Source organism: Rhizobium sp. RU36D (genome assembly GCF_900176345.1).
Classification (GTDB): domain Bacteria; phylum Pseudomonadota; class Alphaproteobacteria; order Rhizobiales; family Rhizobiaceae; genus Allorhizobium.
On the sequence record NZ_FWXU01000033.1, the window covers coordinates 1 to 46,614 of the forward strand.

General features: G+C 62.8%; 42 protein-coding genes, 2 pseudogenes and 1 riboswitch. Of the genes and pseudogenes, 25 read left to right on the forward strand and 19 right to left on the reverse strand.

From position 1 onward, the window contains the following. Window positions 1-94: 94 nt before the first annotated feature. Window positions 95-717 (forward strand): annotated as a pseudogene (locus B9A97_RS26345) (transposase zinc-binding domain-containing protein). A 362-nt stretch (window positions 718-1,079) separates the two neighbouring features. On the opposite strand, the gene B9A97_RS26355 reads toward B9A97_RS26345, so the two are convergent. The 5 genes from B9A97_RS26355 to aztA form a co-directional block, all read right to left on the reverse strand. Continuing rightward, entirely contained in the window at window positions 1,080-1,370 is a 291-nt protein-coding gene (locus tag B9A97_RS26355) for a hypothetical protein (RefSeq protein WP_084368813.1), read from the reverse strand. Between the two features lie 2 nt (window positions 1,371-1,372). Beyond that, window positions 1,373-2,494: a CobW family GTP-binding protein gene (locus tag B9A97_RS26360; protein WP_084368814.1), complete on the reverse strand. Its 1,122-nt coding sequence runs from the start codon at window positions 2,492-2,494 to the stop codon at window positions 1,373-1,375. 71 nt (window positions 2,495-2,565) lie between these two features. Further along, window positions 2,566-3,573, reverse strand: coding sequence for a zinc ABC transporter substrate-binding protein AztC (aztC, locus tag B9A97_RS26365; protein ID WP_084368815.1), 1,008 nt, complete (start codon window positions 3,571-3,573; stop codon window positions 2,566-2,568). A gap of 18 nt (window positions 3,574-3,591) precedes the next feature. Then, entirely contained in the window at window positions 3,592-4,458 is an 867-nt protein-coding gene (gene aztB, locus B9A97_RS26370) for a zinc ABC transporter permease AztB (RefSeq protein ID WP_280164100.1), read from the reverse strand. Beyond that, on the reverse strand, window positions 4,451-5,251 hold the full coding sequence (gene aztA / locus B9A97_RS26375) for a zinc ABC transporter ATP-binding protein AztA (RefSeq protein WP_084368848.1): 801 nt from the start codon (window positions 5,249-5,251) through the stop codon (window positions 4,451-4,453). The genes aztB and aztA overlap by 8 nt, the downstream gene beginning before the upstream one ends. 118 nt (window positions 5,252-5,369) lie before the next feature. On the opposite strand from aztA, the gene B9A97_RS26380 reads away from it, so the two are divergent. The 9 genes from B9A97_RS26380 (at window position 5,370) to B9A97_RS26420 (ending at window position 15,585) form a co-directional block, all read left to right on the forward strand. Next, window positions 5,370-6,359 (forward strand): CobW family GTP-binding protein, encoded by a 990-nt coding sequence (locus B9A97_RS26380; RefSeq protein ID WP_084368816.1) that lies wholly within the window; start codon window positions 5,370-5,372, stop codon window positions 6,357-6,359. A 42-nt stretch (window positions 6,360-6,401) separates the two neighbouring features. Next, entirely contained in the window at window positions 6,402-7,637 is a 1,236-nt protein-coding gene (aztD, locus tag B9A97_RS26385; RefSeq protein WP_084368817.1) for a zinc metallochaperone AztD, read from the forward strand. A 76-nt stretch (window positions 7,638-7,713) separates the two neighbouring features. After that, entirely contained in the window at window positions 7,714-8,127 is a 414-nt protein-coding gene (locus tag B9A97_RS26390) for a Fur family transcriptional regulator (RefSeq protein ID WP_084368818.1), read from the forward strand. Between the two features lie 72 nt (window positions 8,128-8,199). Beyond that, a complete protein-coding gene (zigA, locus tag B9A97_RS26395; RefSeq protein WP_084368819.1) occupies window positions 8,200-9,402 on the forward strand; it encodes a zinc metallochaperone GTPase ZigA in 1,203 nt (400 codons plus the stop codon). 42 nt (window positions 9,403-9,444) lie between these two features. Beyond that, window positions 9,445-9,636, forward strand: a riboswitch (cobalamin riboswitch). Between the two features lie 100 nt (window positions 9,637-9,736). Then, window positions 9,737-10,534 carry a (2Fe-2S) ferredoxin domain-containing protein gene (locus B9A97_RS26400; protein ID WP_244564367.1) on the forward strand — a complete coding sequence of 266 codons (798 nt, stop codon included), beginning with the start codon at window positions 9,737-9,739 and terminating at the stop codon, window positions 10,532-10,534. Between the two features lies 1 nt (window position 10,535). Then, the gene (locus B9A97_RS26405; RefSeq protein WP_084368820.1) at window positions 10,536-12,068 is read left to right on the forward strand and encodes an ABC transporter substrate-binding protein; all 1,533 of its coding nucleotides are present in this window, start codon (window positions 10,536-10,538) and stop codon (window positions 12,066-12,068) included. Between the two features lie 4 nt (window positions 12,069-12,072). Continuing rightward, complete coding sequence (gene nikB, locus B9A97_RS26410) at window positions 12,073-13,035, forward strand: nickel ABC transporter permease (protein WP_084368821.1); 963 nt, start codon at window positions 12,073-12,075, stop codon at window positions 13,033-13,035. Next, window positions 13,028-14,785, forward strand: coding sequence for a dipeptide/oligopeptide/nickel ABC transporter permease/ATP-binding protein (locus tag B9A97_RS26415; RefSeq protein ID WP_084368822.1), 1,758 nt, complete (start codon window positions 13,028-13,030; stop codon window positions 14,783-14,785). The genes nikB and B9A97_RS26415 overlap by 8 nt, the downstream gene beginning before the upstream one ends. Then, window positions 14,782-15,585: an ABC transporter ATP-binding protein gene (locus tag B9A97_RS26420; protein WP_084368823.1), complete on the forward strand. Its 804-nt coding sequence runs from the start codon at window positions 14,782-14,784 to the stop codon at window positions 15,583-15,585. The genes B9A97_RS26415 and B9A97_RS26420 overlap by 4 nt, the downstream gene beginning before the upstream one ends. A gap of 272 nt (window positions 15,586-15,857) precedes the next feature. Here the strand turns inward: B9A97_RS26420 and B9A97_RS30265 are convergent. The 6 genes and pseudogenes from B9A97_RS30265 to B9A97_RS26455 form a co-directional block, all read right to left on the reverse strand. After that, a pseudogene (locus tag B9A97_RS30265) lies at window positions 15,858-16,249 on the reverse strand (transposase); the annotation flags it as partial. A gap of 95 nt (window positions 16,250-16,344) precedes the next feature. Then, the gene (locus B9A97_RS26435; RefSeq protein ID WP_084368824.1) at window positions 16,345-16,872 is read right to left on the reverse strand and encodes a cyclic nucleotide-binding domain-containing protein; all 528 of its coding nucleotides are present in this window, start codon (window positions 16,870-16,872) and stop codon (window positions 16,345-16,347) included. Between the two features lie 16 nt (window positions 16,873-16,888). Beyond that, window positions 16,889-19,570 (reverse strand): ATP-binding cassette domain-containing protein, encoded by a 2,682-nt coding sequence (locus B9A97_RS26440; protein ID WP_084368825.1) that lies wholly within the window; start codon window positions 19,568-19,570, stop codon window positions 16,889-16,891. A gap of 9 nt (window positions 19,571-19,579) precedes the next feature. Next, window positions 19,580-21,763: an NHLP family bacteriocin export ABC transporter peptidase/permease/ATPase subunit gene (locus tag B9A97_RS26445; protein ID WP_244564368.1), complete on the reverse strand. Its 2,184-nt coding sequence runs from the start codon at window positions 21,761-21,763 to the stop codon at window positions 19,580-19,582. Window positions 21,764-21,768: 5 nt separating this feature from the next. Then, on the reverse strand, window positions 21,769-23,070 hold the full coding sequence (locus tag B9A97_RS26450) for an NHLP bacteriocin system secretion protein (protein ID WP_084368827.1): 1,302 nt from the start codon (window positions 23,068-23,070) through the stop codon (window positions 21,769-21,771). Between the two features lie 17 nt (window positions 23,071-23,087). Beyond that, window positions 23,088-24,614 (reverse strand): efflux transporter outer membrane subunit, encoded by a 1,527-nt coding sequence (locus tag B9A97_RS26455; RefSeq protein WP_084368828.1) that lies wholly within the window; start codon window positions 24,612-24,614, stop codon window positions 23,088-23,090. Window positions 24,615-25,049: 435 nt separating this feature from the next. Here B9A97_RS26455 and B9A97_RS26460 point away from each other — a divergent pair, with 435 nt between their 5' ends. The 3 genes from B9A97_RS26460 to B9A97_RS26470 are packed head-to-tail and all read left to right on the forward strand — an operon-like array spanning window position 25,050 to window position 27,855. Further along, on the forward strand, window positions 25,050-26,087 hold the full coding sequence (locus B9A97_RS26460; RefSeq protein WP_084368829.1) for a hypothetical protein: 1,038 nt from the start codon (window positions 25,050-25,052) through the stop codon (window positions 26,085-26,087). Then, a complete protein-coding gene (locus B9A97_RS26465) occupies window positions 26,084-26,878 on the forward strand; it encodes a CheR family methyltransferase (RefSeq protein ID WP_084368830.1) in 795 nt (264 codons plus the stop codon). The genes B9A97_RS26460 and B9A97_RS26465 overlap by 4 nt, the downstream gene beginning before the upstream one ends. Further along, a complete protein-coding gene (locus B9A97_RS26470) occupies window positions 26,875-27,855 on the forward strand; it encodes a chemotaxis protein CheB (RefSeq protein WP_084368831.1) in 981 nt (326 codons plus the stop codon). Before B9A97_RS26465 ends, B9A97_RS26470 begins: the two co-directional genes overlap by 4 nt. Here B9A97_RS26470 and B9A97_RS26475 read toward each other — a convergent pair. Beyond that, a complete protein-coding gene (locus tag B9A97_RS26475; RefSeq protein ID WP_244564370.1) occupies window positions 27,830-28,231 on the reverse strand; it encodes a DUF3307 domain-containing protein in 402 nt (133 codons plus the stop codon). The two genes, B9A97_RS26470 and B9A97_RS26475, sit on opposite strands and share 26 nt — an antisense overlap. Before the next feature lie 196 nt (window positions 28,232-28,427). Between B9A97_RS26475 and B9A97_RS26480 the strand changes: the two genes are divergently transcribed. Genes B9A97_RS26480 through B9A97_RS26500 form a run of 6 tightly spaced genes read left to right on the forward strand, consistent with a single transcriptional unit; the run spans window position 28,428 to window position 37,006 of the window. After that, window positions 28,428-30,359, forward strand: coding sequence for a methyl-accepting chemotaxis protein (locus B9A97_RS26480; RefSeq protein WP_084368833.1), 1,932 nt, complete (start codon window positions 28,428-28,430; stop codon window positions 30,357-30,359). 28 nt (window positions 30,360-30,387) lie between these two features. Beyond that, window positions 30,388-30,846 (forward strand): hypothetical protein, encoded by a 459-nt coding sequence (locus B9A97_RS26485; RefSeq protein WP_084368834.1) that lies wholly within the window; start codon window positions 30,388-30,390, stop codon window positions 30,844-30,846. After that, on the forward strand, window positions 30,839-33,310 hold the full coding sequence (locus tag B9A97_RS26490) for an ATP-binding protein (RefSeq protein WP_084368835.1): 2,472 nt from the start codon (window positions 30,839-30,841) through the stop codon (window positions 33,308-33,310). The genes B9A97_RS26485 and B9A97_RS26490 overlap by 8 nt, the downstream gene beginning before the upstream one ends. Beyond that, complete coding sequence (locus B9A97_RS29955; RefSeq protein WP_179145406.1) at window positions 33,307-33,804, forward strand: hypothetical protein; 498 nt, start codon at window positions 33,307-33,309, stop codon at window positions 33,802-33,804. The genes B9A97_RS26490 and B9A97_RS29955 overlap by 4 nt, the downstream gene beginning before the upstream one ends. Next, window positions 33,804-35,570, forward strand: coding sequence for an adenylate/guanylate cyclase domain-containing protein (locus tag B9A97_RS26495; protein WP_179145407.1), 1,767 nt, complete (start codon window positions 33,804-33,806; stop codon window positions 35,568-35,570). Before B9A97_RS29955 ends, B9A97_RS26495 begins: the two co-directional genes overlap by 1 nt. A 5-nt stretch (window positions 35,571-35,575) precedes the next feature. After that, entirely contained in the window at window positions 35,576-37,006 is a 1,431-nt protein-coding gene (locus tag B9A97_RS26500; RefSeq protein ID WP_179145408.1) for a chemotaxis protein CheW, read from the forward strand. Window positions 37,007-37,071: 65 nt separating this feature from the next. Here B9A97_RS26500 and B9A97_RS26505 read toward each other — a convergent pair whose 3' ends face one another. The 5 genes from B9A97_RS26505 to B9A97_RS26525 form a co-directional block, all read right to left on the reverse strand. After that, a complete protein-coding gene (locus B9A97_RS26505; RefSeq protein ID WP_084368838.1) occupies window positions 37,072-37,410 on the reverse strand; it encodes a hypothetical protein in 339 nt (112 codons plus the stop codon). Continuing rightward, window positions 37,407-37,748, reverse strand: a complete 342-nt coding sequence (locus B9A97_RS26510) for an NHLP leader peptide family natural product precursor (protein ID WP_084368839.1) — start codon at window positions 37,746-37,748, stop codon at window positions 37,407-37,409. Before B9A97_RS26510 ends, B9A97_RS26505 begins: the two co-directional genes overlap by 4 nt. Window positions 37,749-37,813: 65 nt before the next feature. Continuing rightward, window positions 37,814-38,155, reverse strand: coding sequence for an NHLP leader peptide family natural product precursor (locus B9A97_RS26515; protein WP_084368840.1), 342 nt, complete (start codon window positions 38,153-38,155; stop codon window positions 37,814-37,816). Window positions 38,156-38,208: 53 nt separating this feature from the next. Beyond that, window positions 38,209-38,511 carry a hypothetical protein gene (locus B9A97_RS26520; RefSeq protein WP_210189732.1) on the reverse strand — a complete coding sequence of 101 codons (303 nt, stop codon included), beginning with the start codon at window positions 38,509-38,511 and terminating at the stop codon, window positions 38,209-38,211. Window positions 38,512-38,556: 45 nt separating this feature from the next. Then, window positions 38,557-38,940: a hypothetical protein gene (locus B9A97_RS26525; RefSeq protein WP_210189733.1), complete on the reverse strand. Its 384-nt coding sequence runs from the start codon at window positions 38,938-38,940 to the stop codon at window positions 38,557-38,559. A 390-nt stretch (window positions 38,941-39,330) separates the two neighbouring features. Here B9A97_RS26525 and B9A97_RS26530 point away from each other — a divergent pair, with 390 nt between their 5' ends. After that, the gene (locus tag B9A97_RS26530) at window positions 39,331-40,296 is read left to right on the forward strand and encodes a GNAT family N-acetyltransferase (RefSeq protein WP_084368841.1); all 966 of its coding nucleotides are present in this window, start codon (window positions 39,331-39,333) and stop codon (window positions 40,294-40,296) included. A 43-nt stretch (window positions 40,297-40,339) separates the two neighbouring features. Further along, window positions 40,340-41,329 carry a GNAT family N-acetyltransferase gene (locus tag B9A97_RS26535; protein WP_143530727.1) on the forward strand — a complete coding sequence of 330 codons (990 nt, stop codon included), beginning with the start codon at window positions 40,340-40,342 and terminating at the stop codon, window positions 41,327-41,329. Window positions 41,330-41,355: 26 nt separating this feature from the next. Here the strand turns inward: B9A97_RS26535 and B9A97_RS26540 are convergent, their stop codons facing one another. Then, a complete protein-coding gene (locus B9A97_RS26540; protein WP_084368843.1) occupies window positions 41,356-42,057 on the reverse strand; it encodes a response regulator transcription factor in 702 nt (233 codons plus the stop codon). Then, window positions 42,054-44,552 (reverse strand): sensor histidine kinase, encoded by a 2,499-nt coding sequence (locus B9A97_RS26545; protein ID WP_084368844.1) that lies wholly within the window; start codon window positions 44,550-44,552, stop codon window positions 42,054-42,056. Before B9A97_RS26545 ends, B9A97_RS26540 begins: the two co-directional genes overlap by 4 nt. A gap of 543 nt (window positions 44,553-45,095) precedes the next feature. Here B9A97_RS26545 and B9A97_RS26550 point away from each other — a divergent pair. The 4 genes from B9A97_RS26550 (at window position 45,096) to B9A97_RS29960 (ending at window position 46,510) form a co-directional block, all read left to right on the forward strand. Next, complete coding sequence (locus tag B9A97_RS26550) at window positions 45,096-45,323, forward strand: hypothetical protein (RefSeq protein WP_084368845.1); 228 nt, start codon at window positions 45,096-45,098, stop codon at window positions 45,321-45,323. 61 nt (window positions 45,324-45,384) lie between these two features. Continuing rightward, entirely contained in the window at window positions 45,385-45,699 is a 315-nt protein-coding gene (locus B9A97_RS26555) for an NHLP leader peptide family RiPP precursor (protein ID WP_084368846.1), read from the forward strand. Window positions 45,700-45,961: 262 nt separating this feature from the next. Further along, window positions 45,962-46,132, forward strand: coding sequence for a hypothetical protein (locus tag B9A97_RS30060; RefSeq protein WP_210189734.1), 171 nt, complete (start codon window positions 45,962-45,964; stop codon window positions 46,130-46,132). A 156-nt stretch (window positions 46,133-46,288) separates the two neighbouring features. Continuing rightward, window positions 46,289-46,510: a hypothetical protein gene (locus tag B9A97_RS29960; RefSeq protein WP_179145404.1), complete on the forward strand. Its 222-nt coding sequence runs from the start codon at window positions 46,289-46,291 to the stop codon at window positions 46,508-46,510. Window positions 46,511-46,614 lie beyond the last annotated feature (104 nt).

Consider the following 46,614-nt stretch of genomic DNA (forward strand, 5'->3'; position numbering starts at 1 on the left):
CCAAAATGGAAATATGCATGGCTACGCTCCTTCCCTTCAAGAAAAGGACATCATACTCGACGTCCTCGGAAGGGCGGGCCATCCCATAACCAACATGCGTGCCTCTATCGAGGTCGCCGACATCTTCCGTGCGGCCGGGGCGGCGTACCGACGCGCGCATGCAGGACATTTGAGCTTGCCGCAACTAAAGGTGATGTCGGCGGTTGAGAACTGCCGCACTGCTGCCCTTGGCGGTCACGTCGAGGCCTGTGAGGATTGTGGCCAGTGGCGGATCGCCTACAACTCCTGCCGCAATCGGCACTGCCCAAAATGCCAGGGTGCCGCCGCGCGGGCATGGCTTGCCGAACGCGAGGCCGATCTGCTTCCGGTCGGCTACTTCCACGTCGTGTTCACGCTGCCGGCCGAGGTTGCCGAACGCTCGCCGTCGATGAGTTCATCCGCCGCTTCCTGCTCCATGTCTTGCCGCGCGGCTTCCATCGTATCCGGCACTACGGCCTTCTTGCAGGCTCTGCCCGAAAGACCAGCCTTGCGCTTGCGCGCGAACTCCTGCACGTCGCCGTACCGGCAGATGATACCGTTCCTGGCGAACACGATGACTTCCGCCCGCCATGCTCCTGCTGTGGCGGACGCATGATTGTCATCGAGGTCTTTGCACGCTGGAAGCAGCCGCGAGGACCACCAGATGCGACAACGACGACCCAGGAGACAGCTTCATGACCCGGCATGGAATGGCCAAGACTTCAACCGCAGGCATCACGCCTCCGGCGGCAGACCGACATGCGTCCGTGGGGATCAACGCCGTCGACAGGGTTGCGGCGAGCCGGGCGCCGGGCTGTCAAAGCCGCACGGGTGCGAAACAAAGCGGCCTTTCCGTAGCCATCGATCCACTTTCTAGCTGCGGGCTCCCCACCGCACGCATCAGCCGCAAATCGAAATCTCCATAGCATCAGCCTGGGGTCCGCGGGTTCCTTCCTCGGGGACTTTCGTACGCCTGCCGGCGCCCGAAACTCTTCGCGGGAGCGGACAGTCAACTCCCAGGGCACCGCTTTAAAAAACCGGACATCCGAGAGGATGACCACTCATTGGCCACCGCCGCCGCTCGCTTTACTCGATGCAGTAGCTATATCCTCCCTGCTGACATCCAGCATCGGCTTGTGGATCGACACCTGAACCGTTCGATCTGCCAACATCATCAGGACGACCGTCTCCTTTGGCGGGCATCCCGGCATATGACAGGCAAGCTCGTTCACGGACACAACTGCGTCATCCGACAGACCAAAAAGCTCACGGGTCCAGGCCTTGATGTCACGGGCCTTGCCCACGACACCGGCGGAACCGCGCGAGAGTGGATTGACGAAAGGCGCAGCCATGATCAAGCTCTTTGTGTTTTCGCCGAACCGGGCGCCAGCACGTCGAACAGCTCCCGGATAGGTTTGATCGGCATGTCCTGGCCGATCAGCACCACGCGGCTCGTGCGGTCACCGTCTGGCCAGCGCTCCAGGCGCTGTCGCGGATAGAGCCTGTGCTGGACCGCATGCGCCACCAGGGGGCGGTCCGGATCGTCCGTCAGCGCAAATATGCCCTTCATGCGAAGAAGACCTGAGGTCGTGTTGGTCGTCACGATGTGGAGAAAGGTCTCCACCGCCTGCGGGGTGAGCGGCACGTCGTGGGACAGGCTTATGGCTTCGATCTCATCACCATGACGGTTTGGGTCGTGGGCGTGGTCTGGATGCTTTGCCAGCCGTTCCATCGCCAGCCATCCCGGCACGTCGTCGGCCTTGCCGGAGATTGTGTAGTTGCCCTCACCGATGAGTGACGGCAGTTGGAAGCCTGTGTCGTGACGGTCATGATAGCGGGCCGACGGATTGAGGATGCTGAGTTCGGCCGCCCAGTCATGGCTTTCCGTCACCAGATCCGTTTTGGTAAGGACCACGTGGTCGGCAAAGGCAAGTTGCTTCCAGCCCTCGATAAAGCTATCGAGCGTCGCCCGGCCGTTCAGCACATCGAAGGCGGTGACGACGCTGGCGAGATGGAAGTGGCGTGCCACCACGTGGTCTCGAAGACCCATGGCGAAGGCACCGCCTGGAATGATGCTGTTGATGATGGGGGCGGGATCGGCCAGGCCCGTGGTCTCGATGATGACCCGCGATATGGGCGGCACCTCGCCACGCATCCGCGCCTCATGCAGATCGGATAAAGATGCCCGGACATCGCTGGTCGCGGTGCAGCAGATGCAGCCCGTCGTCGTGCGGAAATAGGTCTCCGACCCGGTGCGAACCAGGTCGTGGTCGATCGGCACGCTGCCGAACTCATTGACGATGACCGCCGTCCCATTCATAGCCGGATCGGCCAGAATGTCGTTCAGAAGGGTTGTCTTGCCAGAGCCCAGAAACCCGGTCAGCAGCGTGACCGGCACGGAATCGTAGAGCCGTCTCACCTCATCCTCCGTGGCAACGGGTGTCTTGCGCAATCGTCTGAGCAGCCCGCCGATCATCGTCTCAACCTGCGCTCCGTCTTCCAGAACATTAGGCCCGCCCGGCGGTGGCGCCAGGCAGGCCCGGTGGATCAGCCGCCAACAATCGCCGACTTGATGGTCTTCACGTTGTAACGGAACATGTCGATATAGGTGGATGCCGGGCCGTCTGTTCCCGAAAGCGCGTCGGAATAGAGCGTGCCGCCAACCGTCAGCCCCGTTTCCGCGGCGATCTGCTCGATCAAACGAGGATTGGTGATGTTTTCGAGGAAGATGGCGGACGCCTTGTCTTCCTTGACCTGGTCGACAAGCTTGGCGACGTCGGCTGCCGATGCTTCCGCCTCTGTCGAAATGCCTTCCGGCGCAATGAACTTCAGCCCATAGTCGCGCGCGAAATAGCCGAAGGCATCATGAGACGTGATGATGGTGCGCTTCTCGGCCGGAATGGCATCGACGGCAGCCTTCACCTCGGTCTCCAGCGCGGCAAGCTTTGCCAGATAGGCCTCGGAATTGGCGGTGTAGGTCGCGCAGCCGGCCTTGTCTGCTGCGCAGAAGGCATCGGCGATGTTCTTCACATAGGCCTCGGCATTGTGAATCGACTGCCAGGCATGGGGGTCGAACTCGCCGTGGTGATGATGGCCCTCGTGCTCGTGATCGTGATGACCGGCTTCTTCCTTTTCGGCGTGCTTGTGATCGTGGCCCGCCGCGGCGTGCTCCTCGCCCTCATGGTGGTGCTCATCCTCGTCTTCAGCGTTTTTGAGGGGTTCGATGCCCTTGCTGACCTCGACAACGGAAGCCTTGGTACCGCTGGTTTCGATCAGGCGGGACATGAAGCCTTCGAACTCCAGACCATTAACGAGAACGACGTCGGCACCTTCGAGCGCTGCCGCGTCGGACGGCCTGGGCTGGTAGACATGGGCGTCGCCATCGGGGCCGACGAGTGCGGTGATCTCGACCCGATCGGCGCCGACATTCTTGGCGAGGTCGGCGATGATGGAAAAACTCGCGACGACCTTCAGTTCGGCCGCGGATGCGCCGGATGCAATGCCGCCGACGACAAGCAGGCTGGTATAGGTGGCGAGGGTCAAGGTCCTGAACATGGAAAGCTCCTTTTGGCTTCAGGCAGTCTTATGGCGGCCGGAGACGAAGAGGCTCGCAAGCACTCCCCGGCGGCCCACCAAGGCGGAAAAGAGATAGAAGGCACCGGCGATGAAAATGATCGCGGGGCCCGATGGCATGGATGCGTGATAGGAGAGGAGAAGGCCGCTGACCGACGACAGCATCGCGATGGCGATGGCGATGATGCACAGGCTGCGCACGTCGTTTGACCAGAAGCGCGCGCCGACCGCCGGCAACATCATCAGGCCGACCGACAGAAGCGTGCCAAGGGCCTGGAACCCGCCAACGAGATTGAGCACCACGAGCACCAGGAAAAGCAGGTGGACCGGCCCGCCGATCCGGCTGACCGAGCGAAGAAAGAGAGGATCGAGGCATTCGGCAACAAGGCCGCGCCAGAAAACGAGAAGCACCGCGTATGTGACAATGGCGACGCCGACGATAAGCCCGAGCGCCTGGTTATTGAGGGCAAGGACCGAGCCAAAGAGCACATGCATGAGGTCGACGCTCGAGCCACGCCAGGAGACGATCAACACCCCGACCGCCAAGGATATCAGGTAGAAGGCCGCCATCGACGCGTCCTCCTTCTGCACCGTGAAGCGAGAAACAAGACCGGAGCCGAACGCGACCAGAAGGCCAATGGCGATGCCGCCAACCGTCATGGGGATGATTTCCAGACCAAAGAACAGGAAACCGATGGCCGCTCCCGGAAGAATCGCATGAGACATGGCATCCCCCGTCAGGCTCATGCGCCGCAGCATCAGGAAGACGCCGACCGGTGCGCAGGAGATCGACAGGATCAGCGAGCCGAAAAGCGCGCGCTGCATGAAGCCGTATTGGAGGAACGGTCCGAACAGATAATCAAGCAAGGCGAACGACCTCCTTCAAGGACTCCCGTTCGGGATGTGGGTGCCCGTGACCCGTCTCGGTAAGCCGCTCCTCGCACCAGCCCGCGTTTTCGTCCCATGCTTCCTGAAAGCCCCTGGCCCGGATTAGATTGTCGGGCGTCATGACATCCACAGTTTTCCCCCAGCTCACGAGCTTGCGCGCCAGCAGCATGGTTTGCGGGAAATACTGGTGCACCAGGGCGTGATCGTGCAGCACGCACAGGACGGTACGCCCCTCGGCAACCCAGGCCTTTATCAGCGTGATCAGGTCGGAGATGGTCCTGTCGTCCACCGCGTTGAAGGGCTCGTCGAGCAGGATCAGGTCGGCATCCTGCAGCATGGTGCGGGCAAACAGCGCCCTTTGCATCTGGCCGCCGGAGAGACTGTCAAGCGGCCGAGTCTCGAACCCGGCAAGGCCCACCGCCTTCAGACAAGCGGAAAGACCCGCCCTGTCCTGCGGCGTTACCCAGCCAAGCAGGCCGCGGCGCTGCCAGAAACCCAGCGACACGAGATCGATAACGCGAGCAGGGAAACTGCGATCCAACTCAGACTGCTGCGGCAGATAGGCCAGTCTACGAAAATGCGCCGTGCAGTGACCGCTGATCGGCTTCAGGATCCCTGCAATACCCTTGAGAAGCGTCGATTTCCCCGAGCCGTTCGCGCCGACGACTGCTGTGAGTGAACCCCGCTCCACCCGACCGCTGAGGTGATGAACAGCAGCATGGCCTTGGTATCCCAGTGTGAAATTATCGAATTCAAGGCAAATGTCGCTCATTGCATCCTCGGGGATTGACAGCGACTGCATATGTAATGTTATTACGTTCGTCAAATAAAATGTTACGTAATAACATTATATGAAGCAATCGATGATCGATCAATCCAGGAGAATGATCATGCGGCAACAGAACGAACCGACCCCCGTAACGGTGCTGACTGGCTATCTCGGCGCTGGCAAAACCACGCTGCTCAACCGCATCCTGACGGAGCCCCATGGCAAGAAGTTCGCCGTCATCGTCAACGAATTCGGCGAGGTCGGCATTGATAACGATCTCATCGTCGAGTCGGACGAAGACGTGTTCGAGATGAACAATGGCTGCATCTGCTGCACCGTGCGCGGAGACCTGATCCGCATTATCGAAGGCCTGATGCGCCGGCGTGACCGCTTCGACGGTATCCTCATCGAGACGACAGGTCTCGCCGATCCGGCGCCGGTGGCGCAGACATTTTTCGTCGATGAGGACGTGCGATCAAAGACGCGTCTCGATTCCATCATTACCGTCGTCGATGCCAAGCATCTGCTCGGCGAAATCGACCGGGCGCACGAGGCCCAGGAGCAGTTGGCATTCGCTGATACCGTCATCCTCAATAAAACTGATCTGGTTGACGACACTGAACTGACGATGGTGGAGCAGCGCATTCGCCGGATCAATCCAACCGCCAGCATCATCAGGTCACAGCGGTGCGACATCGATATATCGAGCCTTCTGGACCGCAAGGCGTTCGACCTGGATCGAATCCTTGAGGTCGAGCCCGGCTTTCTTGAGGAAGAGCACGATCATGAGCACGACGATCATGTGACCAGCTTCTCGCTCATCGAGCGGGAACCGATCGATCCGGGCCGGTTCATGAACTGGATGCAATCGACGGTTCAGGCTTTCGGCATGGATATGCTGCGGATGAAGGGGATCATCTCCTTTGTTGGTGACGACGACCGTTTCGTCGTCCAGGCAGTCCATATGCTGCTGGAAGGCAATTATCAGCGGCCTTGGAAGGAAAGCGAAGAGCGGGTGAGCCGGCTGGTCTTCATCGGCCGCGACCTGCCAAAGGACATCATTAGCGACGGTTTTTCCAAATGCCGTGCGGTCAGACAGGCCGCTGAGTAACCCGTCCCATACTTAAAATGACAACGTGAAGGAATAAAGCCCATGAGACTGTCTCTCATCCGCAATCACCTGCTGGCATCGATTGCCGCCGGCCTGGCGTTTGCCGCATCCGGCGCACTTGCGGAGGATCACGAAACCAACGAGGCCTGGCGCTTGTTCGTTGCCGATCACACGCAGCCAGTGGTGCGGGCCATAGACTTCACCGATGGCAAGGAAATCGCTCGTTATGACGTGAAAGGCTACGCGGCCTTGACTGCCAGCGCCTCGGGCCAGACTGTGTTTGCGACCCAGTCCGATCATGACATCGTTCATGTCATCAAGACCGGCATCGACTTCTCCGACCATGGCGACCATCGGGATCTCGATGTCTCGGATGTCGCTCTTCTGCCGGTGACCTTCGAGGGCAAGCGACCATTCCACGTCGTGCCGCATGACGATCACGCCATCCTGTTCTATGACCGCGGCGGCAAGGCCGAAATCATCGATGAAGCCCCCCTTCTCGAAGGCAAGGCCGAGGTGAAAACGGTGGATACGATCAAACCGCACCATGGCGTGGCGGTGACCATGGGTAACAAGGTGCTGGTGTCAGTGCCGAACACGGAGGTCGAAACCAAGCCGGATGAACTGCCGCCGCGTGTCGGTCTGCGCGTGGTCGATGAAGCCGGCAAGCAGGTTGGCGAGGTCACTCCTTGCAAGGACCTGCATGGCGAAGCCACCTCGGCGCGCCTCGTGGCTTTCGGCTGCAAGGAAGGTGTTCTCGTCGCCCGGCCCGGCGGCGTCGATGGGCCGAAACTTGAGATGCTGACCTACCCTGCCGATTTCCCCAAGGGCTATACCGGGACACTGCTCGGTGGCAAGGCCATGCAGTTCTTCCTCGGCAATTACGGTGAAGACAAGGTCGTGCTGATCGATCCTGACGCCGAACAGCCTTTCAAGCTGGTGGAACTGCCGACACGCCGCGTGGACTTCCTCCTCGATCCCGCCGAACCACGCAACGCCTATATCCTGACGGAAGACGGCGACCTGCATGTGCTCGACGTTATCAAGGGTGAGATCGTGAACAAGGCCCGGGTGACCGAACCCTACAGCAAGGATGGTCACTGGCGCGATCCCCGCCCGCGGCTGGCCGTCGCCGATGGCCAGGTCGCGATCACCGATCCGCGCCACTCCCTGGTTCGCGTCGTCGATGCCGAGACCCTGAAGGAAACGCGCACCATCCCGGTGGAAGGCCAGCCCTTCTCGATCGTTGCCGTCGGCGGCTCGGGCGCGTCTCACTAAACCGATAGACGGGAGGCCCGGAGCTTTAAAACAGGACCGGGCCTTCAGCTCACAGCGTCACCTTCCGGAGATGACCATGTTGCAGGCAGTTCATTGCAATGATCTGAAACTGACGAGGAACCAAAGCCTCGTGTTGTCGGTGCTGCAATCCTCAGATCAGCCGCTGAGCGCCTATCGGATTCTCGACCGCCTGCGGGATGACGGATTTAAAGCGCCGCTGCAGGTCTACCGTGCGCTGGACAAGCTGATTGAGGCTGGCCGTATTCATCGGCTTGAGAGCCTGAATGCCTTCGTCGTCTGCAGTCATTCCAAACATGGGCAGATTCATCCGCGTATCACGGCCTTCCAGATCTGCGAGTCCTGCGGCAAGGTTGATGAATTCCACAGCGAGATGGTGGAAGACGCTCTTGGCGTCCATGCCCGTAGCAGCGGCTTCAAGATCCGCTCCACCACGATCGAGGTTCATGGGCTCTGCGCCTGTTGTGACTGATCGTGGCCGCGGCCAATCCCGCTCAAAACTCGGTCAAATGATGTTATGTTATACCATATCAAGGATGCACCCATGAAAAAGCTTCCCGTCACCGTCCTTTCCGGCTTCCTTGGGGCCGGCAAGACAACATTGCTCAACCATATCCTCACCAATCGAGACGGCATGCGCGTGGCGCTGATCGTCAACGACATGAGCGAGGTCAATATTGACGCCGCCCTGGTCCGCGAAGGCGGCGCCAATCTGTCCCGCACCCAGGAGCAACTGGTCGAAATGACCAATGGCTGCATCTGCTGTACCCTGCGCGACGACCTTTTGCAGGAAGTGCGGGCTCTGGCCGAACAGGATCGCTTCGACTACCTGCTGATCGAATCGACAGGCATTGCCGAGCCACTGCCAGTGGCCGCCACCTTCGACTTCCGCGATGAAAACGGTCAAAGCCTGGCCGATGTGTCCAGGCTCGACACGATGGTCACCGTGGTCGACTGTGCCAACCTGCTCAAGAACTACAGTTCGACGGACTTCCTATCCGACCGAGGGGAGACGGCAGGCGAAGGTGATAGCCGCACGCTGGTCGATCTCCTGGTCGAACAGATCGAGTTTGCCGATGTGGTGATCCTCAACAAGGTGAGCACCGCAACGCCCGACGAGCACGATGCGGCGCGCAAGATCATCACCGGTCTCAACCCGGACGCCAAGCTCATCGAAACCGATTTCGGCAAGGTGGACTTGAAGGACGTGCTGGGCACCGGTCGCTTCGACTTCGCCAAGGCCGAGACGCATCCGCTTTGGTACAAGGAGCTGCACGGCTTCAAGGATCATATCCCGGAAACAGAGGAATATGGCATCCGCTCCTTCGTCTACCGTGCCAAGAGACCGTTCGATCCGATGAAGTTCCAGGACTTTATCAATAGGTCCTGGCCGGGCGTGGTGCGTGCCAAAGGCTTCTTCTGGCTGGCAACGCGGCCGCATCATGTGGGTGAGATCAGCCAGGCCGGTGCACTGGTGCGAACCGGCAAGATGGGCCTCTGGTGGACCTCGGTTCCAAGGGAGCAATGGCCGCAGGATCCGAGCTTCCTCAACATGATGAAGCCCTATCTCGACCCAGTCTGGGGAGATCGCCGCCAGGAAATCGTCTTCATCGGCGCCGACCCGATGGATGAGGCAAAAATCCGCGCGGAGCTGGATGCGTGTCTGATCGACAGCCCGGTCTTCGTTCCGGAGCTCTGGCGCAACCTGCCAGATCCCTTTGCAAGCTGGGACCGAAAGGCGGCCTGAAACCCGGTGCCTTCTGTCAATTGACAGCAGGGACCCATCATGTAGAAATCGTCAGGTCAAGGTTCTTCCATCTCTGGTGGAAGCTAAGAGGGAATCCGGTGCGATACCGGAGCTGTCCCGCAACTGTAAACGGCGAGCCGTCTCCTAATACGTCACTGACCCGCAAGGGTTGGGAAGACAGGGGAAGGCACTGACCCGTGAGCCAGGAGACCTGCCTGACAAGATAGAATTCCGCGGTCGGGGTCTGCCGCCGGAATGGCTCGTCCGTGAACCGCGGGTTCACGTGCGTCGTCATTTCGTTGCAAGCCTCGACCGTTCACGCGCGAGGCACGCAGTGACGACACAGACAGAACCCGACGAACGGCGCGCCGTTCTTCTCATCGCGAAATCCGCTTTTGCCGCGGCGCCTCACGCCGACATGGCGCGCATTGCGGGCGTCACGGCAGAACACCGGCCTGACGCTGTCGTGCGTTACGCCTTCACCGAACAGGGCACTCCGTCTCTCAAGGACGCGCTTCTGGCGCTGGTCGGCGAGGGCTGCTCTCATGTCAGCATCGTCCCGCTTGTTCTGCCCATGGAGCCCGGCTTTCAGACCTGGCTGCAAAAGGTGATCCGCCGCTGGCGAAACGAGGACCACCGGCCATGGCCGGAGATAGCGGTCACCAGACACATTGCGGCAAGTCCAGTCATGGCCGCGCTGCTCGAGGATCTGGTCGCCTCAGCCACATCCCTAGACCTTGCCGTCGATCAGAAATCCCTCGCCGAAGGTTCCCTTGTGCCGGACCAGAAACGCCGGGTCCTGGTCTGCCAGGGCGGTCCCTGCAATGCCGCAGGTGCCGACGCCCTCTGGTGCCATCTGCGCAACGAGCAGCAGCGCCTGAAGCTGAGGACAACGGGCGACGGCACGATGACGGCAAAATCCACCTGTCTCGGCCCCTGCAATCTCGCCCCTGTCCTGCAGGTCTTTCCTGAAGGAACCTATTACGGCGGGGTCACCGAGGCGGCCATCGACCGCATCATCACCGAACACCTGCTGGGAGGCAGGGTCGTTCAGGACTTTGCCTACGAGCCGACCGGCCGCAAACAGCGGCTTCGCATCGTGGCCGAACAATCACCATCAACAGGAGAATAACATGAATTATCTAACGCGGGTGACGCTGGCGGCGCTGGCGACTGCCTATGCGACTGTCACCTCGCCGGCCTTCGCGCAGGACGCCGCACCTGAAGACGAGCAGGTTTTGCGCCTCGTGACGGCAAATATGCCGCGCTCGCTTGATCCGATCAACATTGACGCCCAGCGCATTATCAACAACGGCTTCGCCGAGCCGCTAGTGCATGCCTCGTTGGACGGGTCCCGCCTGATCCCCGCGCTTGCAGCTAGCTGGGAACTGGTAGAGCCCACCGTATGGCGGATAGAACTTCGGCCAAACGCGGTGTTCTGGAGCGGCGCACCCGTCGATGCCGCATCGGTGCAAGCCTCCTTCGAGCGCCACCAGAAAGAGAACAAGCGCGCGGCCTCTATCCTGCGAGGCGCGAGTTTCAAAGCCGTTGGCCCGACCACACTGGAGATCCGCACCGAGCGCCCGGACCCGGCCTTCCTGTTCAAGACGGTGACGATCGCTATACACAATGTCGCGCGGGTGGCCGAGCTTGGCGAACGCTATGCCCTGGAAGCCGATCTCTCAGGCTACTTCAAGCCGACGGAATTCGTACCAGGCGAACTCGTCGTGGCGGAACCCTTCGCGGGCTACTGGGGCGAACAGCCGAAGCTCAAGCGGCTCGAGGCACGCTTCGTGGTCGATCCCCAGACCCGCTATCTCGCCATGCAATCAGGCGAGGCTGACATGGATGCCAACGTCCAGTTCGAACAGCGCCGCGCCTATATCCGCAGCGACGACTACAATTTTCCGGCGGTCAACCAGAGCAACTGGAACATCTGGATGAACTATCGCAATCCGCTGCTCCAGGATGTCAAACTGCGGGAAGCACTCAGCCTCGGAACGGATCGCAACGAGATCGTCGATGGCGTTATGGCGCCCTTCGCCACCCATTCGACCGGGCATTTCCCGGCGGGCCTTCCTTATGCCATCGAGACAAGGCAGGAAACCAACCCCGAGCGTGCCAAGGCGCTTCTGGACGAACTCGGCTGGAAGCCCGGTGCGGATGGCATCCGCGAACGGGACGGCAAGAAGCTGGAATTCAACGTGCTGACCTATGGCTGGTGGCAGACGGTGGCCATCGCGCTTGAGGCGCAGTGGCGCAAGATCGGTGTCTCCGCCAAGTTGCAGGTGGTGGAGCCGACCGCGTCCAACCAGATCATGCTGGATGGTGCGTTCGATATCGCGACCTATTGCTCTTGCGGCACGGCGACCGGCGACCTGCACGGCCAGCTCTCCAGCTTCTACCGTTCGGATTCCACGCAGAACTGGCAGCGCTATGCGAACCCCGAGGTCGACGCCCTGATCGACCAACTGCGCACGGAGGCCGATACCGAAAAGCGTTTCGCCCTGGCCCGCGAGATCCAGCAGAAGGTGATGGCGGATCAGGCGTTGATTTACGTCGCCAATTCGGAGTTGATCGGCATTGCCCATGCCAAGCGCGTTGCAGGCGTTGATCCGGAACGGCCACGCGACATAACCCCGTCGATGTATATCGCGGCGGAATGAACCCATGCTGGCCTACACGCTCAAACGTGCAATGGCGGGCGTGTGGGTCCTGCTCGGGATAAGCCTCATCGTCTTTCTGATGCTTCGCTTTATCCCGGGCGATCCCGCCACGGCCGTTCTGCTGACCATGGTCGAGCCTGGACTGGATTCGGCGCAGATCACCCAACGGGATATCGACGATGTCCGCGACCAGATGGGGCTGAGTGACCCGCTGCCGCAGCAATATGCAGCGTGGCTGGGGCGTGTGGTCACCGGCAATCTCGGTACATCCCTGCGCAGCCGCCAGCCGATTGCGGGAGAGTTGGCGGTGCGTATTCCGGCAACCCTGAAACTTGGCGGTGCCGCCTTGCTCGTCATGTTCATCATCGCCATTCCAAGCGGCATTCTCGGCGGCCTCTATGCCGGGCGCAGCACGGATCACGTGACGCGGATCTTCAGCCTCGTCGGCGAATCTCTGCCGAGCTTCTTTCTGGGTGTCCTGCTGATCTATCTTTTCGCCATCAATCTCGGCTGGTTGCCGGCCATGGGCGGCAGGCGCCCCGAAAGCATCATTCTGCCGGCCGTGACGCTCGGTGTCGGCATAGCCGCCGCAACCTCGCGCCTGCTTCGGGCCAGTCTGCTCGATACGCTGTCGCAGCCCTACATGCTGATGGCCGAGGCGAAGGGACTGAAGCGCAGCACGCTCTTGTTCAGGCACGCGCTGCGCCCTGCCCTGATCCCTGTCCTGACCGCCGCCTCCCTGGTCGCCGGCGGCCTTCTTGGAGGTGCGGCCGTGGTGGAAACCGTCTTTGCCTGGCCCGGCGTCGGCCGCTACATGGTCGAGGCCATTGCCGGCCGCGACTATCCCGTCATTCAGGGCTTCACTTTTTTGATGGCAACGCTGTTCGTCATCATCAATTTCGTGATGGATATTCTCTACCGCTTCCTGGACCCGCGGGTCCGCGTCGAGGAACTCGGGAATGTCTGATCGCGCCCTTCACCGCTTCGCATCTGGCCTTCGCCGCGATGTCATCGGCATCGTGCTTCTTACCCTTGTCGCCGCTTTAGTGATATCCGTGCTCGCCGCGCCGCTCATCTCGGACCACAGTCCCGTGAGCACGGATTTCAAGCAGGTGCTCCTGCCACCAAACGCGATCAACTGGCTCGGCACCGATGATTTCGGTCGTGATGTCCTGACCCGTCTGCTGTACGGCGGGCGCACCTCGCTGATGGTGGCCGCCAGCGCCGTACTGATCGTCATGTCGATCGGTGTCACAGTCGGCGTCGTCGCGGGCTATTTCGGCGGCGCCGTGGATCTTGTCTTGACCAAGATTATCGACGTGCTGCTGGCCTTTCCCCGGCTTGTGCTGGCCATCGCCGTGGCGGCACTGATGGGCGGCGGCATGGTGCCTCTGATCATCGCCATTTCCGTTGTCGCCTGGCCGGCCTATGCGCGCATCATCCGCGGCTTTACGCTGCAGGTGGCGCAGGAGGGCTATGTATCGGCAGCGCGCTGCCTGGGCACGCCGACCTCAACGATACTGACACGCCACATCGCGCTGAACCTGATCGGCCCGATCCTCGTGCTCGCCATGCTCGATATCGGCAATCTCATTCTCGCCATCTCGGCACTGTCGTTTCTAGGACTGGGCGTGCCACCGCCGTCACCGGAATGGGGCGCCATGCTCAATGAAGGTCGCAACAGCATGGAGGTCGCCCCATGGCTGGTCCTGGCGCCCGGCTTCGCCATCTTCATCGTCGTTCTGGCCGCCAACTATTTCGGAGACATCGTCCGCGACGGCGTGGAAGGTCGCCCTGTCCACGGCCCGCGCAACTGGCTGAAGCTTCCACGCTGGCGGGCCAAAAATGAGCCGCGTTCCGCGCTGACTATCGCGCAACCGTCGGCAGACGGGCCCCAGGGTCTGCCCGCCCTCGAGATGCGCGGCGTCCGGATCGAGGTCACCGATCGTCGTTCTCCTTTCTTCGGACGACGGATTCTCAACGATGTTTCCTTGACCGTCGAACGGGGGGAATGCGTCGGCCTGATCGGCGAGAGCGGCTCGGGCAAGAGCACGCTGGCAACTCTTGCCCTTGGGCTCACCCGGCCACCCCTGGCTCTGACCGCCGGCAGCGCCAGACTGTTCGGACAAGACACCGCGTCATGGTCCTGGGATGACTGGCAACGTGTCCGGGGCCGCTCCGTATCGCTGATCAACCAGGACCCGCTGTCAGCGCTCAATCCGGTGTTGCGCGTCGGCGATCAGATCCGCGAGGTGATGCAGACCCATCTTGCGCCGTCTCGCGCGGAACTTGAGCACCGGCTTCGCGAAGTCCTGGACGAGGTACATCTGCCGGAGCGCGTCATCCACCAATTCCCGCACGAGCTCAGCGGCGGAATGCGCCAGCGCGCCGTCGTCGCCATGGCGATCATCAACCGTCCAGCGCTCCTGATTGCCGATGAGCCGACGACGGCGCTGGATGTCTCGACCCAGCTCCACATTCTCGACCTTCTGCGCAGCCTGCAGGATCGCTACGGACTGTCCATGCTGTTTGTGTCCCACGACCTGCGTGTCGTGGCCCGGGTAGCAGACAAGGTGGTCATCATGCGCGGCGGAGAGGTCCTAGAACGTGGCGCAACGAACGACGTCTTTGCCCATGCCAAACATCCCTATACTCGCGACCTGATCGCGGCGATGCCCGGGCGGCGACTGCGCCTGAAACAGGAGGCTGCGGAATGACCCTTCTGTCAGTGGAGGAACTCTCCAAGCGCTACAAGAACCGCGAAGTCCTTCACGAGGTTTCGTTTTCGGTGGGCAAAGCCGAGATCGTCGGCCTTGTCGGCCAGTCCGGCTCCGGAAAGAGTACGATTGCCAAATGCGTGCTCGGCCTGGAGCGTCCCGATGGCGGGCGCATGCTCTGGCATGGCGGATCGCTGGCGGACCGTTCGGTGCGTCGCAGCGCCCGGCGGGGCATGCAGGCCGTGTTCCAAGATCCACGGTCCAGTCTCAATCCGCGCTGGACGGTTCGCCAACTGCTGAACGAACCACTAGACAACTGGTTGCCCGGCGAAAGCGCTGCGGTACGGCGGGCGCGCGTGCTGAGACTGCTCGACAACGTGGCGCTGACCGGCGACCTGCTTGACCGCAATCCACATGAGCTCAGCACCGGACAGTGCCAGCGCCTCTGCGTGGCGCGCGCGCTGGCACCAGAGCCCGAACTTTTGGTGCTGGACGAGCCGCTGTCAGCCCTTGACGTTTCCGTCCAGGCGCAACTCATCGAGCTTCTGCTCGACCTCCATCGCACCTCCGGCATCAGCTACCTGCTGATTACCCATGATTTCGCCGTCGTGTCGGATATCTGCCATCGGATCGTGGTGCTCGACCACGGCAAGGTGGTCGAAAGCGGACAGGCCGATGAGGTCTTGGCTCACCCCGCGCATCCCTACACGCAGTCGCTCCTGAAAGCTGTTCTGCCCCTTCCGGAATTCGACGATCGCCACAGACCCGACCATGGATCAACCCCATATGCCTGCCTCTAGAGCCTTTCAGGGTTAGATAGAAGCGTTCTGCTGGCTCAAACGGAGTCGGATGGTCGACCGACCGGCGCGCGTCGTAGCCAGACTCTACGGCCAAGCCGGTCGTCGGCCAGGCGGCCCGTTTCAGCCAGCCCGAAGGGCCGGGCATCTTTCCGCCAGGATCAGAGGCGATCGGCTCGGACTTGACCCAGGGTATGCCCGTCGCCAATCGCCTCTGCCCTGACGAAAATCTGCTCCGGCAGAACGCTTCTAGTTAACCCTGAAAGGCTCTAGGATGCCGTGCGCTCCGCAACCCGCCGTGATCGAAACCGATCCAACGTCTGGATATCCAACTGCTCCTGGCTCTTCAGTTCGACAAACCGCATGGTCGGTCGTGATGCAGCCTCGGCATCTCTGTCATCATTCTTCTGCGGCTTTACATATGGGCGGACGTAGTCCGGCGACATCAGCCTTATCTGATGATCTCTCGCCGTAAAGAGCCGGCCAAGATGATGAGCGCCACAGCAGGCCCCCATCGCGATCACGCAGGTTGGCAGCTTCTCAACGCATTCAATCAATGTCGGCCGCGGCATCGTTCGACGGACAACCACAGCGCCGCAGTCATTTACCCCCCAACAACGCTGCAGTTGTTCTTCCCGAAGTCGATACCCAAAATGGAAATATGCATGGCTCCGCTCCTTCCCTTCAAGAATAGGACATCATACTCGATCTCCTCGGAAGGGCGGACCATCCCATAATCAACCCAGATTGACAGGAAGTACGCTATGCTTCCTGCGCCTTGTCCAGCAGCCCCAGCAGATGCTGGAACCTCAGGCCGGCCATCGAGACGCCATCGAGCACCATGTCGTCGAGTTCGTCTTCCGGAATGATGGCACCCGCACCGTTCTTGCGCTGCGTGGTCGTGCGAAGGCGGTCGGCCAGGAAGATCGCCAATGCCTTGTAGAAGCGGCCGGCAAAGGCCGGATTGGAAGCCAGTCGCTCCTCCATAAGCCGCTTCCCAAGCTCCAGCACACGGGCGTCGCGCACAGCCACAACGGTTGCCGAGGGCGGCGCCTTGTCGACGAAGGACATTTCGCCGAGGATTTCGCCGCTCGAAAGGCTGGCGACCGTGCCGACGCCCGCAACCTGCACATCGACCTGGCCATCGAGAACGATGAAGAGATGCTCGGTCTGGCGGCCCTCCTCGATCAGCCGTTCACCTTTCGCCAGCTGGCGCTTGCGGCCATTCTGGCCCATCCAGGCGATATCGGCATCGTCGAGCTGCCCGAGAATGTAGAGAACCTTGCGCATGGGCCTGTCCTTGCTGTCAGATGAGTTGGCGGCGGGCATGGGTGGCAAAATGCCCATCCATCGCCATGAGTTCGGAAAAACTGCCCGTCTCCACGACCCTGCCGCGTTCGAGCATAACGATCCGGTCCACGCTTTCGATGGTGCTGAGGCGGTGGGCGATCACCAGACGGGTTACCGGCAGCGCCTGTAATGTCTGGGTGACGATCGACTGGGTACGGTTATCGAGCGCGCTGGTCGCCTCGTCGAGCAGCAGGATGGAGGGCCGGGTAATCAGGGCGCGCGCCAGCAGGATGCGCTGGCGCTGGCCGCCCGACAGCGTGCCGCCACCGTCCAGCAGCACGGTGTGCATGCCCATCGGCATCTGTTCGATATCCTTGTCGAGACCGACCAGACGCGCCGCTTCCAGCGCATCTTCCATGCCAAGCCCGCTTTCGCCGACGATGTTGTCGTTGATGCTGCCGGACATGATGCGACCATGCTGCAGCACCACGCCAACCTGCCGGCGCACCTGCGCCAGGTCGAGCCGGTTCAGCGAGTGGCCGTCAAAGAAGATATCGCCCTGCTCAGGCCGGTCGAAGCCGAGCAGCAGCCGCAGCAGCGTGGACTTGCCCGAGCCGGAGGCGCCGACTACGGCTATGAACTCGCCCTTTTCGATGCGCAGATTGAAATCATCCAGCGCCCGCGGGCTTTTTTCCGTATAGCGGAACGACACGTTGCGGATATCAACGCCCCCCTGCAGCGTCACCGGACGGCTGTTGGCGGGCGGTGCATCGGTCTCAGAGAAGATGATCGGTTTCGCCCGCTCGATCAGCGGGATCGCGACCAGCGACTGGGTCAGGGCGCCGGCGAGCGACGAGATCGCGCCGAGCACTTGGGCGAAGGCTGTGGTAACCGATACGAAATCGGCCAACGAAAAGGGGACCCCGCCGGCGGAAGCCGTCGCTGCCTTGGTCATGTCAGACTTCATCAGATAGAGGATCACCGCATAGAGCGTCAGCGTCGCAAGCTGCGGCAACAGGGCATCGGCTGTCGCTTGAAGATTAGCCCAACGACCGGCAGCCACGGAATGGCGCATATTGCTGGAAAACAACGCAGCCCACCGGGCAAAGCCCATCTGTTCGCTGGCAGATGCGCGCAGTTTTCCAAGACCCATCAGCATCTGCACGACGAAACTGTCGAGCTTGCCCTTCTGTGCCATGCGCAGGCGCTCGTGCACGAGGCCGCGATAGCTGATCGCCGCATTGACCACGCCGAGCACGATGGCAAGGCCAAGCACGGTGAAGCCAAGCCGCACATCGACCGTCATGATGGGCACAAGGCTGATGACGCTGAACACGCTGCTTGCAGCCGCGCTGGTGAAGCTCGCGGTAATGACTTCGCGCGCCCGCTGGATGCCGAGCACCCGGTCGGTCAGGTCGCCAACGGCATAGAGGCGGAAAAACGCAGGCGGCAGGCGCAGCAGTCGCAGGATCAGCGCCGGCTGAAGACGGGACTCGAAGCCCAGTTCCGAACGCAGCATGGTCAGGCTCTTGCCGGCTTCGAACACAGTCTTGGCCAGCGCCGCGGCCAGAAGTCCGCCGATGATCATGCCGCCCATGGCCATGTCGCCATAGGGAATGGCATCGCTGACCAGGAAACGCGACCCGTAGGGCACCAGCATCGCCAGGATCGCAGCAGCCAGCATCAGCCCGATCAGCCGCGGACGATCCGCACCGATCGTGGCAAAGCCGAAGGAAAACAGGTCGCGGAAGCGGAGCGAATGCGCCGGCAAGGTTGGATAGACCTGCACGGCATCCGATGCCAGTCCGTCCACGCCGCTGGCCTCAAGGCCATCGCGCGCAATCGGCCGGGCCACACCGGCGTCATGCAGCCACCAGCGCCCGCGCCGATACAGCAGCGCCACCGGCCGGCGCTCCGAGCCGAGAAAGCCGAGAAGCGGCGCACCCGGCTGGGCGGTCCATCCCGGCCGCAGCAGGACGGTGCGCCGGATCAGTTGGTGGCGCCGAAGCACCATCGCCAGCCGGTCATCTTCGGCGGCAAGCTCAGCCGCCATGTCGAAAGCTTCGAGCTGCGGCGCCACCCTCAGCGCCTCCAGCACCATCACCAGTGCGGCCTTCAGCGGATCGCCTGCAGCCACGGCACCTGCCGCCCGCGATGTGCCGCCGGCCGATGTTCCCGCAACGCCGGCCAGGCCCGCAAGCGCGGCCGTCGTCGTGGCGTCGCCAAAATTGCGCCGCCGTTCCCGCCAGTCGCTGGCCGATTGAGACGCTTCCCGCATCAGGACACGGGCGCAAACGGCATCGAGGGCGCGTCTATTGGCATCGCCAAGGGCAAGCCCGCCGAGTTGGCGCCGCAGATCGGCGGCATCCTCCATTGCGGCAAGCCAAGCGGCAGCTGCCGTCTCCCGCACAGGCTCCCCCAGCCGCAACGGCACAAGCTCGCTATCGGCACCGCCCACGCCCAACAGCGTCAAAAGTCGCCCGTCGGCGGCGGTTGCCGGCGAGATGCCACAAGCCAGCGCGCCGGCCTCCAGCCGGAACAGGAACTGGCGCCGACCGGCCAGCGGCGCGCCGAAGACGGCAAAGACATCGAGGTAACCGCGCTGCACCAGCAGCCGCTGCGCCGGATCGTTGAGCACATGGGGATGCGCGCTCCCGGTCGGTAGAAGGTCGTCGCGCATGGATGGCAAGGATGTCATGGCTGTCCCTCAATGCCCGCCGGACTGGATGAGCTCGGCATAGTCGCCGCCCGATGCCACGAGGCTGTCATGGGTGCCGCGCTCGACGATGCGGCCGCGATCGAGAACGATGATTTCCGAACAGTCGCGCACCGTGCTCAGCCTGTGCGCAATGATGATCGCGGTACAGCCGCGCCGGCGCAGATTGTCGTCAATGATCTTTTCGGTCTGCGGGTCGAGCGCCGCCGTGGCCTCATCCAGCACAAGAATGCTCGGATCGCCAACCAGTGCCCGGGCGATCTCAAGCCTCTGGCGCTGCCCTCCGGAGAAGTTACGCCCACCTTCCTCGACATGGGCATCAAGCTCGCCGGGCCGCGCCACAATGTCGTCCAGGATGGCCGCATCCTCCAGCGCCCGGGTCAGGGCGTCGTCGGGCACGTCGGGATTCCACAGGGTGAGATTGTCGCGCACCGTGCCTTCAAACAGGAAGATCTCCTGGTCGACATAGGCGATATTGACCGCGCGCTGGTACTGGTCGAGATCGGTGAGCGCAATGCCGTCGATCCGCACCGCGCCGGCCCAAGGCGCCACAATGCCGCAGATGATGCGTCCCAACGTGGATTTTCCGCAACCGGAGCGGCCGACAAGGGCGATGCGCTCGCCAGGCTTTGCCGATAGGGAGATATTGTCGAACAGCGGCTCGTCGAGCGGGTTGTAGCCATAACGCACTGCATCGAGTTCCAGCGAGCCGTTCAGGAGGCCCGGCCTCTGTCCCTGCTCCCGGTCGGGGGGTATAGTGAGAGGATCGACGGCATTCCGCATCGCGTCATCAACACGGTTGAGATCCGCGCGGATATTGGCAAGCTTGGGCGATAGCGCCACAAGGCTGACCAGCGGCGCCAGAAAGCTGGCCGCCAACAGCTGGAAGGCCACGAGATCGCCGATCGTCAGCGCCCCCTGCATCACGCGAAATGCGCCGACGCCCAGGATCGCCACATCCACCAGGCCGCCGAACAGATTGGGGCCGAGCGAGGTGATCATCGACTTCGAGCCCACCTCCTGCGAGGCATTGAGCATGCGCGCATGGATGCCAGCCCAGCGGCCGAAGGAGCTGGTCTCCAGGCCCGAAGCCTTGATCGTCTCGATATTGTAGATCAGTCCTACCGTGGTGCCACCTAGCTTGCCATGCTCGACCGCCAGGCGGATGGAGGCCTGTTTCAGGCGGCTTTGAACCATGCGCAGCACAACGATATTGGGCAGGCTGAGGCTAACCGTCAGCAGGCCGAGAACCGGGTCATAGCCAACCAGGACAACGGCGAAAAACAGCAGCGTACCCCAGTTGAGCACGGCATTGGCCATGTCAGCAGAAATGACCTCCGCGACCCTTTCGCTGGCCTCGATGCGCTCGGCGATTTCACCGGGACTGCGCTGCGAGAAGAAGGACATCGGCAGATGCAGCACCCGCCAAACGAAAGCGCTGGCGCCGGTCACCGTCAACTTGGTTTTCAGCCGCAGGATGACGGATCCGCGCAGATAGGTCAGGCTGGCGCGGATCAGGGCCGTGCAGCCGAGCGCAATGAACATAGGCGTAACCCAGTGCTCCTGCTGCTTCATCAGTATGCCATCGACGAAGATCTTGGCAAAGACCGGCAGCACCACGCCCGGCACGACAAGTGCGACGCTGAGCAGCGCGATCAGCCAGATTGCCCGTTTGGACGAGACGATACGCTGGCGGAACGACGCAAGCAGGCCTTCCGGCCGTGCGGTCTTGCGGAAATCCGCCGTCTTTTCGAAGGTCAGCACGACACCGGTAAAGGCTTCGCTCAGTTCCTCCCTCGTGATGACGCGCGGCCCGGTCGCCGGATCGTTGATATAGGCATGGGTCTCCGTCATGCCCTCGAACACGACGTAGTGGTTGAAATTCCAGTGCAGGATGGCCGGCCAGGGCAGTTCGCCCAGCGCCTCCGGCTCCTTGCGGAAACCCTTGGCGGTAAGGCCATAGCGCCGGCCGGCCTTCAGCAGGCTGCTGGCCTTGGAGCCATCGCGCGAGACGCCGCAGGCCACCCGCAGCTGTTCCAGCGGGATCCAGGCCCCATGATGGGCAAGGATCATCGCAAGGCTGGCAGCTCCGCATTCCACGGCTTCCATCTGCAAGATGGATGGCGTTGCCTTGCGTCTTTGACGCTGACGGGCTGTCGAAGTGTTCTGGACCACCACGCTCACCCGGCCAGACCCGTGATCTTGCGCAGCCACGGAATGACATAGCTGATCGGCCGCCGCCAGGCGACGGTGACCTCGCCATCGGCAAGCGAACCGCTGGTCAGCTGCATCTCAGGCCCGACGCCCCCCGACCAGGCAAAGCCGCTCGGGGTCGTGGCATCCGGCAACAGCAGGATGCGGGTGGCGAAAGGCGCGCCCTTTGCCGAAAAGCTCTGGACCAGCTGATCGTTGCGCAGCACGGATTGCATCGCCTGGGCTGTGGACGGGAAGTCCGAGACATCGGCCACCGTGCCCTTCATCATGCCGTATTCCTCGCGCTTGATGGTCGAGGGCGCGATCTGCACCTCCATGCCGCTATGCACCCGCTTGCCGTCGCTGGGAGGCAAATAAAGCAGCAGTTCCAGTCCCGTCGCGCCGCTTTCGACGCTCAGCAGCGGCTGGCCGGGTGTGGTGCGGGTGCCCGGCACCGCCTTCCATTCCGTCACGCGCCCGTCGGCCGGGCTGGTCACGACTTCCTGCTGGCGCAGCTGGATCTCGATTTCAGCGCGCTGGCGCTGCGCATCGGCAAGCCTTTCTTCGGCCGAGCGTTGGTCGCGGGCATTGGCATTGCGCTGGCTGATCTCCTCACTCTGCGCCTGGGAGATCTGGCTGCGGGCCTCTAGCTCCGTCTGCCGCGCCTCGGCAAGCGCTCGCCGCGTTTCCAGCAATTGCTGCCAGGTGATCAGCCGGCGATCGAACAGGGCGCTATCCTGCTGGGCCTGCTTTTCCATGACCCGGACACGCTCCTGCGCATCGGCGCCGCGCAAGGTAAAGGCCTTGACCTGCGCAGCAAAGCTATCGCCGGCAGCCTTGGTGCGTTCGGCCAGTTGCAGCTTCAGTGCCTCCAGCTGCTGTTGGCGCTCCGCAACGACGGCAGAGACATTTTCCAGCTGCTGGCGTAGCGACGGCTGGATGATGCGGGCGACAACCTCTCCCTGCGTCACGCGTGATCCGACCGGCACCAGGATTTCGCTGAGTGTGCCATCGCCGACGGAGACGGCATCCACCACCCGACCGCCGGTGGCAATCAGGATGCCGGAGCCCTTGACCCGCTCGGGCACACGACCCAGGATCGACCAGCCCAACGCCAGCCCGATCAGGCAAAGCAGCGTCAGGAAGGCGATCCAGTCACGCGCGCGGGTCAGGCCGATCAATTGGTCCAGCTGCTCGGGGGACGACAGTCGGTCGAGCGCCGCCTTGCGAAACAGGCGGGTGGCCTGGTTTTCCGTGGGGGACCGGCCGCTTGCGGCAGTATCGGACATGGGACGTCAATCCTCACTCATTGCAGGACGGCTGGAGCAGCAGTGGCGCCGCGTGCCTGGCCCGGCTGGCGTTGCGCCATCAGTGCCCGGGCATCTTCCGGCGACCATCCGCCGCCCATGGCCCGGTAAAGCCCGATGGCTGCCTGGAACCGTGCGAGGCGGATCTGGGCAAGGCTGTCTGCGGCCGAGAAGTAGTCGCGCTGGGTATTCAGCACCGTGGTCATATCCACCTGCCCAGCTTCCAGCTGCTCAAGCGTCAGGTCATAGGCCTTGCGGGCAGACGCGGTCGCCTTGGCCGCAATCGACGCCTCGCGCGTGATGGTATTGAGAGCCACAAGCGCCTTTTCGACATCCGTGAGCGCGGTCAGCACAGCCTTCTCGTAGGTTGCAACTAGTTCATCCCGCTGCGCCTTGCTGGCCTGCAACTGCGCTGCTAGACGCGGCGCGTCGAACAACGGCTGAGTCAGCTGGCTCGTCAGCGTGAAGACACCCGATTGTGGGGAGAACAGCGTGGCATTGCTCAGGCTCTCAAAGCCCTTCTGCAGCGAAATCGTCAGGCTGGGCAGCATCGCGGCGCGGGCTGCTGCGACATTGCTGGCCGATGCCAGCAATTGTTCCTCCACCTCACGCACATCGGGGCGACGGCTGAGCAGATCACTGGGCAGGCCGGCATCGACTTTGGGCAAAGTCAGCCGGCTGAGCCCGCCTTTGTCGAGCGTGATCTCCCCCGGTCGCGCGCCCACCAGCAGCGCAAGGTTGATCTCCTCCTGCATCAGCGCGCGCGACAAGCGCACGATGCTCGCCTCCTGCTGCAGCACGACCGTTTCCTGCTGGGCAAGCGTCACTTCCGTCGCCGATCCGGCCTCGACGCGCTCGTCGACATTGTCGCGCACTTTCCGGGCGAGTGACAGGTTCTGGCGCGCAAGCGCCAACTGGTCGCGCAACGACAGGACCTGGACATAGGACAGTGCCGTCTCTGACGTGATGGTCAGGCGCGTCGCCGCCAGTGCAAAGACGCTGGCCTCGCCCTTGCGGCGCGCGGCCTCGTGGATTGCGGCATTTTTGCCCCAGAAGTCCAGCTCCCAGGAGGCGTTCAGGCCCGCCTTGCGCAATTGCCCGACCGGGAGCTTGCCTTCCGGCAGGCCCGCCGAGGTCGCGGAACTGCGATAGGTCGTGCTGGTGGCACCAAGGCCGCCGGTCGGGAAAAATCCGGTCACGGCTTCCTGCGTGTTGGCCTCCGCCTGTTTCACGCGGGCGATGGAGATGTCGATGTCGAGGCTTCCCTGCTCGGCGCGATCGACCAGCCGCACGAGATCCGGAGATCCGAAAGCGTTCCAGAATTCCGGCGCCGTCGCAGGCGTAGCGACCATGGCTTTGGCTGATCTGGCGGAATGAAGGAAACTGTCCGACAAAAACGGCATGGCAAGCCTGTCCGGCTCCGGAGCCTTATCCAAGGCCGTGCAGCCGGCCAGCAACATGCCGAGCCCAACACTCGTTCCGCTGACTAAAAACCGCCATCTGAGGCTGGACTGCTGGTCGCACATCAAACTCTCGCAACTCGCCTTTGCGCACCTCGGCCAATGGACGCAACAGAGCGCGTAACAAGGGCAAACGGCAGCTGGAGAAAACCACCCTAAAAACGCCAAGACGACCAACAGATTTTATCTGCGACGGCCTCCAGCCGCCCGATCTGTGTGGGCAGCAGACTAAGCCCAGAAATGGACGGTATGGGACAGATGTCCCCGTCGATGGCATCTATAGGCCAAAATTGCCCATTTTTGGCTAATTTTGCCCGCCTCGCATACATGACAGGTCCTCCCCTTCGAGCCGGCGCATCAAACATCAATGGCCATTGATGTTTGCGACCTTCCCCGCCACGGCCGCGATGGTATCTCCTGCGCGCCAGCGTGGGTGGCAGGTTGCTCCCATCCTTTGGAACGCCCTTATTTGTATTGTGTTGAAGCGGGGGGAGATGTCTGATGAATGCGTCGATCCATCGACCACAGCAAAACATGGACGTGGTATACGGAGCCGCCGCGATCACCTGTGCGGATGTTAAGGCATCGTCACGTGATACGGACATGGCGCATCCGACCGCCGACGACCTGAAGCGTCATCCCGCATTCCGGCAGACCCGGGACATGGTAATTGCCAATCTCGTGCAGCTGTTTCGCGGCGACTACCTGCTGAGCCGCCTGTTGCTGGAAGAAGGGCGTTTCGTCACGTTCCAGGCCATACTCTGCCTCAGCGCCTGCCAGAATGCCGAGGAGCGCGAGACCTGGCTGACACTGGGCCGGCTGCAGACACATCTTACGCCATCAGGCCTGACCAGTCGCAACCGCATCGAGGCACTGGTTGCGATATTCGAACGTTATGGCTTCCTGGAGCGACGCAAGGCGGAGGAAGACCTGCGCATCAGCCTGCTTGCACCATCGACGCGCATGTGGTCGAGCGATGCGGCCTTTCTGGACGCCCAGACGGCACCGCTGGCGCTGATGGCAGATCTGCCTGACCTGGGCGAGCGTGCCAAGACGGCCGTGACCCGACTGCGCGTGGCCGCCCAGCAAAGCCTCGACGCCGATGGTGCCGCGCCTGCGAGCCTCGATCCGGTCGCCCCGGCCTGGTCAGCGCGCAGCCTTGGTCCGGCCACCGCGGGACACCGCAGCTGGCGCAGGTCCTTTGCAGCACATCTGCCGGCCTTCCTGGCGATGCGTGCCCGCCATGATGCGGTGATGCGGCTGACCGAGCGCGACGGCGGCTATCTGGTTTTTCTGCTGCTGCTGCAGGAAGGCCTGTCGCTTGGTTCCGACCGCGTCTGCATGCCCTATGAGACGATATCGGAAAGCACCGGCGTGTCGCGCACCCATGCGCGCCTGCTGATGGAGCAGGCAGAGGCGCTGGGGCTGGTTTCCCTGCGCGCCCGCGGCGGCCGGGATATCGCGCTGCTGGACGCTTTGTGGACCGCCGCAGACGACTGGTTCGCTGACAATATCTCCTTCCTGATGCGCAGCCTTTGAGCACGGGCCCTAATTCGAGCCAGGTTCCGGCGCCCATCGGCGGTCCAGATGCAAGCCTTGTCCGCGACATTGCCGCCCGTACCGGCTTTGCTCCCGCCTTTATCTGGGACAAATACGCAAGGCTCAGGGTCTCGCCCGCGTCCGACCTGCAGCCGCTGATCGAGCAATTGCTGGTGCAGGAAACCTTCTTCTTCCGCCACACTCGCCAATGGCAGATGCTGCGCGACATGCTGGGCAATGCGCAACCAGCCTCCGTGACCGCCTGGTGCGCCGGCTGCGCCACCGGCGAAGAGGCCTGGTCGCTGGCCTATCTCCTGGCGGACATGCGCATCGCCCGTGCATCGATCCTCGCCACAGATATCAGTCCCGTTGCGGTTGCCACGGCCCGAACCGGGCGCTACCATCGTATGGCGGCCATGGGCAGTTTCCGCGATCTTCCGGCCTTTGCCAGCGCCGCCTTCCCCACCCGGCAGGGCGAGGTGTGGACCGCACCGGCAAACCTGCGCGCCATAGTGAGTTTCGACGTGCATAATCTCATGGACAACCCGCCGACCGAATTGCCGCGCCAAGCCGTGGATCTGGTCTTCTGCCGCAATACGCTGATCTATTTCTCGCAAGCCGCTGCTGCAAGGGTCCTGCGTCACCTGGCTGGCGTGATGCGTCCGGGCGGTCTGCTGCTGCTGGGAACGGCCGAAACCGCTGGCGGATCGCCGCTGTTCGAACCGGTTCATGGCGACGACACCGTCTTGTGGCGACGCACCGCCACACCGCTGTCGGATGATGTCGCGTGAAACGCCCGATCATCATTGCCGCAAGGGGCGCATTCGAAAGGGCCAGCCTGCGCGCCATTCTCAACGATCTCGAGCCGGGCACGCCGCTCAAGGAATGCCGCGACGCCGATGAGACACGCGATGCCCTCGCACGCCTGGGACAAGGCTTTGCCGTGATCGAGGAAACGCTTGTCGAAGACAGCGAACCCGCATTGCGTGACTGGGTCCAGCGGCTCGGCTCACGCTGCATCATACTGGAGCGCGGCCCAGCCGGAACGGGGACTCCGATCGGCCGATGGGCACGCCTGCTGCCGGACTGGCTTGCCACGGCCAAGACGGCATTCTGCCCACCAACGAGGGACATGCGCATCGCGCCCGCTGACCTGAGCTGCGAAGAGCGGACCCAGCCGGCGATGTCAAGCCGCAATCCTGCCTGCGTGCTGGTGGCCAGCAGCACCGGAGGACCGAGCGCGTTGGCGTCGCTGCTAACGACGCTTCCGGGGGGCGACCTCCCCTGGGTGGTGGCGCAGCATATGCCGGAGCACGGCACGGGGGCCTTTGCCCAGCACCTGCGCGACACCACGGGACGGGCCGTCAGTGAAGCCGCGGCCGGGCGCACTGTGCAACCCGGCGAGATACTGATCCTTGCCGGCGGACAAGATTTTGGCCTGGCCCGTCGGGACGACGGCTCCCTCATGCTGCGCCATGTGCGATCGGTAGAGAGCCCCTTTCACCCCAATGCGGACTGCCTTTTGCAATCGGTCGCCGCGCTGAATTTGCCTTGTATCGTGCTCGTGCTCAGCGGCATGGGTAGCGATGGTGCCCTGGGGGCCGCGCGACTGGCCACGGCCGGCAATCCGGTTTTCGTTCAGGATCCGATGAGTTGCGTTGTGCCTGGCATGCCGCAGGCTGCCATGGAACTCGTGCCTGATGCCGTCACCTTCGACCCGGCACGGCCACCAGCCGCCCTGATCAATCTAGTGGCAGCCCGGCAATGACGAGGATAAAGCCGAAATGGGTCAGGTGATGCAGGCTCTGGTCGAGCCCGAGCAGCCACCAGAACACCGGCCGCGATGGGGTGGCATTGACCGCGCGAGAGGCCTGGGCCTTGGCCCGATCGATGGCAAAATGCACGGCGAAATCCACCAGACCCAACCAAGCATAGGACGGCGCGAAAACGGCGAAAATGGCAGTCGTCAGCACCCCGTGCACACCCGCATGAACCACCAGCGGCCAGAGCCAGCCGGTCGCCTGTTCCTTGCCATGGGCCATCCAATGGGACTGGAGGAGGAAATCGGCAATGTAGTGCTTTGCCAGAAAGGTGAGGAATGCCGCGCATACCAGGCTTACCGGGATTTGCTGAACCAAAGACACGGCCAATTTTCCATGAGATACAGACGAAACGGGGTGGACGACAGACATTTTCACAGTTCCCCGCCGCATTCCAGCACCCTCTTGGCAGTTTTGGGGTGAAACCGGCCACTCGCGCGCACGCACGCTAGGGTGAGGCCAAATAGGGTCGGCGCCTGTCGGCCCGGCTCATCCAACCGCTGTTCCCTTGGGGTCTCGATTGAAAAACATTACGCTGAAGACACGGATTTTCGGCCTCGCAGCCGTCCTGTTGCTGTTGCTTGCCGCGCTCTCCGTCTTTGCCTTCGTCTCGGTTCGAGATCTTGCCGACAAGACCGCCCGCATCGATCGCTTCTATCGCGCGGTCGGGCAAGTGTTCCTGGCGGACCGCGATTTCACCGGGTTCCGGCTGCGCACCAATGCGGTCATGAGCTTTTCCCGCGAGCCCGACTTCCAGCGTTCGCAGGCCCAGTCCCAGTTCATCGACGAGGCGCTTGGCAAGGCCGCAGCGCTGGTGACCGGCGAAGAGGAGACAAGGCAAATTGCCGACCTCCAGGCCGGCCTGCGCGACTATAAGGAGAGCTTCACACGCCTGATGCAGCAGCGCCGCGCACTGGCTGAGGATGCCAAGACGCTGGCTGCCGCGCTTTCCAAGCTGCAGCCTGCTGCGACGCCAGACGCGGCGCCGGCCATGACCGCCATCGCAGCTGCAGTTCTTGCCAGCGAAACCCTGTCGTCCCAAACGGTGGTGGCGGCGCAGACGGCACTGAAAGCAGCGTCTTCCGCCCCGGCGAGCGACAAAGACGTGAGCGAAGCGCTGGCCGATGCGCAGGCACTGACCGATGGCCTGGCCACGCTGATCGCCGACGCGGGTCTCGGTGCCGCCGACTCGGTCTCCCCCAAAGAGCGTGAAGTGCTGACGAAAATTGCCGATCTCCGTGCCTTTCTGCTGCAGCAGATCGATGCCATCAGCGCATCTGTGGCGGCCGACACGGTCCGCACCCAAGTCATCCTGGCCATTGTCGTGGCGCTCGGCATCCTGACGGGCCTCACGGTTGCCGTGCTCATCGCCCGCAGCATCATCACGCCGATCCGGCAGATGACCCATGCCATGACCCGCCTGGCCGAGGGCGATGGCAAGGTCGAAATCCCGGGTCTTGGCAACGCTACCGAAATCGGTGAGATGGCCGCCGCCGTCGACGTCTTCAAGCAGAATGCGGACAAGATCGCCACGATGCTGCAGGCGGAAGACACGACCCGCGAGATCGGCGCCGTAATTTCCCGCGCCGCTGGCGGCGATCTGACCGTTCGCGTCAACCTCGACGGCAAGACCGGCTTCCTGCGCGACATCGGCGAGCAGGTGAACCAGCTGCTGCAGGTATCACACAGCTCCTTCCGCGATTTCGGTGACAAGGCTCGCAGCACCGCGATTTCGGTCGGCGAAGCCAGCATGGCCGTTGGCCAGGTGTCGGAAGGTGCGCGCGCCCAGAACGGATCGCTGACCCAGGTCGCAGGCGCAGTCAAGGAGGCGCTGCTCGCCATCGGCGAAGTCTCCGACAACACGCGGCTGGCCAGCGAGAAGGCCGACAATGCCATACAGCTGGTCGAACGCGGTCTGGCGTCCGTGGAAAATATGAGCAGCATCGTCGAGCGTATTGCCCAAAACAGCCGCAAAGTGAACCAGATCACGCAGGTGATTGCCCAGATCGCCAACCGGACCCATATCCTGTCGCTGAACGCCGCCATCGAGGCCGCCCGCGCCGGCGAACATGGCAAGGGCTTCGTCGTGGTGGCGCAGGAGGTCGGAAAGCTCGCCGAAAGCGCCGGACAGAACGCCAACCAGATCGCCGAAATCGTCGAGCAGGCCGCCGATGACACGCTGGCCGGCAAGGCTGCCGCCGATGTCGTGCGCGCCGCGATCCAGGGTATTTCTGGTGAGACCCGGCAGACGACCCAGATGATCCATGCCTCCGTCGCCGCCATCGAGCAGCAGCGCTCCTCAATCACGCAGATCGACGGCAATGTCAGCGATCTCAAGCTGATCGCCAATTCCAATGCTGCGGCGGCCGAAGAGATCACCGCCACCATGGTGCAGCTGTCGCGCCTGGCCGACGAGACGCGCCAGCGCATCGATGCCTTCAAAATGAATTGAGGGCATCAGGCTGACCGTGGAGCAGATGATGAACGCCCCCCTGGGCAAGACCGCTGGCAGCTGGACGCTGGCCCTGGTCAGCGACGACGCGGCTCTGCATGCCGCCGTCGCAGCCATGATGCACGCCGGCACCACCCCGGCGGACCTGCGCCTGGTGCGCCCGCGGGAGGCAACCGCCAGCCTCCGGGAGGATGCCACAGACATCGTGCTAATCGATGCCGATACCGCCGGCGATATCGCTGCGCTGCTGGCCGTGGCGCTGCTGGTGCAAACGGCGCCGGTCTGCGTGCTCGGCCATCGGCTGGAGCCGGTCTCCGCGAAGGCTAAATCCCTGATCGAAGGCGGTGCGTCGCTGGTGTGGGGCAAGCTTTCGGGCACGGCAGACCCCCTGCTGGCCTCGGAGACCGGGGGTGAATTGCTGGTTCGGCTCGACGCCGTTCGCAGCGAACACCGTGCGACCCTGATTGAGGCTGACGCCCATGGCTGATGCCGGATTTGCCAGCGACCTCATTGCCGAAGCCACCGAACATCTCGACGCGATCGAGCCCTTGCTGATATCAGCCGAGCATAAGGGGCTCGACAAGGTCGCGATCGACACCCTTTTTCGTTCTTTTCATTCGCTCAAGGGGCTGGCGCGGGTCGCCGATATCCAGTCGCTTGAGACCGTTACCCATCAGGCCGAGGCCTATCTCTATCCCGTGAGAGCGGGCGCTGGCGCCGTCTCTGTTGCCGGCATCGAGGCGCTGTTGCGGCTGGTCGATGCGGTGCGGCTCAGCATGGCCGGCGGCAATCTGGCACGCTTCACCGCGCCCGATGGCCTGGCGGATGATCTGCAGGCCCTGACCGACGCGTATTCCAGTCCCGGCAGGGCGGCGGCGGCGTTGGACGTCGGGCACAGCCCTGACTCCTTGGGGTTGGAGCCCGACATGGCCCGGGCCTTTGGCGAATTGCTGTGCGAGGTCCTGCCGGAACTGGCGCAAGGCGTCACAGCCGCCGATCGCAATGCAATCAGCGACACTGTCGATATTCTGGTCCATGCTGCAAGGCGCATCGGGCTTGCCGGTTTTGCGCAGAGTGCGATGCGGCTGGGTGCGGCCCCGCGGGGGCGACAAGCGCAGGACCTGTCCGCATTGTTGCGGTTGGCCAGGCACGTCGAGTTGCTGACCGGGGTGGAGACGGGCTGGGCCTCGGTGCTGGCGGCAATGCCGGACGTGGATGGGCAAGGGTTTGCTACCGCAGTTGAACCGGCGCCCGTCAGTCCCGATCCACTGGCGCCGCTGGCGGCCCGTTTTGCCCACTGGGGTATTTCACCACAACACCTGCCGCTGCAGGCATCTCCTGCCATGGCAGCGCTTGCCGAAGATGCCGGCACGCGGCTGGCGGAACTGGTGTTGCCGCTCCCCTCGGCACAGGCGCTGGCGGAACTGGCCGATGGCCTGCCGATCGTTGCCGGGCGCGGGGTCGTAATCGGGCAGGAGATCAAGCTTGCCCTTCTGCTTGCCGTTTCCGCCAATGGCCCCGATCCCGATCAGCTGATCGCTATGGCCGAGAGCCATGAAGGCAGTCTGGCCTGGTTGGACGGCGTCAACAAACCGGTGCACTTCGGGGAGCCGCAGGCAATCCTGGCGCGCCCTGTTGGCGGGGAGGATGCCCAGGTTCGTGTTCCGGTCGATGTTCTCGACAAGCTGTTTGGCCGCATCGGCTCGTTCTTCGCGCTGAGCGGCAGGCTCAATGTGCTGGCGACGGAAAGTGCGGTGACGGATGCGCTGCGCCGCCTCTCAGACCATGCCGTCACCCGCGCACCTGACCTTCTGGCCGATGTCGAGATCCTGCAGCGCGATCGCCGCGCCTTTCTCGATCTCGAAGCAGAAATCGGTCATTTCATCAGCCTGATCCACGAAAGCACGCTCGGCCTGCGGGTCATCCCGTTCGAGAATGTCATTGCCCGTTTCCCCCGCATGGTGCGTGACAGCGCGCGCGAACTGGGCAAGACGGTGCAGTTCGAGCAGAAAGCCCACGGCATCAAGATCGACAAGGGCATGGCCGACATGCTGCTCGATCCACTGATGCACATGATCCGCAACGCCATAGACCACGGCGTGGAACCTCCACCGGAGCGCGCCGCAGCTGGAAAGCCGGCAGCCGCCCGCCTTTCCCTCACGGCAGAGCAACAGGGCAACCGCCTGATCCTTGTTGTCAGCGATGACGGTCGCGGCATCGACATCGCCCGCGTTGGCGAAAAGGCTGTCGCTCAGCGCCTGACGACACCGGACGAACTGGCCAGCATGAGCGAGGCGCAGATTGCGCGCTTCATCTTCACGCCGGGCTTTTCCACCCGCAGCGAGGCCAGCACCGTTTCAGGGCGCGGTGTCGGCATGGATGTGGTGCTCGTCAATGTCACGCGGCTTGGTGGTCGCATCGACATCGAAAACCGCGCCGGCGCGGGCACCACCTTCCGTCTCGACATGCCACTTTCGGCGGCGATACGGCCCATGCTGCTGGTCGATACCGGTGTGCAGCCGATCGGTTTTCCCGAAGCGATGGTGGCCGAGGCCGCGATCTATCCGGCAAGTTCGGTGCAGTCAGTCAATGGCCAGCCCTCCCTGCTGATACATGGGCGGTTCGTGCCGCTGTTTGACTTGTGCGACCTCATGCGGCTACCGAACCCGGAGCCCTCGCCATCGGGCGACCTTGCGGTCGTCATCTGCAGTTGGAAGGGACGGCGCGTCGGTTTTCGCGCCAACCGTATCCTGCGACGGGCCGAACTGCTGATCCGCGAAACCCATCTGCGTGTTGCCGAATTGCCGGGTGTCGGCGGTATTTCCATGCTCGGCGCGGACCGGATCGTGCTGGTGCTTGACCCGGACAAGCTGTTCCATCTCGCCGCCCACGCCGCCACGCGCGGGCTGCGCAGTGCAGCCGCCCTCGCACCAGCGGAGACGGGATCGTGAACGCCTTCCTGCGCGTCATCGTCGGCCCCTTTTGCGTGCTTGTCCCACGCGACGGCGTCGTGCGGGTCGAGACCGTCGACACAGTACTCACCCGCCTGCCGGCGCGTATGCGCGCAGCGCGACCGATGATCTATGTGGACGCCGCCCGCCTGCTCGGGGTGGAGAGCGCGGCTGGCCAACCGGTCCGCACCGCGCTGCATCTGTTTCCGACCGAGACCGGACTGGAATGGCAGGTGCTGGTCGATCGCGTCGAGCGGATCGAGACGCATGCGTCAGGCGATTTCCGCCCCTTGCCCCCAAGCCTGTCCGTTCTTCGACGCTTCGTCGACGGGGTCCTGGTCGATCCCACAGACTCACTGGTGCTGCGGCTGCGCCCACCCTCCGCCATGCCGACCCGCGGCCTGATACGGCAGATGCGTCGCGCGGCACTGGGCGCCCCCGTGGCAAAGCCCGCGGTCGCCAGCAAGCCACACAAGAAGAAGGGCGCTCGGTGATGACGACAAACGACCACACCTCTGTTGGCCCACCCGCCGAAGCCGAGGACAGCCGTCGCCGCGTCCTCGTCGTCGATGACAGCTTCATCATGCGCAAACTCGTCGGCGAGATCGTGGAAAGCGATCCGGATCTCCTGCTGGTCGGCCAGGCCGAGAACGGCAAGGTGGCCCTGCAACTGGTGCGGCGCCTGAAGCCGGATCTTGTTCTGCTCGATATCGAGATGCCTGAGATGTCGGGGCTCGAAACTCTTCGGCGGCTAGGGCTACGTTCGCCCTGCCATGTCGTCATCTTGTCTTCGCTCGTTGGGGCCGCCGATTCCGTCGAGCGGCTGGAGGCCCTGCGGCTCGGCGCTGCCGCCGTCATCGCCAAGCCTTCCGGCGCCGTCAGCCTCGATCTCAAGCAAAAGCGCGCATCCGAAATCGCCACCACCATCCGCACCGTTCTCGGCTTGCCGTTGCTGGGCGCCGCCAATGTGCAGCAGGTTGGCCCTGTGGAACCGGTCGAGGCTGCGGAGCGACTGGCCGCGAAAGGCAAGAGCGGCGCCGTCACCATCGCCCGGTTTGGCCGTCTCCTGGAGGGCTTGCGCGAAGGCGTCATCCTGTTTGGCGACCAGGGCGCCATCCTGCATGCCAATACGGCGGCGGCGACCATCCTGCGCCGGGACGATCTGTTGGAGGGTCTGGCGCTGGCGACCCTGTTTGATGACTATAATGAGGCCCTGGGACAACGCATCTGGCAATCGCTGAGCAGCAGCACGCGGCTCGGGCCGATGGATGCCGAATTCGTGACCCCGGCGGATGAGTGGATCCCCCTGCGCCTGACCGCGACGCCGCAGAATGATAGTCCGATCCGCTTGATGCTGTCGTTGGAGGATCTGAGCCGCGAGCGCGAGATGCGCGCATTGATCGCGCGGACCCAATCCAGCGCGGTGGCCCGAGCGCTGGAACATGGCGGCTCGGCAGCTCTTGCGGGAGCGCTGCGTCCGGCCACCATCCTGTTCAGCGATATCCGCGATTTTACCAGCCTGTCGGAAGCAATCGGTCCCGCCGGCACGGTGCAACTGCTCAACGAATATTTCTCCTTCATGGCCGATGTGTTGCAGGACCAGGGCGGCACCATCGACAAGTTCATCGGCGATGCCATCATGGCCCTGTTCGGGGTACCGGCCCCCTTGGGCCAGGATGCCGACCGGGCCATCGCGGCTGCGCGCAACATGATCAGGGCGCTCGATCTGCTCAACGAGCGTGGCATTGCGGGTAGCACCTCGGGCGACAATGCGCTGAAGATAGGTGTGGGCCTCGCCACGGGCGAGGTGCTGGCTGGCACGCTCGGCTCGCCCGACCGCATGAACTACACCGTCATCGGTGACGCGACTAACCTGGCGTCCCGGCTCGAAAGCCTTACCAAGCATTATGGCGTATCCATCCTGGCCTGCGGCCAGACCATAGCAAGCCTTGTGACCCCCGTGGCCTGCCGGCAGGTCGATGTGCTGCGGGTCAAGGGGCAGGCCAGGCCGACGGACGTCTACGAGATCTTCGTCGACGACCTTCCCGACAGTGACCGGCCTTGGCTGGCGACCTATGCGCTGGGCTTCGGCGCCTATCGCCGGGGTGACTTTGCCAAGGCGGTGGCGGCCTTCCAGTCCGTGCTCGCCATGAAGGCACAGGACCATGTCAGCCATCTGCTGCTGGAACGCTGCACGCTGTTGCAGGCGCGTGGCCGCGACCTGTCCTGGGACGGCATCTGGACAGCGACGGAGAAATGACGGCCATGGAGCATATCGAATATCTGCTCGCCCATGTCGGCGACCTGCCGATCGCCCTGCCGCTCGATCTTGTTATGGCCGTCAGCGAAGATGCGCCGGTCACGCCGCTGCCGTTTTGCCCGCGCCATGTCGCCGGCCTCGTCTATGTGCTCGACCGGGTCATGCCACTGGTGGAATTGTCGCGGGTGCTGGAACGTGGTCCGTCGCCACGCGCCTCCCTCTCCTCGTCGCTGGTGGTCGTTGCCGATGGCGATGACGTGCGCGCGCTGCGCGTCGATGTGGTGACAGCCATGACGGCGATCGAGACGGCAACCATCGGCCCGCTTTCGCCGGAAGATCAGGCGCATCCCCTGCTCACCCAAGGTTTCGAGCATGCCGGCACTGTCTGGTTTATCCTGGACTATCTGCGGTTTGTGGCCGAGACCGGCATGGACCCGGATGGCCTGATCGAAGATGCAGCTCTCGTATCGCTCGAACCTGTCGGCCTGGACGAGGCGCTTATGGCGCCACCGCCGGAGCCGGTCGCGACCCTGCCCTATCTGCAGATCGCCCTGGGGGCCGAGCGCTACTGCGTGGCGACATCAGACATCGGCGAGATCGTGACGCTCACGGATCTGCGCCGCATGCCGGGCGCTCCCGCCTATGTCCTGGGTCTAACCAGCCGTCACGACCGGCCCCTGCTGGTGCTGGATACGGGCGCGCTGCTGGGCCTGGCGCCCGGCATGCTGTCGGCCGGCACTGCACTGGTCGTTAAGGTCGATGGCCTGGCCGCCCCGGTCGCGCTGCTGGTGGACAAGGCCCTGGGCATCCTGCGGGTTGCTGATGACCAGATATTCGCCATCGACGAAAGCATGGCCGGGGTCGCAAGCTATACGGTCGTCGAGGATCGCATCCTGGGCATTCTATCACCCACTGGCCTGGTTGACGCCATCCTGGGCGCCTTGCTGCGCATGGCGCCAGAGCCAGAGATCATTGCGGAGCCAGACAGGCCTGCAGCGAGCGAACGTCACGAGATCTCGACCGCCGCTCCGCATGCATTTCTCACCCTGCGCATCGGCGAAAACTACTATTGCATGGACCTCGACCGGGTCGACCGCATTCTCTCGTCGGTGCGTCTGTCACCACTGCCAGGCGACGGCAACGGGTTTGACGGCATGGCCGATACCGGCGATCAGGCCGTTCCGGTCCGGGACCTCCGGCGGGTCTTCAACCGCAACCCCACGGAGCCCGCCCCGCCCTGCATCCTGCTGCAGCTGGAAGGCTCCACGGCGGGCCTGGCGATCGACCAGGTGCTGCGCATCGAGAACGTGCCGGAAGACGACTTGTCCGACGTGGCCGACAATGCGGAACTGCCCATCCATGCAGTGGCACGGGTGGGCGAGCGGTTAATGGCCGTGCTCACGATCGACCGTCTGCTGCCGCGCCTTACCCTCTGACGCAAAAGGGGTCCCGGCACTAGCCGGAACCCCTTGCTGTCGACTGGTGAACTTGCCGTGGCAGATCAGCTGCCGTGGCCATGGCCGAGATATTCGCGCTCCTGGATGGTCGAGCTGTCGCCCCTGCACATCTTGTTGTTGACGCCGCCGGCTGCCAGATCAAGCAGGCTGTCGGGCAATTCATCCTGGTTGAGCGCCTGAGGCAGAACCAGGATCACCTCGCCAGCGCCTTCCTCAACGACCCGCAGGCGCATGTCTGCAACGGGATCGGAGCCGAAGGCCTCGACCAGCGCCGCATGCGGATCGCGCAGCAGAAGCGCCCGGAAAGCGGCGTCAGATGCAGCCTTCTCGAGCAACACGGTTTCGGCAAGGCGGCGCGCCTCAGACAGGGAGATCGCGGTCATACCAGTCCCTTTCCTTCCAGAGGCTTGAACAGGAAATCCTTCTTGAAGCTGTTCCAGCATTCCTGGGCATTGCCGCCGGCAGCATAGTCCAGCAAGGCGTCGGGTAACTCGTCCTCGGCGATGGCGCGCGGCAGGACCAGCACGATCTCGCCGGCTCGTTCCTCGACGACACTGATCTTGAGCGAGGGGATCGGGTCCGTCCCGAACTGCTCCTTCAGGGCTCCATGGGGGTCGTTTTTCAGCAAGTCGCGAAAGCCGGCATTCGAAGCCGCCTTCTCTACCAGAGCAGTCTCGATATGCCTGCGGGCCTCAGCCATCGCATCTGTCGCGGCGTCCATGTCGCGTCTCCCTTTCATCGTTGGAATATGGGACCGAGCGGCCGGTTGTGGCGTTGCCCGGTTCTTCACTTCTTCGGGCAGATATCGTCCCAGGTCACCTTGCCATATTGCTGCTCGGGGGTCAGGAAGGCGCTGAAGCTAATGCCGCCGGAAGCGAGATCCAGCAATTCGTCCGGCAGTTCGTCCTGGGCGATGGCGCGCGGCAGCACCAGCGTAATTTCTCCGGCCTGCTCCTCGAGCACCGTGATCTTGAAGGAAGGGATCGGATCGGTTCCCAGCATCTGCTTGATGGCGTCATGCGGGCTGTTCTTCAGCACTTCACGGAATGCCTTGTCGGACTTGGCCTTCTCGATGAGGGCGGTTTCGATATGGGCGCGGGCCTTGCTCAGGGGGTCGGTCGTGGACATCGTTTGTTTTCCTCGTGGTCTATCGTTCATGGATTTGCAGGACGTCGACCGTTCTATTTGGGCGGGCATATGTAGGAAAAGTCGGGGCCGAAGGTGGAAAAGCCTCCGGATGCCATATCCAGCAGTTCGTCCGGCAGTTCGTCCTGGGCAATGGCGCGCGGCAGCACCAGAGTGATCTCGCCCGGCTGTTCCTCGATCACCTTGATCTGGTAGGTCGGGATCGGATCGACCCCAAGCAGGCTCTTGAGTGCTGCACGCGGATTGGATTTCAGCAGGTCGCGGAATGCGGGATCAGCCTCCGCGCGACCGAGAAGCGCACGTTCGATATGCTGACGGGCAAGGGTCATTGGATCCATGTTTGGCTCACTTTCTCGTTTCTATCTGCGGACCGACCGCACAACTCACTTGGAAAACGCGGTGTGATGCTCCACCCCGCACACGTCGGTGCGATAGGCATGACCGGTCTTGTCCCATTTCCAGGTATCGCCCCACTCGTCGCGCCAACTGCCGGCGACCCCGGCAGCCATGTCGAGCAGTTCGTCAGGGAGTTCGTCCTGACCCATGGCGCGCGGCAGGACCAGAACGATTTCGCCGGGCTGTTCCTCAACGACCTTGATCGTGTGGGACGGGATCGGATCGACGCCGAGCAGCTCCTTGAGGGCAGCGTGAGGATTGCTCGTCAGCAACGCGCGGAAGGCACTGTCGGTGGCCGCCTGCTCGAGCAGGGCGCGCTCCGCATGGATACGGGCTTGGGTGATGGGATCAATGGATACGTTGGCAGACACGGTGGTTCCTTCTCGCGTTTCACGGTTTGTTTCGGCTCCGGGTAGGCAATACATTGCCCCGGCGACTTCACCTCAATGCAAATCAACGCTTCTTACAATACTTTATGTATTGTAAGATTATTTTTTGAAATATATATTGTGCATCACATCAAAAATTATATTAATTTTCGCACTTAACTGATGCATAAATCTGCGAATTTAGTAGCGTATGGGAATTTTTTATTTCATATATCCGTTGTTTTCGTAAGATCATCTATAGGTCACCCCCCTGTCGTCATGTGCGAACGACCTGAAAAGTTTCAAAACACGATCCGCAACCTGAGCTATTAAGTCTGTGCCGGGCAGCCAGCGCGGTTCGACAGGGAATCCCTCAGCAAGGTTTCAAGGATCATGAGCACTTCAGCCATATCGCTTTCCGAAACGGTGGCTCCGCCCGACATCCTGCCTGTGACGCGCGCTGATTGCGGCCAGTTCTCAGGTCTGACGGCAGCCGCTTTGCGCTGGATACTTGATGCGGAAGACGCTGCGTCGGCACAGAACGGGTTCTGTCGCCTTGGCGCATGGTCCAATGGCCGGCCAGCCGGTCTGCTGCTGTCCTGCCCTGCCGCAGACCGTCAGGAACTGACGTCGATCATGGTGGCACCGTCGATGCGCGGGCGCGGCATAGGCGCCGCCCTGCTGGCGGATTTCTCCAGGCAGATGCGGGAGGCCGGAAAAACCGCCATCTTCGCCCGCTGGTCGAGCCAATTGCCGCGAAGCGCGGAATTTTCCCGCATGCTGTCATCAGCCGGATGGTCCACACCATCTGTGACGCGCCGACGCATGACATGGCGCGCGGGAGACTGGCGCCTCGGCTTTGCCAACAGGGACAGCGTGTTGCAACGGTTGCAGTCGCGCGGCCTCGTCGTGCGCTCCCTGGCCGAACTCGGCGCTGACGGCGTCAGCGACTTTCTCGACCAGAGCCGGGCGCTTTTGGCTGCCGGAAAGGCCCCCAGATGGTCCAATCCGGAAGGCTGGGTCGGGATGGCCGACCACCGCTTGACGGTCGTGCTTCTGGATGACGCCGGTCGGGTACAGGGATGGATGGTGTGCGCGTTCCAGCCGCAGTTCGGCCGCTGGTATGTTCCCCAGGGCTGGGTGGTCGCCGACAAGATCTCGCGGGGCTGGCTGCTGGGCGGCATCGCCTCGCTGTCCCAGCGCCTGGAGGAAGCCGCCGGACCCGATGCCCTGATCATCGCCCAGCCCGCCGCCGATATCCCCGGCGGAATGGAGCAGATGCTGTTCAAGCATTTCGGCAACCACACTATCGCCATGGACTTTCTGTTTGAAAGCGAACAACTTCTGGGAGATGTATGATGCCTGTCGCGACCCTAAGATTGACCTCCAGAGCCTGACAGCCATGCAGCACGAAACGGCCAGTCTATCGTCTCAGTCGCCCGCCCTTGGCGAAATCAGCATCAGGCCTTGCGGGATCGACGATCTGCCCAGCCTTGCGACGCTGACAGCACCGGGGCTCACCGGGCTCCTTGGCGCGGGCACAGGCGGCGATACCGATGCCGATTCCAGATCTGGCCTGTGCCACCTGTCCGCCTGGGTCGGCGAGATACCCGCAGGCCTTCTCCTGTCGCGCCAGAGCGAAAAGGATCCGCGTGAGCAGGAGCTGATTTCCCTGATGGTTCTGCCGCTCTTGCGTCGCCAAGGGCTTGCAACGCGCCTGTTGTCCGAATGGCGCAGCCGCATGGGGCAAGCCGGACGGACGGCACTGGTCGCGCAATGGTCAGACCACCTGCCCCGCGTGCAGGATTTTTCCGCCCTGCTCGCCCATCACAACTGGGCTGCCCCGCGCCGCGCACGCCTGCGCATGAGTTTCCATGTCAGCGACCGGCACGAGGCCCTGCCCTGGGCCGCAAGGCTATCGGGCCAGTTGGAGCACTTCGGCATTCGCATTGTAAGCCTGGCAGACCTGATGCCGGCACAAGCGACAGCCTTCGAGGAAAACGCAAGGCTGGGCGTCGCATGCGGCGAAATCCCAAGCTGGGCGGCGCCCGATCGCTGGCTGGCAACCGCTGATCGGCCGGTGTCGCAACTTCTGGTCAAGACCGATGGCTGCGTGCTGGGCTGGCTGCTGTGCCAGCCACAACCGGCCCTGCAACGCTGGACGGTGCCGATCGGTTGGGTGAGTGCCGAGGTGCCGGTGCGCGCTGCGCTGGTTGCCGCAATGGCTCGCCTGCTGGAGCGACTGGAAGCCGAACATGGCCCGCAGGCCACCTTGACCCTTCAGCCCAGCATGGGCGCCGGCGCAAAGGTTTGCACGCTTCTGGACCGCCGCTTTCGTCCCCATGCCTTATGGGCCGACAGGCTGATGGAAAGCAGCCAACGCATCGACTAGAGCCGGTAAATGATCGGCCGGCAGACTCAATCCACCTTGACGGGATCGGGTTTTCGCTGCGCCGGCATCAGGGCATAACCAATGCCGCGCACGGTGACGATGGGCACATTCTGCCCGTCATGCTGCATCTTGCGGCGCAGCCTGGCAATCAGGTTGTCGACCGTATGGGCGCTGATCTCGCGCGGATCACGGTTTGCAATCACGTCAAGCAGGAAGTCGCGCGATACAGGCTGGGCCGGGCGGGAGGCCAGCGCCACCAGGATGTTGAACTCCCCGGCAGTCAGTTCGACCAACTGGCCCGTTGGCCTGAACAATTCGCGGCGCACCACGTCGAGGATCCAGCCATCGAAGGTGATAACGGGCTCGCGCGAACGTCGCAACACACTGCGGATGCGAGCCAGCAGCGTGCGCAGGTTGATCGGCTTGGTGACATAGTCGTCGCCGCCCGCCTCGAAGCCGGACAGCACATCTTCGTCCGAGTCACGTCCGGTGACGAAGATCAGGCCGAAACGTCCGCCGAGCCGCATCTGGCGCGCCAGTTCGATGCCATCGCCATCGGGCAGGTTGACATCCAGCAGAATGATATCGGGCTGCAACACCTGCAGGCGGCTGCGCAGCTCCGCTCCGGACCGCGCCGTGGCCACCGTCATTGCGTTTTCCTCAAGAAAGCCCGCAATCATGGCGAGGCTTTCCGGGGCATCTTCGACAACAAGAATTGTTGCACTCATCGGGGTAGATCTGTCTCCACGGTCTTACCCCGCGCTGGGGGCCGCTCAAGTTGCGAGATCGTTTGCTCTATCCGTCGCCTCAGCCGGTCGGCCGCGTCTATGAGGCCCGGCCCGGACGCTGTCAACGTGGCATCGGCGCAGTCGCGCAGGTCCTGATATCCCATATTGGCCGCACTGCCCCTGACGCGATGGGCAATCCTACTGACGGAGTCTTCCGACAGATCGCTGGCCAGGAGCAGCTTTGCCTGTTCGCGCAGATTGTCGAGAAACAGCTGTTCCAACTGGACCACACGTTCGGGGGTGAAGAGGGAAGCAAGTGCCGGCGCCTCTGCATCGCCCTCGGGCGTGACCAATAGTCCCGATGCAAGGTCGGCCAACGGCGCATCCGCTGCCAGCACGAGATCGGCGCCTGCGGCATATAGGCTATCGCCTTCCCCCGACGCATCGATGGAAACGGCGATCAACGGCGTGCGATCCCGCCCCACCGGCACAGCACGACGCAATGCCGCCAGCCGCTCCGCTGACGGCTGAAACAGCAGGAGCGCCGAAAACGGCCTGATGGCAAGAATGGCGCCGGCCGCCGCGATATCCGCAAGCGGAAACTGGCGCAGGCCAAACCTTGTCAGGGCGCTTGCCATCTCGGCAGCAGGCTCGCCGATCACCAGGACATCATCACCGGGTGCAAGGCCCAAACGCGGCACGACGGGTCTATCGATTGCCAGGGCCAGGGCGCGCTCGAGCGCATCCGGATGGATCGGCTTCACGAGGTGCGCATCCATGCCCGCGGCCTTCGAGCGGGCGATATCAGCCGGCATGGCGTTGGCTGTAAGCGCGAAGATCGGCAGCTTCAGATAGTCGCCACCCAGGGCCCGGATCTGCCGAGCCGCCTCAAAGCCATCCATCTCGGGCATCTGCAAATCCATCAGAATTGCATCGAAAGGCTGCTGCTGTACAAGCTGAAGCGCCTCCACGCCGGTTGCCGCGGCGACCCAACGATGGCCGGCAGCCTCCAGGATGCCGGTTGCCACCTGCAGGTTGACGATATTGTCCTCCACCAGCAGAAGGGTGAGGCCGCGCGGTGCGTTGCCCGTCGATGGCTTGGCGTCCACCTTCGGCGCAGGCGCCGTTGTCGCCGGCATTGTCAGCGAAAAGCAGAACCGGCTGCCGCGTCCGACCGCACTCTCCACGATAATCTGCCCGCCCATGCCCTCGACCAGCCGCTTGCAGATGACAAGACCAAGACCAGACCCGCCAAATCGCCGGCGGATGGACGCGTCTGCCTGCACGAAGGGCTGAAACAGATGGGGCATCTCATGCTCCCCGATGCCGATGCCGGTATCCGAAACAGAAAACGCGACATTGGCACCTTCCGCACGCACCGATATGGCGATCCCGCCCTTGCTGGTGAACTTGACCGCATTGCCGACGAGATTGAGAAGGATCTGCCGCAACCGGGCCGCGTCACCCGTGACCCATGCGGGAACCTGCGAATCCAGGTCGAGATCGAGCGAAATGCCCTTCTCGCGTGCGCGCGGCGCCATCAAGTCGGTCACATCGCTCAGCACCCGTCGCAGATCGAGCGGCATCGCCTCATAGTCATGGCTGCCCCTTTCCAGCTTGGAAAGATCGAGAACATCGTCGAGGATGACTTGCAGCGCCTCGGCGGATCGCAGCACAACACCGAGCCGCTCCCGCATGAGCGGCGTCATGGCATCGTCGAGCGCCAGTCGGATCATGCCCAGAATGCCGTTCATGGGCGTGCGGATTTCATGGCTCATGACTGCCAGAAAATCCGCCTTGGCGCGGGCGCCGGCCTCCGCCGCCTCCTTGGCATCAAGCAATTCCAGATTGACGCGACGGGCGCGCTCGATATGCAGGAACTCCTCGCGACGCATGCGGTTGAGCTGCACTCTGGCGACCAGCCCGACGACCAGCGCGACCCCCGTGACGAGCACGATGACCGCCAGATCCAGCCCGGCCTCAGGGTCTGGTCGCAGCACGCCCCAGAACAGCAGGCTGATCATCGGCGCATAGGCGCTGACGATGGCAATGGCGCGCAGCCGCCCCGGAAGATACATCGGTAACGCGATGGCAATCAGGGGCAGCAGCAGGCCGCCATGGCGGGTGAGTGACGGGTGGTCGAAGATCAAGGCGTTGAGGAAGAAGAACAGGGCCTGCTGGAGATAGGTGACAGCGACAATCGCCCTGGGCTCCTGCACCAGGCCAAGAGACGCCATGGTCGCCACGCAGATGAGCCCTAGCAGCAGACGTATTGCCAGGAACAGATAGAGTTCCGGCGCCGGTATCATCATCAGGTCCAGCGGCGCAAAGGCCAGGCTCGCCAGGGTCGTGGCAACGATGCAGATCTGCGCATTGCCCATCATGGCACGGCGCGCGGCCATCGCATACCTCGCTTCCGTCGCGGGATCGCGAAACTCACCGGTCCACCCGATGGCATAGGTATGTTCAGGGATCTCGACATCATTGGTGGGCATGAAACGGCGGGCCTTTGTTTCGGCATGTTCGTAAGATGAATACGGTGCGTCTTGCACCGAACTTGAGACCGACCGTCAAGTCGCTTTGCGGCCCGTGCTGCCATAAGTGACGCCGCACTGTGCAAGCTGGCCTAAGATAACGGCGGTCAGCCGATGACCGTTTTGCGTTACAGTTGCCGCAGCCCGTCAGAATTCCTCAAAGACCAGATTGCGCCTATTTGCCGATTCCTGCGCCAACGCCATAGCGCAGCGAATTCTTGTGGCGTTTGGCATTTTTCATGTCTTTCGAACCTTACTGCTATCGTTGGAAGTATAGCTTGTCTTGTGCCGTTGCGAGAGAGTGTTTGATCTCAATTCAAATGGTTTGTGCAATGAGGGCGAGCGGAAATTAATCCCGTCTTGCTGAAAAGATGCGCAGATTATGAAAATGAAATCAGAGACTTATGGGAAGATCGCCATCGATCGCCCCGCCCGACAAGAACCGCGTGATCGAGGAAGGCGGCGGTAGCCGCCTCCGCCCATCCAACTGAAAGGTAGACCACCATGACATCGCAGGAAGATATGTCCAATAAGGCGCGCAATACGCTGACTGGGACACTGATAGCCGAAGCCGAAAAGGATGCGGCATTGCGCGCCGCGCTGCCGCGGCCGCTCGCGGAGGAACTGAGCGACGCGGCCCTCGACCAGGCATCCGGCGGGGTGGGGGTCTCCGACAATCTGACCAGCCTGCTGAGTGTCCTGAACGGCTCCGGCGAACGGACCAAATGGTAGTCCGGTTGCGATATTCGCCGCCGACATCATCATCATCATAGCTACGAACAGGAGCGATCCCATGACGTTATCCATCGACCCCATAACCCAAGCGCGCCAGCACATCGAGCGCGCACTGATCGAAAAGGCCCAAGGCGACGCCACATTCCGCGGTCTGCTAGCCCAAGATCCACGCGCGGCACTGAAGCAGATGCTCGGCACCGATCCCATCCCGCATCTCAAGATCACCGTGATCGAGGAACAGCCGGGCGAGGTCATCCTCGTGCTGCCCCGCAATATCGCCCAGGACGAGCTGCCCGACGAACTGCTGGATCTCGCTTCCGGCGGCTTCGGAAGCCCTGCCAACGGGAAAGGGATGGAGATCCTCTGCAAGTAGCTCTCGCACGGCCGGCAATGCTCAAACGGGCTTGCCGGCCAGGCAGTCCATCTCGGCCGACCAACATCCGAAATTGCATCGGCCATCTCACATCAAAAAGGGAAGTTCCCATTACAATGCCCTTCAAGGGCGATGTGCTTTTGCGCGCCCGTGCCCATATCGAGGCAGGCCTGATCGAATAGGCCGGAAGAGATGCGAGCTTTCGCGCCCTCCTCAAAAACGACCCCACGCCACCATCAGGCAGCTCTACGGAAACGACCCCGTGCCGGGCCTGAAGATCACGATGGTGGAAGAACCGGCTGGCGAGGTCGTGCTGTTGCTCCCAGGCGCGATTGCCGCCGACGAACTGCCTGACTATGCCGTTGGCGGCGCCCGCATCGATTGCTTGCTCACCGCCGCGTTCGAGGTCAAGCAGCGGTCGCTAACTGATTGAATATGGCGGGCTCTGGTGCATTGATCGCTGAACGAGCGAATTTCTGTCTCTGATGGTGCAGTTATGCGACGGTGATCTTGCAGTGGACGGATTTAGCCGGTCCAAGGAAATCCAGCGCGTCAGACGGGTGCATCGCGATCCGTTTGAGCCAATCATGTGCGTGCTCGAGGTCGACAGCCTCTGGCGGAATATCGCAAGATCACCGATGAGATCGTCAAATGCGTGCACATCTTAAAGCAGATCGGTTCGTACGAGCAGGCAAGCTACGCAATCCAAGATACGCCCGATGTCGTGCAGCAGCACTATGGTCGCTTCCTGCCGCAGGATAAAGCAGCGCTTGCGGCCAAGATCCTCAACCAGGTTTGGGAAGCGGCCTGATGATCAGAGTGAACCACGCCGGGTTTGCCGGAGGCGATTTCGTTTAAGTTATGCGGCCATGGCTAGTGCGTCCAGGGTGGCGTAGTACTGCTCCTCGGCTTCGG

Excerpts from the sequence above, each read along its gene's own strand:
- B9A97_RS26520 (WP_210189732.1), bottom strand. The coding sequence starts at position 38,511 with ATGGATCCAATGACCCTTGCCCGTCAGCATATCGAACGTGCGCTTCTC.
- B9A97_RS26500 (WP_179145408.1), top strand. The coding sequence starts at position 35,576 with ATGGAGCATATCGAATATCTGCTCGCCCATGTCGGCGACCTGCCGATC.
- B9A97_RS26380 (WP_084368816.1), top strand. The coding sequence starts at position 5,370 with ATGCGGCAACAGAACGAACCGACCCCCGTAACGGTGCTGACTGGCTAT.
- B9A97_RS26515 (WP_084368840.1), bottom strand. The coding sequence starts at position 38,155 with ATGTCCACGACCGACCCCCTGAGCAAGGCCCGCGCCCATATCGAAACC.
- B9A97_RS26360 (WP_084368814.1), bottom strand. The coding sequence starts at position 2,494 with ATGATCGGCGGGCTGCTCAGACGATTGCGCAAGACACCCGTTGCCACG.
- zigA (WP_084368819.1), top strand. The coding sequence starts at position 8,200 with ATGAAAAAGCTTCCCGTCACCGTCCTTTCCGGCTTCCTTGGGGCCGGC.
- aztD (WP_084368817.1), top strand. The coding sequence starts at position 6,402 with ATGAGACTGTCTCTCATCCGCAATCACCTGCTGGCATCGATTGCCGCC.
- B9A97_RS26485 (WP_084368834.1), top strand. The coding sequence starts at position 30,388 with ATGAACGCCCCCCTGGGCAAGACCGCTGGCAGCTGGACGCTGGCCCTG.
- B9A97_RS26355 (WP_084368813.1), bottom strand. The coding sequence starts at position 1,370 with ATGGCTGCGCCTTTCGTCAATCCACTCTCGCGCGGTTCCGCCGGTGTC.
- B9A97_RS26505 (WP_084368838.1), bottom strand. The coding sequence starts at position 37,410 with ATGACCGCGATCTCCCTGTCTGAGGCGCGCCGCCTTGCCGAAACCGTG.
- B9A97_RS26495 (WP_179145407.1), top strand. The coding sequence starts at position 33,804 with ATGACGACAAACGACCACACCTCTGTTGGCCCACCCGCCGAAGCCGAG.
- B9A97_RS26435 (WP_084368824.1), bottom strand. The coding sequence starts at position 16,872 with ATGCGCAAGGTTCTCTACATTCTCGGGCAGCTCGACGATGCCGATATC.
- B9A97_RS26460 (WP_084368829.1), top strand. The coding sequence starts at position 25,050 with ATGAATGCGTCGATCCATCGACCACAGCAAAACATGGACGTGGTATAC.
- B9A97_RS26550 (WP_084368845.1), top strand. The coding sequence starts at position 45,096 with ATGACATCGCAGGAAGATATGTCCAATAAGGCGCGCAATACGCTGACT.
- B9A97_RS26450 (WP_084368827.1), bottom strand. The coding sequence starts at position 23,070 with ATGTCCGATACTGCCGCAAGCGGCCGGTCCCCCACGGAAAACCAGGCC.
- aztC (WP_084368815.1), bottom strand. The coding sequence starts at position 3,573 with ATGTTCAGGACCTTGACCCTCGCCACCTATACCAGCCTGCTTGTCGTC.
- B9A97_RS26455 (WP_084368828.1), bottom strand. The coding sequence starts at position 24,614 with ATGTGCGACCAGCAGTCCAGCCTCAGATGGCGGTTTTTAGTCAGCGGA.
- B9A97_RS26440 (WP_084368825.1), bottom strand. The coding sequence starts at position 19,570 with ATGACATCCTTGCCATCCATGCGCGACGACCTTCTACCGACCGGGAGC.
- B9A97_RS26535 (WP_143530727.1), top strand. The coding sequence starts at position 40,340 with ATGCAGCACGAAACGGCCAGTCTATCGTCTCAGTCGCCCGCCCTTGGC.
- B9A97_RS26405 (WP_084368820.1), top strand. The coding sequence starts at position 10,536 with ATGAATTATCTAACGCGGGTGACGCTGGCGGCGCTGGCGACTGCCTAT.
- nikB (WP_084368821.1), top strand. The coding sequence starts at position 12,073 with ATGCTGGCCTACACGCTCAAACGTGCAATGGCGGGCGTGTGGGTCCTG.
- B9A97_RS26415 (WP_084368822.1), top strand. The coding sequence starts at position 13,028 with ATGTCTGATCGCGCCCTTCACCGCTTCGCATCTGGCCTTCGCCGCGAT.
- B9A97_RS26510 (WP_084368839.1), bottom strand. The coding sequence starts at position 37,748 with ATGGACGCCGCGACAGATGCGATGGCTGAGGCCCGCAGGCATATCGAG.
- B9A97_RS26545 (WP_084368844.1), bottom strand. The coding sequence starts at position 44,552 with ATGCCCACCAATGATGTCGAGATCCCTGAACATACCTATGCCATCGGG.
- B9A97_RS26420 (WP_084368823.1), top strand. The coding sequence starts at position 14,782 with ATGACCCTTCTGTCAGTGGAGGAACTCTCCAAGCGCTACAAGAACCGC.
- B9A97_RS26555 (WP_084368846.1), top strand. The coding sequence starts at position 45,385 with ATGACGTTATCCATCGACCCCATAACCCAAGCGCGCCAGCACATCGAG.
- B9A97_RS26490 (WP_084368835.1), top strand. The coding sequence starts at position 30,839 with ATGGCTGATGCCGGATTTGCCAGCGACCTCATTGCCGAAGCCACCGAA.
- B9A97_RS26530 (WP_084368841.1), top strand. The coding sequence starts at position 39,331 with ATGAGCACTTCAGCCATATCGCTTTCCGAAACGGTGGCTCCGCCCGAC.
- aztA (WP_084368848.1), bottom strand. The coding sequence starts at position 5,251 with ATGAGCGACATTTGCCTTGAATTCGATAATTTCACACTGGGATACCAA.
- B9A97_RS26390 (WP_084368818.1), top strand. The coding sequence starts at position 7,714 with ATGTTGCAGGCAGTTCATTGCAATGATCTGAAACTGACGAGGAACCAA.
- B9A97_RS26540 (WP_084368843.1), bottom strand. The coding sequence starts at position 42,057 with ATGAGTGCAACAATTCTTGTTGTCGAAGATGCCCCGGAAAGCCTCGCC.